37 protein-coding genes, 3 tRNA genes and 1 pseudogene are annotated in these 51,699 nt (G+C 61.4%); 34 read left to right on the top strand and 7 right to left on the bottom strand.

All coding sequences use genetic code 11. The features are described from left to right. Window positions 1–212 precede the first annotated feature (212 nt). The 4 genes from QMB98_RS09095 (at window position 213) to QMB98_RS09110 (ending at window position 1,820) form a co-directional block, all read left to right on the top strand. Window positions 213–285: transfer RNA gene (locus QMB98_RS09095), tRNA-Gly, on the top strand. Between the two features lie 26 nt (window positions 286–311). Continuing rightward, a tRNA-Cys gene (locus QMB98_RS09100) sits at window positions 312–382 on the top strand. A gap of 9 nt (window positions 383–391) precedes the next feature. Next, window positions 392–466 (top strand) — tRNA-Val (locus QMB98_RS09105). A gap of 523 nt (window positions 467–989) precedes the next feature. Then, window positions 990–1,820 carry a PASTA domain-containing protein gene (locus QMB98_RS09110; protein ID WP_371685417.1) on the top strand — a complete coding sequence of 277 codons (831 nt, stop codon included), beginning with the start codon at window positions 990–992 and terminating at the stop codon, window positions 1,818–1,820. 95 nt (window positions 1,821–1,915) lie between these two features. On the opposite strand, the gene QMB98_RS09115 is transcribed toward QMB98_RS09110, so the two are convergent. Beyond that, window positions 1,916–2,719 carry a lysophospholipase gene (locus QMB98_RS09115; RefSeq protein WP_371685418.1) on the bottom strand — a complete coding sequence of 268 codons (804 nt, stop codon included), beginning with the start codon at window positions 2,717–2,719 and terminating at the stop codon, window positions 1,916–1,918. Window positions 2,720–2,755: 36 nt separating this feature from the next. After that, complete coding sequence (gene acs, locus QMB98_RS09120; RefSeq protein WP_371685419.1) at window positions 2,756–4,648, bottom strand: acetate--CoA ligase; 1,893 nt, start codon at window positions 4,646–4,648, stop codon at window positions 2,756–2,758. Between the two features lie 319 nt (window positions 4,649–4,967). Here acs and QMB98_RS09125 point away from each other — a divergent pair, with 319 nt between their 5' ends. The 19 genes from QMB98_RS09125 (at window position 4,968) to QMB98_RS09215 (ending at window position 29,981) form a co-directional block, all read left to right on the top strand. Continuing rightward, window positions 4,968–6,485 (top strand): glycoside hydrolase domain-containing protein, encoded by a 1,518-nt coding sequence (locus tag QMB98_RS09125; protein WP_371685422.1) that lies wholly within the window; start codon window positions 4,968–4,970, stop codon window positions 6,483–6,485. Next, complete coding sequence (locus QMB98_RS09130) at window positions 6,482–11,368, top strand: glycoside hydrolase domain-containing protein (protein ID WP_371685423.1); 4,887 nt, start codon at window positions 6,482–6,484, stop codon at window positions 11,366–11,368. The genes QMB98_RS09125 and QMB98_RS09130 overlap by 4 nt, the downstream gene beginning before the upstream one ends. A 463-nt stretch (window positions 11,369–11,831) precedes the next feature. Next, a complete protein-coding gene (thrS, locus tag QMB98_RS09135) occupies window positions 11,832–13,838 on the top strand; it encodes a threonine--tRNA ligase (protein ID WP_371685424.1) in 2,007 nt (668 codons plus the stop codon). An 8-nt stretch (window positions 13,839–13,846) separates the two neighbouring features. Then, complete coding sequence (pgsA, locus tag QMB98_RS09140) at window positions 13,847–14,668, top strand: phosphatidylinositol phosphate synthase (RefSeq protein WP_371685425.1); 822 nt, start codon at window positions 13,847–13,849, stop codon at window positions 14,666–14,668. Then, window positions 14,668–15,627, top strand: a complete 960-nt coding sequence (locus tag QMB98_RS09145) for a phosphatidylinositol mannoside acyltransferase (protein ID WP_371685426.1) — start codon at window positions 14,668–14,670, stop codon at window positions 15,625–15,627. The genes pgsA and QMB98_RS09145 overlap by 1 nt, the downstream gene beginning before the upstream one ends. Then, a complete protein-coding gene (locus tag QMB98_RS09150) occupies window positions 15,624–16,760 on the top strand; it encodes a glycosyltransferase family 4 protein (RefSeq protein ID WP_371685427.1) in 1,137 nt (378 codons plus the stop codon). Before QMB98_RS09145 ends, QMB98_RS09150 begins: the two co-directional genes overlap by 4 nt. Further along, window positions 16,748–17,335, top strand: coding sequence for a hypothetical protein (locus QMB98_RS09155; RefSeq protein ID WP_371685428.1), 588 nt, complete (start codon window positions 16,748–16,750; stop codon window positions 17,333–17,335). Before QMB98_RS09150 ends, QMB98_RS09155 begins: the two co-directional genes overlap by 13 nt. A 629-nt stretch (window positions 17,336–17,964) precedes the next feature. After that, window positions 17,965–18,996 (top strand): PrsW family intramembrane metalloprotease, encoded by a 1,032-nt coding sequence (locus tag QMB98_RS09160; protein ID WP_371685461.1) that lies wholly within the window; start codon window positions 17,965–17,967, stop codon window positions 18,994–18,996. 281 nt (window positions 18,997–19,277) lie between these two features. Then, window positions 19,278–19,847: an NUDIX hydrolase gene (locus QMB98_RS09165; protein WP_371685429.1), complete on the top strand. Its 570-nt coding sequence runs from the start codon at window positions 19,278–19,280 to the stop codon at window positions 19,845–19,847. 60 nt (window positions 19,848–19,907) lie between these two features. Beyond that, a complete protein-coding gene (locus QMB98_RS09170; protein ID WP_371685430.1) occupies window positions 19,908–20,666 on the top strand; it encodes a YebC/PmpR family DNA-binding transcriptional regulator in 759 nt (252 codons plus the stop codon). Further along, window positions 20,667–21,428 (top strand): sulfite exporter TauE/SafE family protein, encoded by a 762-nt coding sequence (locus QMB98_RS09175; RefSeq protein WP_371685431.1) that lies wholly within the window; start codon window positions 20,667–20,669, stop codon window positions 21,426–21,428. It begins immediately after the preceding gene. A 4-nt stretch (window positions 21,429–21,432) separates the two neighbouring features. Continuing rightward, the gene (gene ruvC, locus QMB98_RS09180; RefSeq protein ID WP_371685433.1) at window positions 21,433–22,083 is read left to right on the top strand and encodes a crossover junction endodeoxyribonuclease RuvC; all 651 of its coding nucleotides are present in this window, start codon (window positions 21,433–21,435) and stop codon (window positions 22,081–22,083) included. A gap of 36 nt (window positions 22,084–22,119) precedes the next feature. Beyond that, window positions 22,120–22,707: a Holliday junction branch migration protein RuvA gene (gene ruvA, locus QMB98_RS09185; protein WP_371685434.1), complete on the top strand. Its 588-nt coding sequence runs from the start codon at window positions 22,120–22,122 to the stop codon at window positions 22,705–22,707. After that, entirely contained in the window at window positions 22,704–23,726 is a 1,023-nt protein-coding gene (ruvB, locus tag QMB98_RS09190; protein WP_371685435.1) for a Holliday junction branch migration DNA helicase RuvB, read from the top strand. The genes ruvA and ruvB overlap by 4 nt, the downstream gene beginning before the upstream one ends. Before the next feature lie 50 nt (window positions 23,727–23,776). Next, entirely contained in the window at window positions 23,777–24,127 is a 351-nt protein-coding gene (gene yajC, locus QMB98_RS09195) for a preprotein translocase subunit YajC (protein WP_371685436.1), read from the top strand. Next, window positions 24,128–26,092, top strand: coding sequence for a protein translocase subunit SecD (gene secD / locus QMB98_RS09200; protein ID WP_371685437.1), 1,965 nt, complete (start codon window positions 24,128–24,130; stop codon window positions 26,090–26,092). It abuts the gene before it with no gap. Beyond that, window positions 26,092–27,093, top strand: a complete 1,002-nt coding sequence (gene secF, locus QMB98_RS09205; protein ID WP_371685439.1) for a protein translocase subunit SecF — start codon at window positions 26,092–26,094, stop codon at window positions 27,091–27,093. Before secD ends, secF begins: the two co-directional genes overlap by 1 nt. Beyond that, entirely contained in the window at window positions 27,090–27,632 is a 543-nt protein-coding gene (locus tag QMB98_RS09210) for an adenine phosphoribosyltransferase (protein ID WP_371685440.1), read from the top strand. The genes secF and QMB98_RS09210 overlap by 4 nt, the downstream gene beginning before the upstream one ends. A 39-nt stretch (window positions 27,633–27,671) precedes the next feature. Beyond that, window positions 27,672–29,981, top strand: coding sequence for a bifunctional (p)ppGpp synthetase/guanosine-3',5'-bis(diphosphate) 3'-pyrophosphohydrolase (locus QMB98_RS09215; RefSeq protein ID WP_371685441.1), 2,310 nt, complete (start codon window positions 27,672–27,674; stop codon window positions 29,979–29,981). Here QMB98_RS09215 and QMB98_RS09220 read toward each other — a convergent pair. Both QMB98_RS09220 and QMB98_RS09225 read right to left on the bottom strand, forming a co-directional pair. Continuing rightward, window positions 29,923–30,456, bottom strand: a complete 534-nt coding sequence (locus tag QMB98_RS09220; protein WP_371685442.1) for a hypothetical protein — start codon at window positions 30,454–30,456, stop codon at window positions 29,923–29,925. The two genes, QMB98_RS09215 and QMB98_RS09220, sit on opposite strands and share 59 nt — an antisense overlap. A 388-nt stretch (window positions 30,457–30,844) precedes the next feature. Then, complete coding sequence (locus tag QMB98_RS09225) at window positions 30,845–32,701, bottom strand: DUF349 domain-containing protein (protein WP_371685444.1); 1,857 nt, start codon at window positions 32,699–32,701, stop codon at window positions 30,845–30,847. Between the two features lie 460 nt (window positions 32,702–33,161). Here QMB98_RS09225 and QMB98_RS09230 point away from each other — a divergent pair, with 460 nt between their 5' ends. The 4 genes from QMB98_RS09230 (at window position 33,162) to QMB98_RS09245 (ending at window position 38,637) form a co-directional block, all read left to right on the top strand. Then, window positions 33,162–33,947: an MBL fold metallo-hydrolase gene (locus QMB98_RS09230; RefSeq protein ID WP_371685445.1), complete on the top strand. Its 786-nt coding sequence runs from the start codon at window positions 33,162–33,164 to the stop codon at window positions 33,945–33,947. A 66-nt stretch (window positions 33,948–34,013) separates the two neighbouring features. After that, a complete protein-coding gene (gene hisS, locus QMB98_RS09235) occupies window positions 34,014–35,333 on the top strand; it encodes a histidine--tRNA ligase (protein ID WP_371685446.1) in 1,320 nt (439 codons plus the stop codon). Next, window positions 35,330–37,060 carry a GTPase gene (locus tag QMB98_RS09240; protein ID WP_371685447.1) on the top strand — a complete coding sequence of 577 codons (1,731 nt, stop codon included), beginning with the start codon at window positions 35,330–35,332 and terminating at the stop codon, window positions 37,058–37,060. The genes hisS and QMB98_RS09240 overlap by 4 nt, the downstream gene beginning before the upstream one ends. After that, a complete protein-coding gene (locus QMB98_RS09245) occupies window positions 37,057–38,637 on the top strand; it encodes a GTPase (RefSeq protein ID WP_371685448.1) in 1,581 nt (526 codons plus the stop codon). Before QMB98_RS09240 ends, QMB98_RS09245 begins: the two co-directional genes overlap by 4 nt. A gap of 192 nt (window positions 38,638–38,829) precedes the next feature. Here the strand turns inward: QMB98_RS09245 and QMB98_RS09250 are convergent, their stop codons facing one another. Next, window positions 38,830–40,713, bottom strand: coding sequence for a DEAD/DEAH box helicase (locus QMB98_RS09250; RefSeq protein WP_371685449.1), 1,884 nt, complete (start codon window positions 40,711–40,713; stop codon window positions 38,830–38,832). A 127-nt stretch (window positions 40,714–40,840) separates the two neighbouring features. Beyond that, complete coding sequence (locus QMB98_RS09255) at window positions 40,841–42,244, bottom strand: MFS transporter (protein WP_371685450.1); 1,404 nt, start codon at window positions 42,242–42,244, stop codon at window positions 40,841–40,843. A gap of 146 nt (window positions 42,245–42,390) precedes the next feature. Between QMB98_RS09255 and aspS the strand changes: the two genes are divergently transcribed. The 7 genes from aspS (at window position 42,391) to QMB98_RS09290 (ending at window position 50,946) form a co-directional block, all read left to right on the top strand. Beyond that, window positions 42,391–44,208, top strand: coding sequence for an aspartate--tRNA ligase (gene aspS, locus QMB98_RS09260; protein ID WP_371685451.1), 1,818 nt, complete (start codon window positions 42,391–42,393; stop codon window positions 44,206–44,208). 2 nt (window positions 44,209–44,210) lie between these two features. Then, the gene (locus tag QMB98_RS09265; RefSeq protein WP_371685452.1) at window positions 44,211–45,050 is read left to right on the top strand and encodes a GNAT family N-acetyltransferase; all 840 of its coding nucleotides are present in this window, start codon (window positions 44,211–44,213) and stop codon (window positions 45,048–45,050) included. A 611-nt stretch (window positions 45,051–45,661) separates the two neighbouring features. Beyond that, window positions 45,662–45,952 (top strand): DUF2249 domain-containing protein, encoded by a 291-nt coding sequence (locus QMB98_RS09270; protein WP_371685453.1) that lies wholly within the window; start codon window positions 45,662–45,664, stop codon window positions 45,950–45,952. 267 nt (window positions 45,953–46,219) lie between these two features. Beyond that, window positions 46,220–47,479, top strand: coding sequence for a hypothetical protein (locus QMB98_RS09275; RefSeq protein ID WP_371685454.1), 1,260 nt, complete (start codon window positions 46,220–46,222; stop codon window positions 47,477–47,479). A 74-nt stretch (window positions 47,480–47,553) separates the two neighbouring features. Beyond that, a complete protein-coding gene (locus QMB98_RS09280; protein WP_371685456.1) occupies window positions 47,554–48,915 on the top strand; it encodes a hypothetical protein in 1,362 nt (453 codons plus the stop codon). After that, on the top strand, window positions 48,908–50,365 hold the full coding sequence (locus QMB98_RS09285) for a multicopper oxidase domain-containing protein (protein ID WP_371685457.1): 1,458 nt from the start codon (window positions 48,908–48,910) through the stop codon (window positions 50,363–50,365). The genes QMB98_RS09280 and QMB98_RS09285 overlap by 8 nt, the downstream gene beginning before the upstream one ends. A gap of 212 nt (window positions 50,366–50,577) precedes the next feature. Further along, window positions 50,578–50,946, top strand: coding sequence for a thiol-disulfide oxidoreductase DCC family protein (locus QMB98_RS09290; RefSeq protein ID WP_371685459.1), 369 nt, complete (start codon window positions 50,578–50,580; stop codon window positions 50,944–50,946). A 122-nt stretch (window positions 50,947–51,068) separates the two neighbouring features. Here the strand turns inward: QMB98_RS09290 and QMB98_RS09295 are convergent. Continuing rightward, window positions 51,069–51,380 (bottom strand): annotated as a pseudogene (locus tag QMB98_RS09295) (DUF488 domain-containing protein); the annotation flags it as partial. Between the last annotated feature and the right edge of the window lie 319 nt (window positions 51,381–51,699).

Consider the following 51,699-nt stretch of genomic DNA (forward strand, 5'->3'; position numbering starts at 1 on the left):
GTGTGAACGAGGCGCTCTACCACTGAGCTAATCGCCCGTTTATGCAAACGGGTTGCGTCTAGAAGAATATCTGATTCCATTCCTCTGCTCCAAGTAAACATGCGGTATCGGGAAAGAAAATGAAGGTGATGCTTCCTACACTCAGCCAGTTGGACAACAGGATCAAAAAATGACTATATTTATTGAGCACCGCCGGGGAGCCGGAAGGTATCGCGGATGTAGCTCAGTTGGTAGAGCATCACCTTGCCAAGGTGAGGGTCGCGGGTTCGAGTCCCGTCATCCGCTCCGGGAAGTCCTAAAGGACTTCACACGGTGGGTTGGCCGAGAGGCGAGGCAACGGCCTGCAAAGCCGTGTACACGGGTTCGAATCCCGTACCCACCTCGCATGAGAGGGCGATTGGCGCAGCGGTAGCGCGCTTCCCTGACACGGAAGAGGTCACTGGTTCGATCCCAGTATCGCCCACCAAACAGGGCCCGAGAGAAATCTCGGGCCCTGAAGTGTTTCCCGGAACTGTTCAGTCGGGTCCGTCGCCGTCGAACCGCCCAGTTTCTCAGCTCTCAGATTTTCAGCACTGTGCCCTAGAGGACACTTGGCCTTGTGTCCCTAGCTTCTTGCACGAGGAGTGGCCCTGCCGACTTTCATGCAATTCGAAATTTCGCACTCTCGATGACTATATGATTGCGTTACTGCGACGGTTCGCCTCAACGGTGAGGTTTGGTCAAAGCGCAGTGTTAGATACTTGTTTGTTGCTCATGGATTCGTGACTCACAAGACCGCGCCTACGATCTTTGGCCCAACATGCTTGCCCTATCTTCCTCGGTAGTAGGTGGCGGAAAGTCCAAGTGTCCGGTCTGATCCTCTCATCAAAGATGATGCAGGGGAACCAGGTCGTTTCTGCCCGGGGTCGGAGCCTTTTTCAGAGGTTTTGACTCGCAGGGAAGGATAGAAGTAGGTTCGCGGACCTGTGGTTTGTGTCAAAGGAGAGCAGATGAAAATTCAAAGGAGAAAGCGTTCGCGAACACTGTTCGCCCTCCTCGCGGCTACATCGGTTGCGTTCATGGGTGCGTGTTCTGGCGGCACCGACGACCGGCTTGTCATGCCCGACGTGGTGGGACTAAACCTCGACGTTGCGTTGAGTGACCTCGAGCGAGTGGGTTACGACGAAGATCCCGAGATCCTTGGTGGAGGCACCTTCGGAGTTGTCAATGAGTCGAACTGGGAGGTGTGTGAGCAGCTACCTGCACCTGGTGAGGAGATCACCACTCAGCCTCGTTTGACCGTTGAACGTGACTGTGGATTTGGTGACGACGATGAGAGCGAGGAGGCAATAACCGAGGAGGAAACAGAGAGCGTTCCCGAGCCAACTGAGGAGGAGACAGCTGAAGAAACTGTCACAAATGAGCCCGAGGAAGCAACTGAGGAAGAGCCAACGCCGACCGAGGACGCTGCCGCACCGACAGGGGACTCCGGCGATTCGGGCAGGCGTTCAGGTTTCAATGCCGCGGAGGTGGAGCAGGCACACCTCGATCACCTTGGTCCTGACTACGACTTCTGGGATATGTGCATGGATGATGGAACGTACACTCACTGGACGTGCTTCTACGAGGGAGTGGAGAACACCTCGCAGTATCTCCAAGTCAACCTAGACACATACGGAACGGGGATACCGACAGAACTTCAGGAGCTCGCGGAAATGACAGGGCGACACTGGTTCAACTTCATTGGGTGTGACTTCCCCGAACTCGACACCATTGTCGTGAGTATCAACGGGCAACATTACAACACCTATCGCTCAATGTACTTCGACCTCTGTTCTTGAACTGACGGGCTCGCAGAGAGTGGCGGAGCAGAGTCCTCACTCCGCTCCGCCACTCTCCTCAATGATTTGGACGATGACGACGTCCAGATCTTTCGTCAGATCCTATTGAGCATCCAGCGATAGGCGTCCTGGATGACCTCGTCGCGGATCGTTTCGTTGAAGATCTCGTGGAAGAGACCACCGTAGATCTTCAGTTGACAATCTGTTGAGGAGATGGAGTCGAACAGGTCCTTCGAGTCCTGGACGGACACGAGGGAGTCCTTCTCTCCGTGCATGATCAACACGTTCTCCGAATATGAAGCGATGTTCTTCTTGATGTACTCGATGCCGTCCGCGAGCGCGAAGCACAGCCCTAGGGTGTAGGTCTTCCGGTTGAGCGGATCGTTGACGTAGTCTTCCCGGATTGCTGCGACCGAGCAGACTCCGTCTCCCAGCTCGTTTGGAAGGGTGATGTGGGGATCCTGGTCGCGTGGCAGGTCGGCAAAGCTCTTGAAGTTGTCGGCTACGAGAGCTCCGGAGAGAATGACGCCGTCGACTCTGCCGGGATAGCGCAGTCCGTGGGCGGCCACGGTGTATCCACCCATGGAGTGTCCAATGAGGAACACGGGGAGATCCGGGTACTGTTCCTTCGCGATGTCGAGAACCATGTCCGTGTCGTCGATGGGGTCTGACCATTCGTCGAAGTAGGAGTGTTCGCCGTCGGACTTTCCGTGTCCGCGGTGGTCGAAGCGGAGCACTCCGATGGCGCGGTCGTTCAGGGCACCTACCATGTAGTCGTATCTGCCCTGGTGTTCGCAGAGCCCGTGAACAAGGACGACGATGGCCCTGGGTTGGTCGGGGATGTCTTTACGCACGTAGATTTGGGTGCCATCGAATGACGGCACCATTCTCTCGGACATGTGATTCTCCTTTGAATCAACTGGTCTTTGACGGTCCTATTCTTCGAGCGTGGACAGGTCGCCTTCGTCCTGTCCGAGGGCACGCGCGCGCAGGACTCGTCGCATGATTTTTCCCGACCTCGTTTTCGGGAGTGACTCAACGAACGTGATCTCATCGGGTTTGGCGATGGGGGAGAGGTGCGCTGAGACGTGTGTGCGGAGCTCTTCGATGAGCTCGCGGGAACCGGTGTGACCCTGGTTGAGGACCACGAAGGAGTGGATGGCGTTGCCCTTGACCTCGTGGGGGAGTCCGATCGCTGCTGACTCGGATACTGCATTGTGCGAGTTGATGGCGGATTCGACCTCGGCTGTGCCGAGGCGGTGTCCCGACACCTTGATGACGTCGTCGGTGCGGCCAATGATCCAGAAGTAGCCGTCCTCGTCCCGCTTGGCTGCGTCGCCTGTCGTGTAGCGGCCGGGATAGGTAGACCAGTACGTGTCGACGAATCTCTGATCGTCGTTGTAGAGGGTGCGCGCCATGGCGGGCCAGGGGTTCTTCAGCGTGAGGAAGCCCTCCTGACCGTCGGGTACCGGGTTGCCGTGTTCGTCGAGGATCTCGGCTTCCTGACCGAACACGGGCCTGCCTGCGGAACCCGGTTTCTGCGGCATCGCAGGCACGCCCGCTATCTGGAACATGCCGGTCTCGGTCTGCCACCACGTGTCCATGAGGGGTGCCTTGCCGCCGCCGATGACGGAGTGGAACCAGTGCCACGCCGCCGGGTTGATGGGTTCGCCCACGGAGCCAAGCAGGCGCAGGGAGGACAGATCGTGCCTCGTTGCCCACGCGTCACCGAACCGCATGAGGGAACGGATCGCCGTGGGTGCCGTGTAAAAGGTGGTGATGCCGTAGTGCTCGATCAGTTTCCACCAGCGGTCCGGGTGCGGGAAGGTGGGGCCGCCTTCGTACATGAAGGTGGTGGCGCCGTTCAGGAGGGGCCCGTACACGAGATAGGAGTGGCCGGTCACCCAGCCGGCATCGGCCGTGCACCAGAACCGATCGTCCTCCTGGATGTCGAACGTGTTCTTCAGGGTCGTGTATGTGCCGACCATGTAGCCGCCGTGGGTGTGAAGGATGGCCTTGGGCTTACCGGTGGAGCCGGAGGTGTAGAGAATGTAGAGCGGGTCTTCGGCATCGACCTGGACGGTTTCGCACTTCCCTCGTGCGACGGGCAGGTTCGCGAGGTCGTGGTACCAGTGGTCGCGGGTGGCATCCATGTGCACCTCGGCGTCTGTGCGTTTGACGACGATGACGTTCTCGACCGTGGGGGAGAACCGAACCGCCTCATCGACGATGTCCTTGAGCGGGAAGATGGTGCCGTTGATCCAGGACCCATCGGCGGTGATGACGAGCTTTGATTCGGAGTCGTCGATGCGGGAGGAGAGGGCGTCTGCGGAGAAGCCGGCGAACACGACGGAGTGGACGGCCCCGAGCTTCGCACATCCCAGCATGGCGAAGAAGACTTCTGGGATGCGGGGGAGGTAGATCGTGACCCGGTCACCCTTGCGGATGCCCATAGCCTTCAAGATGTTCGCCATCTTGTCCACCTCGCGGTTGAGGGAGAAGTAGGAGAAGGTGCGGACTTCCTTGCCGTCCTCGGATTCCCAGATGAGGGCGAGCTTGTTCTTGAGGGGGCCGGTCACGTGCCTGTCCACCGCGTTCGTCACGATGTTGGTCTTGCCGCCAACGAACCACTTGTAGAACGGGGCATTCGAATCGTCGATGACACGATCCCACTTTCTTGACCACTCGAGCTCGCCGGCCCGTTCCTCCCAGTAGGCGTAGGGATCGGCCTTGGCGGACGCCTCGATCTCCTGCCAGTTCTCTGCCCACGACCCCGAGACGGTGTCGGGTGAGGGATGGAAGATTTCGGGCTCGAGTGATTCAGACATGTGACTCCCTTCATAGATGTGGACCACCTTGCCACATTGCGTGACGCATGTCTCAGGTTTCTTTCAAAAGTGGCTCATTCTTTCTTTGGCCGGGCTCGCGTGAGTCCGCTCACTGACTTCGCATAAGTCCTTGACCTGCGCGAGAAGGGGCGGGGTCGGTGCCGCCGTTCCGATTTGGACAATTCGCCCATGGGGAAGTGTTTTCAGGATATTTCCAGAAAGTCGCCGTTTGTTCATGTTGGGTTTGGAAAAGGTCATGTTCTCGTAACCGGTGGGTCTTAGCCTGGCCACGTCTTTTCGACGACTGCAAAGGAAGCACATGAAGACGCCGGTCCCTGACCACAAGAAACGAAGTAGTAAGAAGCGAACTCAATTGGTGGCGGGGGTGCTCGCGGCAGCGCTGCCCGCGACCCTGGCCACCGCCATGCCACTCTCGGCCGCGGCCGATGAGGTGGCGCCGTTTGATCTGGTCAACCAGTTCATCGGTACCGAACTCGATACCTCCCAGAACAAGTCGAACGATGCCTACGGCAACGCCTTCCCGGGTGCTGCCGTGCCGTTCGGCATGGTCCAGTCCAGCCCAGCCACCTACAAGGTGGGTGAGTCGAACGATCTCGTGCGCGAGAAGGGCGGCTACGAGTACACCGCGAACCAGCTGCGCGGGTTTGGCCTCACCCGCTACGAGGGTAGCGGCTGCCACGTGCGCTTCGGCGGCTACGAAGTGCCAACGATCCCGTACACGGGTGACCTGCCGAGCGGCGCGCTCCCGGTCATGCCGTCCTCCGACATTGGCCACTACTACCTGGACTTCGATCACGAGAACGAGACCTCGCAGCCCGGGTACTACTCGGTCACGACCGACAACGGCGTATCCACAGAACTGACCGCAACCGAACGCACCGCCGTGTCACGCTTCAACTTCGAAGAAGCAGACGGCTCCACCCTCATCGTCAACGTCTCGGGCCAGAACAACCGGTCCCAGGGACAGCACGTCACTATCGATCCCGAGGCCAACACCGTGAGCGGGTGGATGAGGGGTGCCGATATCTGCGATAACGGCAACTACTACACCTTCTACTTCTCGACCACCTACGATCAGGAGTTCGAATCCTACGGCGTGTGGAACAACGGCGAGATGATGGCGGGGGAGGAGTCCGCGACTCTCGACTCCGAGGGAACCGGCGCCGATTTCCGCAACCGCACGGGTGCGTGGCTGACCTTCGCCGACGATGCGACCGTCACCGCCCGCACCGGCATCTCCTACGTGTCGGTCGCGAACGCTGAGCTCAACCGCGAGGCCGAGGCCGACGATCTGTCCTTCGATGAGGTGCGCGCGAATGCTCGCGCCTCGTGGGAGGAGGCCCTTGGCACCATTGAGGTCACGGGCGGCACCGAGAACGATCGCGTGAAGTTCTATTCCGCGCTCTACCGCTCCTTCCTGCATCCGAACCTCCGCAACGACGTCAACGGCCAGTACCTGGGCTACGACAACGAGGTGCACGAGGTCGAGGAGGGACGCAACTTCTACAAGAACTTCGCCGGTTCCGGCTGGGACATGTACCGCTCCCAGGCGCAGCTCATTGCCCTCACCTACCCGGAGGTCGCGGCCGACATCAACCAGTCGATCGTGGCTCTGACGGAGCAGACGGGGTCGTGGGCGCCGGGGGCTGCCCGCATGCAGGGGGATTCGCTGCAGACAATCATCGCGACAACGGACGACATGGGCATCACGAACTACGACCGTGAGGCTGCCCTGCAGTCGATGATCGACACCCAGCAACTCCCGGGCGATAAGTCGACCCGCACGGATGCGTACCAGTACTTTGCAACCGCATGATCGAAAACTCGAAGGGCGACTTCGCGACTTCCCGCGTGCTCGAGTACTCGATTAACGACTTCTCCATCGCACATCTCGCGAACTCTCTCGGTAACGAGGATGCGTACGAGACGTTCATGGGTCGGTCCCAGAACTGGATGAACGTGTTCGACTTCCAGTCCGAACACATCATGCCCCGCGCACGCGGCGGCTTCGACCGCTCCTTCGACCTGCGCGGACGCGACGGCAACGGCGGCGGGCAGTTCAACCAGTCCACCGGCTACCAGTACGGCTGGCTCGTTCCCCACAACCTCTCGACCCTGATCGAGCTGCGTGGCGGCGTCGAGGAGGCCACGAGCGAGCTCGATGTTCTCATGGCGAACCTCGATGCTGGCGCGTACACGCAGACCGGCAACTATCTCTCCAACCAGCCGGCCCTGTCCACCCCGTGGGTGTATAACTGGCTGCAGGCACCGCACGAGACGACGGACGTGCTCTACCGGGCAGTGAACGAGATGTACGACACGACGCCGTCTGGCCTGCCCGGCAACGACGACCAGGGTGCGCTCTCGGCCTGGTACATCTTCGCCACCATGGGCATTTACCCCGCCGTTTTCGGCACGGGCGACATGATCGTGTCCGCCCCGATGTTCGAACAGATCATTATCGACCCGGTCAATTCCGACCGCGTCATCACGATCAACGCTCCCGGTGCTGGCGAGAACGCCAAGTACACGACCGGGCTCTCCGTCAATGGTGAGTCTCAGACCGCTTCGTGGATCGACGCGGAGTTCATCCGCACGGGCGGCACCCTCGACTTCACCATGTCGGCAACCCCGGGTGACTGGGGCACCGGAGCTGATAACGTTCCCCCGTCCTACACGGACGGCATGGATGCCATGAACAATGCCGGTACCACGCACGTGGGTCAAGGCAACATGGGTTCAGCCGACCTGTCCGACTGGTCGTATTCGATCGAGGCTCTGGAGCGCGCGGGCGTGACCCCGGGCGGCGATGTTCCCCTCGGTGACGACACCGACATCGTGTTCACCTTCCCGGACTCGGAACCAGGTGAACCCGACAACTGGATCCCGCACGGTCAGCGCATCGAGTTCGATGGCGAAACCGCGGGCTCGATCTCGTTCCTCGGCATGGCAACGAACGGCCCCGCACAGGGCAACGCAACCGTGGTGTACACGGATGGCTCCACCCAGACCGTTCCGGTGTACATGACCGACTGGGCTGCGAGCCCTGCCGGTGGCAACCGCACCCTTGTGGAAACCACCTCCCGCAACAACCGCAATGGTTCCTCCGGTAACGGCATCTTCCGCCTGTTCGGTACCCGCCCGGCGCTGCTGGATTCCGAGAAGCAGGTTGACGCCGTGTACCTGCCCCAGTCCACCGACAAGGGCATCATGCACATCTTCGATGTCGCGATCTCCGAAGAGGAATGGATTGATCCGAACGCACCGATCGGTACCCCCGAGCGCGTGATCCTCAACCCGTCCGAGGACCCGACCAGCTCGCAGTACGTGACGTGGCGGTCCACCGCTCAGCGCCACCTATCCGGCACGGTCGAGTACCGTCCCGTGGGTGGGCAGACCACGACCGTGGATGCGGAGAACAAGGCAAACCGCACCGTCGATGGTTACCCCTCACGCAGCCACTCCGCCCTCATGACCAACCTCGAACCGAACACCGAGTACGAGTACCGCGTCGCCTCCGGCAACAACTGGTCCGACTGGTACACGTTCACCACTCCGTCCGATGAGTCGGAACCGTTCACGTTCCTCTATTTCGGTGATGCTCAGAACGGTCTGACGACCGTGTGGCCCGAGTCGGTTCGCGTCGCGGAGGAGAATTTCCCCGAGGCCGAGCTGGCACTGATTGCCGGTGACCTTGTCGACAACGGCTCGAACAACAACGAGTGGACCGACTGGTTCAATGGCATCTCCCCGCTCCGCACCGAAATGAACATCCTCTCCGTTCCCGGCAACCACGAGATTGGTGGTCAGAACATGATGGAGAACTACTTCGATTCTTTCGAGTACGCGCCGAACGGCCCCGTGCCCTCGGATGCGAAGGAGTACGAGGCGGAGTTCGGTGAGCACTACGCCAACATCTTGAAGGACACCGTGTACTACACGGACTACCAGGGTGTGCGCTTCGTCAACCTCAACGCGAACCGCGACGACATTTGCACGATCACGCAGGTCCCGGGTAGCACCGCGGATTGTGAGACCCGCAAGCGCGCCTGGATCACCACCCAGGCAACGTGGCTCGACCGCGTCCTGGAGGAGAACCCGAACGAGTGGACCGTTGTTCAGTACCACCAGCCCGTATTCTCCACCGGCATCTCCGGTGAGGGACTGCGCGACCAGGCCGACTGGCGCCAGCAGATCTTGCCCGTTCTTGAGCGTCACAACGTTGACCTTGTGCTCCAGGGCCACGACCACACCTACGGCCGCGGCTACCACAACTCCACGGCGACCGGCATGGAAGGCGTGAGCGCAGGACCGGTCTACGTTGTCGCCAACTCGGGTGAGAAGCAGTACTCGCTCCCTTCCGCAACCGACAATATCTGGACCCGCAACCACGCGAACCTCGTCGTGTCCGCGCAGGACACGAGCTCCGTTCAGGGCATCACGATCGATGGCGACACCCTCACCTACAAGGCCGTCGTCTCCTACACCCGCCCCGGCGGTCAGGCAACGCACGTTGCTGGTGACACCCTCGATTCCTTCACCATCACGAAGGGCGAGGACGGCTCCAAGTGGGTGACCGAGACCGGTGTTGAGGTACCGGTGGGCGCCGATCCCGTCAACACGGAACGCCCCATGACGTTCCCGTTCGACCCCGAGACCTTCGGCAACGTGGTCTGGGACGACACGTTCGACGTCAACCGCCTCTCGTCGTACACGATCTTCGGTGGCGGCTCGGAAAGCTCCGCAGAGCTCACCGTCAACACCGAGGAGGGCGTACTCACGGCCAACGCACCGGGACGCAGGTGGAGCCACATTGCCCTGCCCGTGGCTGCCGGTGACGAGTTTGCTCTCATCATCGAACCGAAGTCCATGGCCGGCACCAACGAGGAAGACTCGATCTTCCTTGGCATGACCGACGGCGACCGCAACCGGGCACACTCGTGGTACAATAACGCGAAGCAGCTCTCCTCCCTCGACGTCATCGAACAGGGGCAGACCCGCGGACTCTCCGCAGGCGCAGGTACCCTTCCCGTGTCGTGGGAGCCGGGCGACCGCCTCGCCACCGTCTACTCCCACGGTGAGCTGAGCTCGTGGATCGAGAAGGACGGCGAGTGGATCAACATCCGCTACTGCGCCCTCCAACTCACCATGGACAAGGTAACGCTCTCGCAGTGGTCACCCACGTTCTCGCTGCGTCTCGACGCGGGTCATATGGAGATTGACCGCATCACCCTCCTGAAGCCCGATGGCGAGCTCATCCCCGCCATCATCACCCCAGCTCAAGTGACCGCGGACCAGGAGCAGGGCATCGTGACGATCCCCGACGCAACCGGCGTGCAGTACTACCTCGACGGCGAAGCCGTGGAGGCAGGAGAGTACGAGTTCCTCGGACACATCACGGTCACTGCGGAACCGACCGAGGGCTACGCCTTCGCCGACGGTGCTGCTACTGAGTGGACGTTCACCTACCTCGACCCGGACAACCCGATCGTCGTATCCCCGGATGAGCCCACCACGACCAACACGTACACGATTCCCGACGTCGAGGGACTCGAGTACCTCGTTGATGGTGTCGTGACCGCACCCGGCACGTACCCCTTCGAAGGCACGATCGTCATCACGGTCCGCGCACTCCCGGGATACACCCTCGAGGAGGGCATGCAGACCGAATGGATCCTCACCGCGGAACCCATTCGCGAACTCACCCAGGTGACGCCCGCGGAACCCACCGCAACCGACATCACCTACACGATCCCCGAGACCGAGGGCGTCGACTACCTCGTTGATGACGTCATTGTTGCCGCAGGAACCTACGAGGGCACCGGAGTTATCGCCGTGACCGCGAAGGCACGCGACAGTTACATCATCGCTGAAGGCGCCACCACGGAATGGTCCTTCACCTTCGAGGCAGGAGAACCGGGTGAGCCCGAGGAGCCTGGTGAGCCGGAAGAACCCGGCGAGCCCGAGGAGCCAGGTGAGCCCGAGGAGCCAGGTGAACCCAGCAAGCCCCTCACCGGCAACGTCTTCCTCCTCTCCAACGACTGGACCGCCACCACCGCAGCAACCGAATTCGCGTTCGGACGCAGGGGCGACGAGGTACTCGTTGGCGACTGGGACGGCGACGGCACCGACACCCTCGGTGTTCGCCGCGGCAACACCTTCTACCTCAACAACGAGCTCGTGGGCGGCAAAGCAACCCACCAGTTCAACTTCGGCAAGGCATCGGACGAAGTCCTCGTTGGTGACTGGGATGGGGATGGGGTGGACACCCTCGGCGTGCGCCGTGGCCACACCTTCTTCCTGAACAACTCCTTCGCGGGTGGTAACGCCGAGATCTCCTTCAAGTACGGCAAGGACGCGGACGAGATTCTCGTTGGTGACTGGGACGGCAACGGAACCGACACCATCGCACTGCGCCGAGACATCACCATCCACGTCACCAACACACTCGCAGGCGGCAACGCCGAGACGTCCTTCAAGTACGGACGGTCCTCGGACGAGGTCTACGCTGGCGACTTCGATGGTGACGGCAAGGACACGATCGCGATCCGTCGCGGCAATGCCATCCACATCCGCAACGAACTCAGTGGCGGCCCCGCCTCCACCGTGCTCGGATACGGACGCGCCTCCGACCGAGTCCTCCTCGGAGACTGGGACGGCAACGGAACCGACACCCCCGGAGTCAACCGGGTGCACTAGGAATCGCCACCAGCACATGACAAACAGCCACGGGAACAGCCCACGGGAAGTAACCCTCCGCTGCTAGCCACGTGACAGCAACCGCAGGGGAGCGGGGTCAGGAAACTGGCCCCGCTCCTTTCGTACGCTCGGGATCATTCCTATGGTCAGGCTGTCTCGAGCACCTACGAAGGTTCGTGAGTTCAGGTGCTTTCGTAGGATCCGGTCCGCTTGTGCGCTCGCGTTTATGCGCACATTTTTCTTGCTTGCTCGTTCAACGCTCGCGAACGGTGGGAGTGGGGGTGAGTTCAATGGCGGGCGGGGTCAGAACCTCAACGGTGCGGGAACTCAGTGACCGAAACGGCGGGGAAGTGTGTTACCCAAAGGGAACAGTTCTTGTGATGGGGGATAGCTGGGTGGGCATGGGTATGATGTTCGGGTGCGCACCGTCGTATGTGCGCACAGAATTGAATGGAGAAATACCGTGCCCCAGCTCGTCATTGACGGCTCACAAGTACAGATTGATGAACCGACAACAGGCATTGACCACTTCCGCCAGTCTCGCAACATTATTGCTCTCAGAGTTGATGGAGAGCTCAAGGACCTTGACACGGATCTGTCGACACTGACTGAGGGTGCCACGGTTGACGGCGTTGATGTGAACGAACAGGACGGACTCAACATCCTGCGTCACTCCGCCACCCACGTTCTTGCTCAGGCCGTCCAGCAGATTAACCCTGATGTTAATCTCGGCATCGGCCCGTTTATCACCGACGGCTTCTACTACGACTTCGGCAACATCGACCCCGTGACCCCCGAGGACCTTAAGGCGATCGAGAAGATCATGAAGCAGATCGTCAAGGAGGGCCAGTCCTTCAAGCGCCGCGTTGTCACCGAAGAAGAGGCACGCGCAGAGCTTTCCGACCAGCCCTACAAGCTCGAGCTCCTCGGCATCAAGGGACCCGACGCGGAAGCCGCAGCCGAGGGCGCCTCGGTCGAGATCGGCGGAGCAGAACTCACCATCTACGACAACGTCCGCCGCAACGGCGAAGTTGCGTGGAAGGACCTCTGCCGCGGACCCCACGTCCCCACCACCAAGATTCTCGGCAACGGCTTCTCCCTGACCCGCTCCTCGGCAGCCTACTGGCGCGGCGACCAGAAGAACGACGGCCTCCAGCGCGTCTACGGCACCGCATGGCCGACAAAGGACGAACTCGTCGCCTACCAGACCCGCATCGAAGAAGCCCAGAAGCGCGACCACCGCAAGCTCGGTACCGAACTTGACCTGTTCTCGTTCCCGGACGAGATCGGTTCCGGCCTGCCCGTCTTCCACCCCAAGGGTGAGATGGTCCGCATGGTCATGGAGGACTACTCCCGCAAGCGCCACCTCGAGGCCGGCTACTCGTTCGTGCACACCCCCCACATCACGAAGAAGAACCTCTTCGAAACCTCCAAGCACCTCGAATGGTATGCAGACGGCATGTACCCTCCCATGCACATGGACGAAGAGGTCGACGCCGACGGCAATGTCACGAAGCAGGGCCAGGACTACTACCTCAAGCCCATGAACTGCCCCATGCACAACCTCATCTACCGCTCCCGCGGACGCTCCTACCGCGAACTGCCCCTGCGCCTGTTCGAGTTCGGCACCGTCTACCGCTACGAGAAGTCCGGCGTCGTGCACGGCCTGACCCGCGCTCGCGGATTCACCCAGGACGATGCTCACATCTACACGACCCGTGAGCAGATGAAGGACGAACTCGCCAGCCTGCTCCACTTCGTTCTTGACCTGCTCAAGGACTACGGCATGGCAGACTTCTACCTCGAGCTGTCCACCCGCGACCCCGAGAAGTCCGTGGGTGACGACGCGACCTGGGAGGAGGCGACCCGCACCCTCGAGGAGGTCGCGAACGAGACCGGTCTCGAACTCGTGGCTGACCCGGGCGGCGCAGCCTTCTACGGACCGAAGATCTCCGTTCAGGCCAAGGACGCTATCGGCCGCACCTGGCAGCTCTCGACCATCCAGCTCGACTTCTTCGAGCCGGAACTGTTCGAGCTCGAGTACACGGCCTCCGATGGTTCCAGGCAGCGTCCCGTCATGATCCACCGCGCCCTGTTCGGCTCGATCGAGCGCTTCTTCGGCGTTCTCGTTGAGCACTACGGCGGTGCCTTCCCCGCGTGGCTGGCTCCCGTCCAGGTCACCTGCATCCCCGTTGCCGAAGCATTTGAGCCCTACCTTGAGGGCGTTGCCGACAAGCTGCGCGCCGAGGGCATCCGGGTCGAGATCGACCGCAGCGATGATCGCTTCGGTAAGAAGATCCGCAACGCCGCAAAGGAGAAGGTGCCCTTCGTCCTTATCGCGGGCGGCGAGGATGCCGAATCCGGTGCCGTGTCCTTCCGCTACCGCGACGGATCTCAGAACAACGGTGTCCCCATCGATGATGCGGTTGCCGAGATTGTTCGCCAGGTCCGCGAACGCGTCAACCAGTAGGAGAAACGATGCTCAGCAGGTCGGGACGTCCCCTCTTCCAAGTCCTCTTCGGACCCGTAGCTCGACTCTTCGTGCGCATGGGGATCTCCGCCGATGCGGTGACCATCACGGGCACGATCCTGTCGTGCGCGATCGCACTGTGGCTGATCCCAACGGATCACCTCACGGTCGCGGCGTGGGCAATCTTCGCGGTCGTCATCTTCGACAACCTCGACGGTCAGATCGCTCGACTCACGGGAACCAGCTCCAAGTGGGGTGCGTTCCTGGACTCGACGATGGACAGGTTCGCTGATGGTGCGATCTTCCTCGCCGTCGCGATCTGGTCCATCCTCCACGCCGATGAGTCGCTTGCGAACTGGACCGCCCTCGGCGCTGTCGTTGCCCTCCTCATGGGTGCGATCGTGCCCTACGCGAAGGCACGAGCCGAGGCCGTGGGCTACACCGCGAACATCGGCATCGCGGAGCGCGCAGACCGCCTCACCGTCATTCTCGTTGGCGTGTTCTTTGTCGGTCTCGAGTGGGGTGACTGGTGGTTGACGGTCGCAACCTGGGTGCTCGCCGTCCTCGGCTTCTTCACCGTCATCCAGCGCATGGCAACCATGTACAAGCAGGCCAAGGCAGAGGACGTCGCCGAACGGATCAGCAAGTCCGCCCAAGGGAACGAGTTCGCACACCGTACCGAGTACGCACACGGCGCCGATCCGGTCAGTGGACCAGGGTCAGCATCTGGACCTTTACAGGGCGGACCAGATGCTGGGTTGAGCGCGAATGGTGAGGGACACGCTCCTGAGGGAGAGCGCGATCCCCAAAACCAAGGTGGAATCTCGTAGTGGATACTTTCAAGCTTTTCCAGACGGCAACAGCCTTTGTTGAGAAAGCACCTGAGCCGCTTGGTCGGTTCATCTTTGATGTCGTTGGCGTGGGCAGCGCCCTCGCCAACGTCAAGGGCGTCAAGCAGCTGAAGAAGAACTACAAGCGGATCGATCCGGACCTCAGTGGGCTGAAGCTGACGGGTGCGGCCGTGGTCGGTATGCGCAACTACATGCGCTACTACTACGAGATGTTCCGTACCCCCGCCATGACCCCCGACCAGGTGCGTGGCAGGGTCGTCCTTCACCCCGATGAGTACCTGAGGGCAGAGTTTGCGAAGGGACATTCCGTTCCCTCTGCTCTCATGCACACGGGAAACTGGGATCTGGCGGGGGCGTGGTCCGAGAAGAACCTCGCTCACGTCGTGACCGTTGCCGAGAAGCTCGGGGATCCCCGCATGGCGCAGGGCTTCATCGACTACCGCACCGGGCTGGGCATGAGCATCTACCTCGCGGTCAAGGACGGCAACGTCTTGGAGCATCTCGTGGAGGAGGCGCAGGAACCGGTCCTGCTCCCGCTTCTCGCCGATCGGGATCTTTCCGCCTCCGGCGTTCAAACCACGATGCTGGGCAACGACCTCATGCTGGCTCCCGGGCCGGCACTGCTCGCACAGCGCACGGGACGCCCCTTCGTTCCGCTCATGATGAGGCACGTGAAGCAGACTGGTCAGGCCCGCAAGAAGGCCGGAACCAAGTGGCAGACCTACATTGACGTGTTCCCTCCGATTGCCGCCAACGTGGGTCCGGACGCTCCTCGCGAAGAGCGGGAGGCCGACGTTGCTCGCATGTGTCAGGAATGGATGGATGCAATTTCCCCGTGGATGAGGAAGCATTATGTTCACTGGCACATGCTCCAGAAGGTGTATGTGGAAGATTTGGACATGACGCGACTGAGAGCGCGACGAGCGGAGACAGAGTGAAAATCGGCATCGCCTGCCCCTACTCCTGGGACGTTCCCGGTGGCGTGCAGTTCCACATCCGGGACCTCGCCGAGGAGCTGATCGCACGCGGACATTCCGTCTCGGTCATCGCCCCCGCCTCCGAGGGAACCGAGGTCCCCGACTTCGTCGAGGCCACCGGGGCCGCCATCCCCATTCCCTACAACGGATCCGTGGCGCGACTCGCGTTTGGACCCCGCGTCAACTGGCAGGTCCGCAAGTGGCTCCAAAACGGCGACTTCGATGTTCTGCACGTGCACGAACCCTTCGTGCCGTCCCTGTCGATGCTGGCCCTCATGAGCGCGGAGTGCCCCGTTGTGGCCACCTTCCACACCGCGATGGACCGCTCAAAGTTCCTCTCCATCGCCTCCCCGCTTCTTGTGCCGGTGCTGGAGAAGACCCGTGCTCGCATCGCCGTTTCCGAGGAGGCCCGCCGCACCGCGGTTGAGCACCTTGGTGGCGATGCCTACGTCATCCCCAACGGCGTGAGCGTCAAGAGCTTCAAGACCTCGGGTCCCGACCCGAGATTCTCTGGCACCCCGGGCAAACCGACGATCGGGTTCCTTGGCAGGATCGACGAGCCCCGCAAGGGACTCCCGATTCTTGCTGGCGCGGTCGCCCCAATCCTCAAGGAGTACCCGGGTGCTCGCTTCTTCGTCGCGGGACGCGGCGATAACGAGAAGGCACTCGACATCCTCGGGGAGAACGCGCAGGCGGTCACGTTCCTCGGTAGCGTCTCGGAGGAGGACAAGGCGGCCCTGCTCTCGTCCGTCGACATCTACGTTGCACCCCAGACGGGTGGAGAGTCCTTCGGCATCGTCCTCATCGAGGCGATGAGCGCGGGTTCATTTGTTGTCTCCTCCGATATTCCTGCCTTCCAAGCGGTTCTCGACCATGGCACGTTCGGCGATCACTTCAAGAGTGAGGACAGCGACGATCTCGCCCGCGTCATCATCTCGGCTCTCGGTGAAACGGAGCGGCGCGCCGAGACCATCGAGGCCGCCAGGGTTGGCGCGTGGCGCTACGACTGGTCGACCGTCGCCTCCCAGATCCTGTCCGTGTACTCGATTGCCGTGAAGACGGCGAGCCAGGACGTAGGGGAGTGGAACAAGTGAACTGGGGTACCTTCGCACTCATTGTCATAGCGGCGCTCGTCGTGATCGCCGGCCTTGTCTGGATCATCACCGCACGCAGGCTCGACCGCCTGCACCGCACCGTCATCCAGTCCCGCCTCACCCTGAACGAGGCACTCGCGCACCGCGCAGCCACGGCCGCCGACTTCGCCGCATGTGGGGTGTTAGACGTGGCGGGAGCAATCCTGCTCGCGGATGCTGCCCAGGTGGCCCTCGGTCAAACCCACGCACCGCTGTCGCTGGACGGTCTGGAAGACGGGCCAGGGCACAAGCGACAGCGCCGCGACAACGGCGAGGACCGCAGCACAACCGAATCCAACCTCTCACGCACGCTCCGCCTCGTCCTCGACGGTGTCGAGCACGAGGAGATGGATCCCGAGCAGCAAAAGCGCCTCGACCTGCTCCAGGAATCACGCGAGGACGTCAAGCTCTCCCGCCGCTTCCACAACGCGTTTGTCGATCAGGCACGCAGGCTCCGCACCAACTGGGTCGTGAGACTGGGCCACATGGCGGGCGGGGCACCCATGCCCCAGCCGGTCGACATGGACGACGAATAGGGATCGCACAGAGTTACACAGCACTCCCAAGGCAGAATCGTGGAGCGATACAAATAATCGTGGAGCGATACAAATAGTAAAGTGAGGGGCCGGCATTCAGCCGGCCCCTCACTTGCCTCATTTCCGCTTGCCTCGAGTCGCTGACGGGTTTCCTTTTGTCGCCGTGTTGCCTTTCGCTTCCGTGTTTCAGTTGTCGGTCCCCTACTTGTCGTGACTGGGCTTCCCAGCTGGCCCTCCACGCGCCGCGGACGCACTTCCTTTGTTGGTCCCGTGTTCGCCTGTGGTCGGGAAGCCGTACCCAATGCGGTTGCTCTTCATGGGTCACCCGCTCCGCTACTCTTGAAGACATGTCGTATCCGAACCAACCCGGACACCCACAGGGATACCAGCAGCCGGGACCTGGCTATCAGCAGCAAGCACCTCAGCAGAACATGTTCTCGCATCCGGCTGACAATCAACCGGCCAACTACACGCGCGCACAGGAGCGCCCCTGGGTGCCCCAGCAGAGCCCAACACAGGTCACCCATCAGCGCCCGTGGAAGATGCCGCAGCGTCACTCGGTTGGTTTCTACGTCATGGTTGGTGTCATTGCCGTCGCGGGTATTCTCGGATTCCTCATTGTGCTTCCCATGCTCACCGAGAGCGCGGGACTACGCGGCGCGGTCAGCGCCGGCATCGTTGCACTCATCCCCGTAGTTGTCGTGTCCGCCCTCGTGTGGTGGATCGACTCGTGGGAGCCGGAACCCAGGTGGCTCATGGCTGCGATGTTCCTCTGGGGTGGCGGCGTCGCTGTCGCCATCTCTGCCTGGTTGAACACGGCATGGATGGAGTCGGTCTACATGGAGACCGGCAACGCCAACAAGGCCAACATCTTCAGCGCGGTTGTTTCTGCGCCTCTCGTGGAGGAGGCAGCGAAGGGCCTCGGCGTGGTTTTCCTGTTCATCTTCTTCAAGAAGTACTTCAACGGCCCCATTGACGGCATTTGCTACGGAGCCATGTCCGGACTCGGCTTCGCCTTCGTTGAGAACATCCTGTACTTCACCCGGTTCTACGACGACCTGCAGGAGATCGCAATCCTACGCTTCTCGTCCCCGCTCCTGCACCCGCTGTGCACCGCGACTGTGGGTCTGTTCCTCGGTTTCGCCGTGTATGCACGAAACAGGTGGATGGCGATCCCGCTTCTGATCCCCGGTTACCTCATTGGTGTCTCGATCCATTTCATGCACAACGGTTGGGCAACGATCTCTGACGTCAACGCGATCCTCACGGGCGAGGGCTCCCTGGGCTTCCTGTACTGGGTGATTCAGATCCCCTCCTACATCGCGGCCCTCATCCTTGTGCTCTGGTTCCGTAAAGACGAATCCAATATCATCCGAGAACGCCTCCTCGAATACCAAAGGGCCGGCTGGTTCGCACCTCACGAGGTCACGATGCTGAGCAGCATGGATGGTCGCAGGCAGGCAAAGTCCTGGGCAGCTTCCCGTGGTCCTGCGGCCAAGACCGCCATGAAGCAGTTCCAGGAAGAATCGGCCCACCTCGCCCTCAACAGGCAGCGAGCCGCCCTCCAGATCATTCCCGTCCACAAGGCGCAGCGAGAAGAGGCGCGCACCCTCAACTCCATCGGCGCGGCACGCACCGTGTTCATGTCCGGTGTCAGGTAGATCCCGATCAGGTCAGAGTTCCTGGCCGGAGCAAGGTGGGTGCGTAGAGACTTGGTAGGTCATTCGAAAGTCGTCTCTCCTCGCCTACATGTTGCCTGATTGGCTTTCGGGATCTTGCTTCTGATCTCGACAGAACTCTGCTCCCGACTGATTTCGCCAGAACTTTGCTCCCGACCTGGATGCCAGGGAATGGTTGTTGATCTGGTTAGGCTTGGGTTCTGGCCTGGACACCAGGGTTTGCTGGTTGAGTTGGATGCCGCGCACTGATTGATGAGGAAGATGTGACTGACCAAGAGAACGTGACTGACTACCCGGAGAACGAGTGGGTTCCGGGACCCGATGGGATCGTGGAACGCACGGCGGCCCGTGTTGTCCTGCTCGATCCAGATGGGAGATTGTTCCTGATCCGCGGTCACGACACCGCGGATCCGAATCACGCGTGGTGGTTCACCGTCGGTGGCGGGATTGCACCGGGGGAGGACCCGAAGCAGGGAGCGGTACGGGAACTGTTCGAGGAAACGGGACTCGAGGTCACACCCGATCGACTTATTGGCCCGGTGCTTCGCAGAACGGGACTTTTCCACTTCATCGATCGCACGAGGCGCCAGTACGAGAAGTTCTTCGTTTTGCACGTGAGTGAGGCGGAGGCTGAGCAGGTGAGTTCCTGGAACCAGGATCACTTGACGGACCTTGAGAAGGACGTGCTCGACGAGGTGTGCTGGTGGGAACTGGATGATCTCAGTGCGCTTCAGGAAAACGGCACGAAGGTGTTCCCGAGGGGTATAGGGGAGATGGCACGAGAGTGGTTTGCCGGGTGGGACGGCACACTGAAAATAATTGAAGAAAGCTGATACTTCCTCCACCGTATACACTGGATAGGTAAATCCATTGGTAGCGAGGAGTAAAGACCCGTGTCGGGACATTCAAAGTGGGCAACCACCAAGCATAAGAAGGCCGCGCTTGACGCCAAGCGCGGGAAGCTCTTTGCGCGCCTCATCAAGAACATTGAGGTGGCCGCGAGGACGGGCGGCCCCGATCCCACGGGTAACCCGACTCTCTACGATGCGGTCCAGAAGGCAAAGAAGAACTCCGTTCCCTCAGATAACATCGATCGCGCTCTCAAGCGAGCATCCGGTGAAGGTTCTGACGGCGTTCAGTACGAATCGATCATGTACGAGGGCTACGCCGCAGGCGGCGTTGCCGTTCTCATCGAGTGTCTGACCGACAACCGCAACCGTGCGGCCTCCGAGGTGCGCGTGGCGCTCACCCGTAATGGCGGCAACCTGGCCGATCCCGGTTCCGTGTCGTACCTCTTCACCCGCAAGGGCGTCGTTGAGGTCACGAAGGCCGACGAGGTTACCGAGGACGACATTCTCATGGCGGTGCTGGATGCTGGCGCCGAAGAGGTCAACGACGAGGGCGAGACCTTCGAGATCCTGTCCGAGCCGAACGACGTTGTTGGCGTGCGCACCGCACTCCAGGACGCAGGCTTCGACTACGACTCGGCCGAAGTCCAGTTCGTTCCCTCGATGAAGGTCGAGGTCGATAAGTCCGGTGCCGAAAAGGTTCTCAAGCTCATCGACGCACTTGATGATCTCGACGATGTTCAGAACGTGTACTCGAACCTGGACATCCCGGACGCAGTGATGGCGCAGCTGAACGAAGACTAAGTGTCGCAGGTAGCTCTGCTTCTGGTTGCCTGCTCAGTACTCCTGGGCGGCACCCTGCAGAGAATATCCGGAATGGGGATGGGACTTGTCCTATCCCCAGTTCTGTCTCTTCTTCTTGGCGCCAGCGTAGGCGTCACGGTCACGAACATGACAACCGTGTTGAGCGCACTCATGATCGGTTTGGTGCTCCGGGCGGGCATCGACTGGAAGAAGTTCGGCGTTCTTGCACCTTCTGCGCTCCTCGGAGCGATCCCGGGGGCTTTCCTCGTTCGGTCCCTCGACGGCAACTGGCTCTCCATCCTTGTCGGCAGCTTCATTTTGCTCGCGCTCGTTGTCACGCTGCTGGGGGATCGGTTGCGGGAACTGCCGCGACTCGATCACCTTGCGTGGCTGGTGCCGTTTGCGGCGATGGCGGCGTTTCTCAACACGGTTGCGGGTGTCGCGGCACCGGCCCTCGTCATCTACGCACTGCTGTCCCGCTGGGACCAGCACACGTTCTCCGCGACGCTCCAGCCGGCCTTTCTGTGGTTCGGGCTCCTTTCCGTGGTCACCAAAATCAGCACGGGTGCGACTCCGCTCGAGTCCCTCCCATCCCCGTGGATCCTGCTCCTCATCGTGGGAGCGATCCTCGTTGCGATCCTGCTCGGTGGAAGACTCTCCAGCCGCGTCAGTCCACAGCGGGCACGAACAATCGGCATTCTTGTTGCTGGGGCCGGTGCCGTGTCGACAATCCTGCGCGGGCTCATCGGTGCGTTAGGTTAGAAGAATGAGAATCTTAGGAGTGGACCCCGGGCTCACCCGATGCGGCATTGGCGTTGTCGACTCCGCGGGGGCCAGGCAGGTCTCCTACGTTGCCGTGGCAGTCGTCCGGTCGTTGGCGGAGACGGCACCGCACCGCAGGCTCGAGATCATCGCCGACGGTATCGAGGACATGATCGCCAAGCACAAGCCCGATGTGGTGGCCGTGGAACGCATGTTCGCCGAAGACAACGTCCGCTCCATCATCAGTACTGCCCAGGTGGCGGGGGTGGCGATGTTGGCCGCCTCCCGTGCCCACCTGCCCCTTGCCCTGTACTCACCGTCGGCCGTCAAGGCCGCGGTCACGGGCGATGGTCGGGCCGAGAAGAAGGCCGTTCAGCTCATGGTGCAGCGCATCCTTCGGCTCAAGGAACTCCCGAAGCCCCCGGACGCTGCCGATGCTCTGGCACTTGCGATCACGCACGCGTGGCGCGGTGAATCCATCGACCGCAACGAGCCGGCACAGTCCGCGCAGCACGGCGGGTCTGCGATGCCGACCGCGGATCAGAGCATGACACCTGCTCAGCAGGCGTGGGCCCAGGCGGAGCGCACAAGCAGAATGTCGGGCATCGTTGCACAGCAGATGCGTGCCAATGCTCGCTCGGGTCGCAAGCGCTGATACGATGGAACAAATGTTCGGTTCCGGGGAGGTTCCATGATCTCGCTCCTGAGGGGCACCATTCTGTCCATGTCGGCATCAGCCGTGACGATCGATGTTGGTGGGATTGGCTTCCGCGTACTCGCGACCGCGACGACACTGTCGGAGCTGCGGGTCGGTCACGAAGAAACCATCCACACGTCCCTCATTGTTCGTGAGGACTCGATGACCCTGTATGGCTTCGCCGATGAGGACGAGAGGGACACGTTCGACATTCTTATTTCCTTGACCGGTGTCGGCCCCAAGCTGGGCCTCGCCGTTCTGTCCGTGCACACCCCGGACATCCTTCGCTCAATCGTTGAGCGCGACGATGTGGCCGGCCTGGTCCAGGTTCCGGGGATTGGTCGCAAGGGAGCCCAGCGCATCCTCCTCGAGCTTGGTAACAAGCTGGGTCCCGCAAGGTCCCAGGTCGAGGCGAGCGCCCCCAGTTCCGTCACGGCCGACGTTGTCGTTGCGCTCGTGGGTCTCGGTTGGTCCGAGGACGCTGCTGCTAGCGCAGTCAGTGCGGTCGAGGCAGAGAACGGTGCCATGCCGGTCTCGACCATGCTCCGCATGTCCCTGCAGAAGCTGGGTGGTCGCAAATGAGCGAGGACAACTCGGTCATGGACTCGAACGCACCAGCGAGCGAGAGGGCCGCCGAGGCCGCACTTCGGCCCAAGGTGTTGGACGAGTTCGTTGGCCAGGAGGTCGTACGCAACCAGCTGTCCCTCGTCCTTCAGGCCGCCATTGCTCGCGGCACCATCCCCGACCACGTGCTTCTCTCGGGTCCCCCCGGGCTTGGTAAGACGACGCTCGCGATGATCATCGCGGCCGAGGTCAACGGGGCCCTCAGGCTAACCTCGGGTCCCGCGATTCAGCACGCAGGAGATCTTGCTGCCGTCCTGTCTTCCCTGCAGGAGGGCGACGTTCTCTTCATCGACGAGATCCATCGCCTCGCCCGCACAGCGGAAGAGATGCTGTATTTGGCGATGGAGGACTTCCGCGTCGATGTCATGGTTGGTAAGGGACCTGGTGCGACCTCGATTCCGCTCCCGCTGCCACCGTTCACTGTCGTGGGTGCGACCACTCGAGCGGGCCTCCTGCCCGCGCCGCTGCGCGACAGGTTCGGGTTCACCGGTCATCTCGAGTTCTACAGCGCGAGCGAACTGGCCCAGGTTGTGACGCGTTCTGCGGGACTGCTCGGTGCTGATCTGACTCCGGAGGCCGCGATGGAGCTGGCGAGCAGGTCGCGCGGCACCCCGCGTATCGCGAACCGGTTGCTACGCAGGGTCCAGGACTGGGCGCAGATCCGGGGGACAGGCGTGCTGGATTTGGACGCCGCCCAGGCCGCTCTCGAGGTTTTCGAGGTGGACGCCCTGGGTCTTGACCGACTTGACCGGTCCGTCCTGGAATTAGTCTGTACGCGTTTTGGTGGTGGGCCTGTGGGGTTGACCACCCTGGCGGTGTCCGTGGGTGAGGAGCCGGAGACCATCGAGTCGGTGGCCGAACCCTTCCTCGTCCGCGAGGGTCTGTTGGTTCGCACCCCTCGGGGCAGGATGGCAACTGGCGCCGCATACGAGCATCTCGGCCTCCATGTGCCCGACGGGACCCTCTTCGATACGTAGGCAATCTGCCGTATACTCTGATCTGATTGTCAGTCGAAAGAGAGTCCCTCGTGGAATTCATTATCCTAATCGTCATTTTTGCCCTCTTCATGTTCATGATGAGTCGCGCAAACAAGAAGATGGCTTCTGCCGCAGCCGAACAGCGTGAGACCGCCCTCGTGGTGGGTAACACCGTCGTGACCTCCACGGGCATGATCGGCCAGATCGTCGACATCGATGGTGGCGTTGTCACCCTCGAGTCCGCATCGGGTGACGAGACGCAGTGGCTCGCCACCGCCATCAACTCCGTCATCGACCCCCCGTACGAGCACACGTACGAGGCGGAAGAAGAGGAGAACGAGGACAGCCTTGACGGCTTGACCCCTCGCGATTCTGATCTTGACCGTCCCACGGAACGGTAAGTGAGCACACACGAAGAGGCGACCGAACGGTCGCCTCGCTCACGTCTCGTCATTTTCGCGATCCTTGTGATCGCGCTTGTTGGTTCACTGGCTGCGGGCAGCATTGGCGGTAGCCAATCCCGCTGGTCACCGGACCTCGCTCTCGACCTCGAGGGTGGCACCCAGATCATCCTGTCTCCCGTTGTTGAAGACGGCTACGAGGTCACCACGGAGGACATCAATCAGGCGATTGAGATCATTCGCCAGCGTGTTGACGCCTCCGGTGTTTCCGAAGCCGAGATCACGTCCCAGGGCGGCTCCAACATTGTTGTTGGTCTGCCGGGTAACCCGAGCGAAGAAACCCTGGACCTGGTCCGCACCTCCGCGGTCCTGCGCCTGCGTCCCGTCATTGACTACACCGGTCAGGTGCTCGCCAACCAGGGACTGACCCCCGTGTACGGATCCGATGGCAGTGCTCTGACGGACGAGCAGATCGCAACCGCCAAGGCCATGGCCGACATGGATGGGGATGGCGAGGTCTCGACGGAGCCCGCAGCCACCCCCGAATCGCCTTCGGACGATGCGTGGATCACGGAAGACGTCATCTATCAGGCACTGACAATCAACTGTGCGGCCCCGGATGCTCGCCTGCAGAACACCTACACCGAGGCCGATGTCTCGATCGTCGCGTGTGATCCCGAGACCGGTGCTTCCTACATCCTTGGCCCCACCGAGCTCGATGGTCGCGACCTTGCGGATGCGAACTCGGGTCCCCGCGTCAACCAGCAGGGACAGACCATCGGTGGCTGGCAGGTCAACCTCGAGTTCACGGGAGAGGGCGGCGACAAGTTTGCCGACGTCACCACGAGGCTCGCGCAGTACCCGGAGGGTGCCGCAAAGAACCTGTTTGCGATCGTTCTCGACGGCTCCATCATCTCGGTTGCCTCCCTGGCGGAACCCATTCTGGGTGGCACTGCCGCGATCTCCGGTACTTTTACCGCAACCGAGGCCGCCTCTCTGGCCAACCAGCTGTCTTTTGGTTCCCTGCCCCTCACGTTCGAGGTGCAGTCCGAGGATCAGATCTCGGCAACCCTCGGTTCTGAGCAGCTCGTGAACTCGCTGATCGCTGGCGCGATCGGCGCGGGCCTCATCGTGCTCTACCTGCTCTGGCAGTACCACGGCCTCGGCGTTCTCGCCGTGACCTCGATCGTGGCCGTGACAGGCCTGTCCTACCTCTTGATCTCGCTCCTGTCGTGGATGATCGGGTACCGCATGTCGCTCGCTGGCGTCATTGGTCTCATCATCTCGATCGGCATCTCCGCCGACTCGTTCATCGTCTACTTCGAGCGCATCAGGGACGAGATCAGGGATGGGCGGTCGCTCAAGGGCGCCGTCGAGTACGGCTGGCATCGTGCCCGCCGAACCATCCTCATGTCCGATGGCGTCAACCTCATTGCCGCCATCGTCCTGTACTTCCTGGCCGTTGGTGGCGTGCGCGGCTTCGCGTTCACGCTGGGTCTCACGACAATCATTGACGTCGTTGTCGTCATGCTGTTCACCTATCCGGTCATGCAGCTCCTGGTCAAGACGAATTTCTTCGGTCAGGGACACCGCTGGTCCGGCATGTCGGTCGAGTCTCTCGGTGTTGACCCGATGTACGCGGGTGCGGGCAGGATCCGCGAACCCCAGGAGCGTCGCAGGGTCACGAAGAAGAACGAGGGTCCCGATCCCGAGCTCGACGGTGACGTCATGGACGAGGCTCCCGCCCGCGGCGGGGTCGCCACCAAGGAACGCACCAAGGCCGCATCCAAGCCCTCAAAGAAGGCGCGGAAGAAGCAACGCGAACGCGATGCGAAGCAGGCATCGACTGATAATGACGCGTCCGTCGAATCCGAGAGCCTCGAGGACGCGATCGATGAGAAGCCGATGACTCTTGCTCAACGACGGGCCGCCGAACGCCGCGCCGCGGCTAGGGAGGAAAAATAATGTCCATGTACTCCCTCGGTAACGACCTGTACTCGGGTAAGAAGAGCTTCAACATCATTGGGAAGCGGAAGCTGTGGTACTCGATTGCACTGTTCTTCATTGTGGTGACCGCGCTTCTGCTCGCCTTCAAGCCCATTAACCTCGGCATCGACTTCCGAGGCGGCAGCCAGTTCACGATCTCCGGCACTCAGAACATGAGCCAGCAGGACGCGATCGACATCGTGGCCGACTATTCCGGTGAGGACTCTGCCCGCGTCTCTGAGGTCGGTGCGAACTCGATTCGTGTGCAGACCGGTGAGCTGACGAATGAGGAGACCCAGGAGGTGAGGAGCGGTCTGGCGGAGGCGTACAACGTGCCCGTTGAGGACGTGGCCTCCACCTTCATTGGACCCACCTGGGGTGCGGACGTGTCGAAGCAGGCTGCCCAGTCTCTCGTGGTCTTCGTTGTGCTCATTTCCGTGGTTCTGTGGATCTACTTCAGAACCTGGACGATCGCGGTCGGCGCCATCGGCGCGCTCCTGCACGACCTTCTTATCACCGTTGGTGTCTACGTGGCCTCCGGTTTCGAGGTCACTCCCGCCACGGTCATCGGCCTCCTGACGATTCTCGGCTATTCCTTGTACGACACGGTGGTCGTGTTCGACAAGGTCCGCGAGAACACGAAGGGATTTGCCGAGCAGGAGGAGTACACGTACGCGGAGGCGGCGAACCTCGCCGTCAACCAGACCCTCATCCGGTCCATCAACACGTCCGTCACGGGTCTGCTGCCCGTCGGCGCGATCCTGGTGATTGGTATTCTCTTCCAGGGAGCGGGTACGCTACGCGACCTGTCTCTGGCACTATTTGTCGGTATGCTTGTTTCGGCAATTTCATCCATCTTCGTGGCATCGCCCCTGGCGGTCACCCTCGGAGAACGACAGCAGGACATCAAGGAGCACACAGAACGTGTTCTGGCGCGGCGCGAAAGCGCGACCGCGGAAAAGATTGAGGAGAAGGCATGACAGACAACACGTTCCCTCAGGACATCGTGGAACTCGTTCAATCCCACATCCGCGAAGTCAACGACTTCCCGGCACCGGGAGTCCTCTTCCAGGACGTGACACCCCTGATCGCCGATTCGCAGGCATTCAAGGCACTCATCGACATCCTGGCAGAGCGCTACCGCGGCAAGATCGACGCCGTTGCGGGGCTCGAGTCCCGCGGCTTCATCCTCGGCGCACCCCTTGCGGTCGCCCTGGGAGTCGGCATGATCACGGTGCGCAAGGCGGGCCGCCTGCCCGGACCGGTCGTGGGCATCGACTACGACCTCGAGTACGGATCGGCACGCATGGAGCTCCAGCCCTTCACCGTGAACGACGGCGACCGCGTGCTCGTCATTGACGACGTTCTCGCCACGGGCGGCACCGCGAACGCGGCCTTCGAGCTCATCGAGGCTGCCGGCGGCAAGGCCGACACCCTGTGCGTTCTCATGGAGATTGCGGCCCTCGGTGGCCGTGAGCGTCTCACGGGACGCAACGTCGAAGCTGTCTTGACCTACTAATTTTCACGAACTCTCCGGTTCCGCCGTACAATGATGGGCATGGCGGAACCGGAGAGTGACGTTCCCCGCATCAGGTCGAGACTGGCCTGGCTGAGCGGGCGGACCCAGCATGTCCCAGCAATCCTGGAGCCGCTCATGGCGGCGGTCGAAGGCAGGGACGTTGACCGGGCCAAAGTTATCCGCGCGTTTGAGGTCGCGGAACGATGTCACGAGGGTCAGACCCGAAAGTCCGGTGAACTCTACATCACCCACCCCGTTGCTGTCGCCACGATCCTTGCCGAACTCCGCATGGACACGGACACCCTCGTTGCCGCCCTTCTGCACGACACCGTTGAAGACACGGACTACTCTCTGGATGAACTGAGTAAGGAATTCGGTAGTAGCGTCGCGCTGCTCGTTGATGGCGTGACGAAGCTCGACAAGGTCGAGTTCGGCGAGGCCGCCCAGGCCGAAACTGTCCGCAAGATGGTCATCGCCATGGGGAAGGACATCCGTGTCCTCCTCATCAAGCTGGCCGACCGCCTCCACAACGCACGCACGTGGAAGTACGTGCCCTCGAACTCCGCCAAGAACAAGGCCCGCGAGACACTCGAGATCTACGCGCCCCTCGCGCACCGCCTTGGCATGAACTCGATCAAGTGGGAGCTCGAGGACCTCTCGTTCAAGACCCTCTACCCGGATGTGTACCGGGAGATCGATCGGCTCGTGTCGGAGCGCAGCTCCGGCCGTGAAGCCTACCTCGAGTCCGTCAAGGAACAGCTGGGCAGGGAACTGAAGAACGCCCGCATCAAGTGCACCATCACGGGCCGCCCGAAGCACTACTTCTCGATCTACCAGAAGATGATCCTGCGCGGTCGCGACTTCGAGGACATCTACGACCTCATCGGCATCCGCGTGCTCGTCGAGTCCGTGAGGGACTGCTACGCCACCCTCGGTGTGGTCAATACCCTGTTCACCCCGATCCAGGGCCGCATCAAGGACTACATCACCACCCCGAAGTTCAACCTGTACCAGTCGATCCACACGACAGTGATCGGACCCGATCAGAACACGATGGAAGTCCAGATCCGCACGTATGACATGCACAGGCGCGCCGAGTACGGCGTGGCCGCGCACTGGCGGTACAAGGAGAACCCGAACGCCACCCGCGCCAAGAAGGACCTGCCCACGGAGCAGGAAACCCAGCTCAACTGGCTCCGCCAGCTCGTTGACTGGCAGCGCGAGACAGCGGACCCCACGGAGTTCCTTGATTCCCTGCGGTACGAAATGTCCGGCAACCGCGTCTACGTGTTCACCCCGAAGGGCGAGGTCCTCGACCTGCCCGCGGGATCCACCCCCGTCGACTTCGCCTACGCCGTCCACACCGAGGTCGGTAACCGCACCGTCGGTGCGAAGGTCAACGACCGCCTCGTCACCCTCGACCACACGCTCGAATCGGGTGACACGGTCGAGATCATCACAGCGAAGGGCACGGATGCTGGCCCGAGCCAGGGCTGGCTCGACTTCGTCGCCTCCCCACGTGCCCGCGCCAAGATCAAGTCCTGGTTCACGAGGAGCCGCAGGGACGAGGCCATCGATATTGGCAAGGAGCGCCTCGCGAAGGCGATTAGGCGCCGGAACCAGCCCGTGCACCGCCTCATGTCCCACGACACCCTCAAGGGCGTTGCCGACGACCTCAACAGGACCGACGTCAGCGACCTCTATGCCGCAATCGGTGAGGGCCACGTGTCGCCCGAGTCCGTGGTGCGCAAGCTCATCGCCTCCCAGGGTGGCGCGGCCGGCGTTGAGGAGACTCTTGCCGAGGCAGTGACCCCCACGAGGATCCGCACCCGTCCCGCAACCAACTCGGCTGGCGTCACGGTCGAGAACTTGGACGACTCCGATGTCATGGTCAAGCTCGCCAGGTGCTGCACCCCGCTCCCGCCCGACAAGATCGTGGGCTTCGTGACCCGTGGCAACGGGCTGTCAGTGCACCGCGCAGACTGCCCGAACGTCAAGAGCCTTAATCGCGAACCGGAGCGCTTCCTGCCCGTCTCGTGGTCGGAGGACGACGGTGGTTCCGTCTACCTCGTCCAGGTCGCCATCGAGGCACTGGACCGTGCAGGCCTCCTCGCCGACATCGCACGCGTCCTGTCCGAACACGGGGTCAACATGATCTCCGGCAACATCAACACCTCGAGCGAACGCGTCGCCAAGTCCCGGTTTACGTTTGAGATGGCGGACAGCCGGCATCTCGCTCAGGTGCTCCGTGCACTCAAGGAGATCGAGGGCGTCTACGAGGCCTACCGCGTCACCGGCGCAAAGGATACTGGGTTGCATTCTGGGCAATCTGCGCCATCATCCGATTAGCGAACCAGCTGTCCCTGCCACGAAACCGTTCACCCAGAACCTGACGGACCCCGTCCACGTTCAGTCCCGCCTTCAGCAGGAGAATGAGCGCGGGCAGTGTCCGATCCAGTGGTTGGTGGAGTAGGTCCGCGGCCGTACGCTCCATGGTGGTCACGTGAGCCCGCCCAATGTGCACGATGTGGTGGTCTTTGAGCAACCTGCGGTCCGTCGTCCATCTCGTTGACTTGCCGGGCAGGGGAGCGCACGGGATCTCCCGAAGCGCAAGCGGATTGATTGTCCAAAACCCGGTGTAGACAAACACGGCGCTCTCATCCGCCAACACGGCGGGGCTCCGGAGCGTGGCGGCCATGGCGGTGGCACGCAGCTCGGGTGTCGCGCAGAAGTCCTGGGGTACCGCGTGATCCGGTCCAAGAATGCACATGTCACCGATGCGGGGATCGCCGTGAAAGGCTGCCCCCAACTCAATCTCAGTCACCGGTGCAAACTCCATACCCAACCTCACCACGTGCCCATGGCCCACGAGTTCATTCGGGACAGTTTGTGGAGAAGTTCTGGGCCCGTGACCTGGGGACGAACAGACAACCGGCCCGAATGTGGTGCAAGCAAGCGAACAGGGAAGAGCCACACCCACCGTGCTCACCCCTTGAGGTGGAGCCTACCAATCCCTTGAGGTGCAACATGCTCATCCCGTGACTTTGCAAGTACCGCTTCGGCTCCTTTGCCCTCGTGTAACGGGTGGTCTACCTGCATCCGTGTGCAGGAAAGTGAGGACGTCGGATATGACTGAGGCCCCTTGCGGGGCCTCAGCGATTGATTCAATTGATGCTTAAGGTGTCACGAGCAATGTGAACTCGGTGTGCTGACTACTTCAGTTGCTCGAGCCAGGACTTGCGAGCATCGAGTGCTTCCTGGGCGCGCTTGGCTGCGTTCTCGTCGCCTCGGGCCTGAGCATCTGCCAGCTCTGCCTCGTGGCGGGCGATGGCATCCTCAAGCTGGGCGGCGAAGCCGGTGGCGCGCTCGACCTTGGCGGGGTCGGTCTTGCGCCACTGCTCGTCCTCAGCTGCACGCACGGCGGACTCGACGTCGCGGAGGCGACCCTCGGTGCGGGAGATGTCTTTGCGGGGAACGAAACCAATTTGCTCCCAACGATCCTGGATATCGTGCAGCTTCTTCTTCGCTGCCTGAATGTCCTTGATCGGGAGGATCTCTTCCGCTTCGCGGATGAGTTCAAGCTTCTTGGCAAGATTCTCGGTCTGCTCGGAGTTGATCGAGTCGCGATCAGCCTGACGCGCGTCGAAGAACACCTGCTGTGCAGCACGGAAGCGAGCCCAGAGCTTGTCATCTTCCTTGCGGGAGATGCGGCCCGCGGCCTTCCACTCTTCCAGGAGGTCACGGTAGGCGGCTGAGGTTGCACCCCAGTCGGTCGAACCCGACATCTCCTCGGTTCGCTTGATGAGGGCTTCTTTCTTCGCGGTCACTTCCTTCTGCTTGGTCTCAACTTGGGAGAAGTGCTGACGACGGTGGCGATCAAACTCGGTACGTGCACGAGAGAAGCGCTTCCAGAGTCCCTCCTCGGCGGAGTGATCGATCCTGGGGCCGGCCTTCTGAGCGCGCTTCCACTGCTCAAGCAGGGAGGTCAGCTCATTGCGGGAGTCACGCCAGTGGGTGTGCTCCGGATCCTGGGCCGCAATGGCCTCGGCACGCTCGATGATCGCGGTGCGATCGGCGAGGGCCTGAATCTTGGCGACACGGCGCTCCTCATCGAACTCTGCCTGACGGACCTTGAGGCGCTCACGAATGGCCTCAACGCGTGCCTTGAGGGCAGCGACGTCGCCGACGACAGCGGGCTCAACCAGAGCCTCATCGAGGGACTTGAGACCGGGAATGATCTCCTGAGGGTTCACGATCTCGAGGCGAGACTCGAGCAGAGAGGTCTGTGCAACCAGGTCAAGGTAGCGACGAACGTAAACCGAGAGAGCATCCTCCTTCGAATCACCGATCGCGTACTGACCAACGAGACGCTCACCCTCATCACCCGAGGCACGCAGGAAGACATTGCCTTCCTCGTCAACGCGACCCCACTCGGCTGCCTCAGCGGCGGCCTTGGGATCTACCGGGGGAGCGGGCGGAACGACTGCAGGCTTGCCAGCAGGCTTACCGGGGACAGGAGGCTTCGGGCCACCCTTCGGAGGACGAGGGACGGCACGGCCGGGTGCCGGGGGAGCCGGAGGAGTCGGGCGCACAGTGTTGTGCGGCTTCGGAGCCGGAACTGCCTCAGCGGCGGGTGCCTCTTCAGCGGGAGCTTCGGGAGCCTCCTCGGCTGGAGCCACAGGAGCCTCGGGAGCCTCCACAGCATCCGCTACTGTCTCAGTGGGTGCTTCGTCCGCGACTGCTTCGGCTGGTGCCTCACCAGTGCCAGGCTCAGCAGCTTCTTCAGCAGGAGCTGCAGGGGCTTCCTCAACTGGGGCCTTGGATGCCTCTTCGGCAGGGGCTTCAGGGGCATCCTCGATCGGTGCCTCTGGAACTTCTGCTACCGGAGCGGCTTGCTCTTCGGTGACCTCCGCGGTGGCTTCTTCGGCGACCTCGGGACCTACTTCTTCAGTGGCTGATTGCGACGCAGTGTTGTCGGATTCTTGCGGCCGCTCGTTGTTGGTTGCCGCTTCTTCTGGCTGAGCGGCTTCATTGTTGCTGGGCTCGGTGCCCGGTGTTGACTGCGTCATCGTATTACTCCTCGGGACGGGGTCGGCATAAGCGTGACCGTTCTCGTGTTGGGACGAACTATAGTCTACGATGTTCTGGCTCACATCGTAGCAATGGGCCGAAATTGCTCGTTATTGACCAACGAAATTGATCGTTATTGACGACAAAGTAAGTGAGAAAAGCGGGCTCGAGCGATGGTCGGGTGCCTAAGTTTCTCTCCTCCTGCTTTCACATTCTTCACTTCGTACCTTTCACATGTCTCTTCACGCCGGTTTCGTATCTCTCTTCAAACTGGCCTCACATTCTCTGTTCGAACTTCGATTTCCTGAGTACACATCTTCCGCGTTCCCATGAACGAACGTTTGTTGATTTCCATGAACGCTTGTTCGTTGATTTCTCGCCTCTCTGGGATCATTTCCGAGCGTGGATCCGGGACTCTGGTGTGTTGGTCAGGGGATCGAAGCAAGCTAACGTAGTGTCATGCGTTTGTTCATTTACACCGACACGTTCCTCGAAGCGAATTGCTACATCTGGGAGAACACGGAAACCAGGCAGGCAATGGTTGTGGATCCCGGCGCTGGCAGCGCCGAATGGGTGAAGGCAAAGCTGGCCAATGAGGGCCTTGAGCTTGCTGGAGTACTGCTCACCCACGGACATCCCGATCACGTGTGGGATGCTGCGGCTGTTGCTGGGGATAAGCCCGTCTTTATTACCAAGCCCGATCTGTACCGCCTCGACGATCCGCTGGCACACACCGGTGGACTCGGAACGACCCCCGCCGACCTCGGGTCGGAGTGGGTCAAGCCCACCAACATTGAGGTGATCCCGGAACTGTGCCTCCAGGGCTCCGGTGCTCAGATTCTTCCCGGCTTCCCGGTTCGCGCAGTCATGGTTCCCGGCCACACGGAAGGCTCCGTTGGCTACCTCTCTGCCGGCATCCTTGAGGATGGCGAGGGCGCCATTACCGTGTCGCAGGATGGTTGTAGCGGCGGCGGCTGCGAGGGCTGCAACTGCGGTGCGAGCGAGAACAGCGAACCTAGCCCCGTTGCGTTCATGTTCCTCGGCGATGTCATCCTTGGTGACTCAATCGGCCGCACTGACCTTCCCGGTGGTGACGAGAAGGAAATGCAGTCCACCCTGCGCATGCTGACCGTTTCCATCAACCCGGACACGGTCCTGGCCACGGGCCACGGACAGCTCTCCACTCTCGGATACCAGTTGCAGGCGAACGAGTTCCTGCGGAAAGCGGCGATGGTCACTGTGTGATTGGTATTGCCCACAAAGGGCAGTACTTCACGCGTGTGATCCCATGAGCGTGCGATAATGGCGCTCATGGCACGTCATTTTTCTCTCTCCGGCTTCCCGGAATGGCTCCCGGAGCAACGACTCGTTGAACAGCATGTCCTCACCACCCTGCAGAGGACATTTGAGCTTCACGGGTTCTCCGGAATCGAGACCAGGGCAGTGGAGCCCGTTTCTCAGCTCCTTTCCAAGGGCGAGACCTCGAAGGAAATCTATCTCCTGTCCCGCCTTCAGGCGGATCAGGCAACTGACGATGCCGAACTTGGACTGCACTTTGACCTGACCGTGCCGCTCGCACGTTACGTCGTAGACAACGCGGGACGTCTCATGTTCCCGTTCAAGCGCTACCAGATCCAGAAGGTGTGGCGCGGTGAGCGCCCCCAGGATGGCAGGTTCCGCGAATTCGTTCAGGCCGATGTCGATGTCATCGGGCAGGACACCCTCGGGCAGCACCACGACATGGAGCTACCGCTCGTCATGGGCGATGCGCTCTCCAAGCTTCCCATTCCCCGCGTCATCGTGCGCGCCTCCAACCGCAAGGTCGCCCAGGGCTTCTACGAGGCCATCGGCATTGAGGACATCGATGGTGCGCTCCGCTCCATCGACAAGCTCGACAAGGTCGGTGAGAAGGTTGTGGCCGAGATGCTGGTGGAAGACGGTGCGACTGAGGAGCAGGCACAGCTGGCTCTCTCCCTCGCCACCATCACCGGCACCGACTCCTCGATCGCTGACCAGATCTACGCACTCGGAGCCAAGTCCGAGCTTCTCGACACGGGACTGAACGAGCTCGTGGCTCTCATCGAGGGCGCGAACGAGTTGATCCCGGGTTCGATTGTTGCGGACCTGAAGATTGCTCGCGGCCTCGACTACTACACGGGCACCGTGTACGAATCCACTCTCGTGGGTCACGAGGATCTCGGTTCCGTGTGCTCGGGCGGTCGCTACGACTCGCTCGCAACGGATGGCAAGAAGACCTACCCGGGTGTTGGACTCTCCATCGGTGTGTCCAGGCTCCTCGCCCGTGTCCTTGGTGAGCCCCTCGTTGAGGCATCCCGCAAGGTCCCGACCGCGGTTCTCGTGGCCGTCATGGATGAGGAGCACCGCGGGGCCTCCGATAAGATCGCCATGAACCTGCGTGAGCGCGGCATCCCGACCGAGGTCTCGCCATCCGCCGCCAAGTTCGGTAAGCAGATCCGTTACGCGGATCGCCGCGGCATCCCCTACGTGTGGTTCCCGGGTGAGCCCGACTCGGTCAAGGACATTCGAACCGGTGACCAGGTCGATGCTGATTCGACCTCGTGGGCACCGCCCGCTGAAGACTTGTACCCAACCGTTCGGATGCTTTCGTGAGAGCCCCAGCAGGAATCGGATCTTCGGCCGCGGAGGTCGCAAGCCTCCTTGAGGATCTTCGGCATACCCTTGACCGCCTCTCGTTCCCCCTCGATTTGCCTCAGGCGGCGGACGCGAGGGAGGAGACGGCCGACCTCAAGCACCAGCTTGATGACTACATCCTGCCTCGGTACGCATCGCTCGACGCTCCGCTCCTCACCGTTGTCGGTGGTTCCACCGGTTCCGGCAAGTCCGCTCTCGTCAACGCGCTGACGCGCTCCCATGTGGCGCACTCGAGCGCCATCCGCCCCACGACCCGCACCCCTCTCCTTGTTCATCACACGAACGACACTCGCTGGTTCGTGGGGGACAGGATCCTTCCGGAGCTGGCTCGCGTTGATGGTCATGGGGGAGACTCCCACACGGAACTCGAGCTTGCTGCGGTCGATACTCTTCCCGAGGGTCTCGCGCTTCTCGACTCACCCGACATTGATTCGATCGTGGAGGAGAACAGGAGGCTGGCGGCGCAGTTGCTGTCGGCTGCCGACCTGTGGCTCTTTGTCACGACCGCGGCACGGTACGCGGATGCGATCCCGTGGGCACTGCTTGATGAGGCGGCCTCCCGCAACATCGTGATCGCCATCGTTCTCAACCGCGTCCCACCTGGCGTGGGTGTCGAGGTCCGTTCCGACCTCGCTCGCCGCCTCGAGGAGCGTGGGCTGTCCCACGCACCCCTCTTTGTCATTGCCGAGTCCGATTTGGGCGAGGAGGGCTTCATTCCCGAGGCCGACGTCGCCCACGTCCGTGCGTGGCTCGAGGGTCTCGCCCACGATTCCGTGGCACGGACCGCAGTTGCTCGCCAGACCCTGGGCGGGGCTGTCGATGGCGTAGCTATCCGCGGCAGGAGCCTCCTGCCGGCACTGGACGAGCAGCGTTCCGCTCTCGTGACTCTCGCTTCCCAGGTCGATGATGCGTTCGCGCAGGCGCACGCCAACATCACGAAGTCCATTGACGATGGTTCGGTTCTGCGCGGTGAGGTCCTTGCTCGCTGGCAGGACTTCGTTGGCACGGGTGAGATCCTCCGTCAGGTCGAGGCCGGCGTCGGCAAGATCCGCGACAGGATCACGGCCTGGTTCAAGGGAACCACTACTCAGGCCGAAGAGGTGGAGGAGGCCATCGAGGACGGCATCGCGAAGATGCTGATCGGTGAAACCGAGTCCGCCATCGCCACCGTCGAGCGCGCGTGGGCACGCGGGTTGGGTGGCGAAACCCTGTCCTCGAATGCCGCGGCCAGGCTCCGCACCCCGCAGGAGCGACGAGATGCTGCGACCACTCTTGTGCGGCAGTGGCAGGGGCGCCTGACCGAGCTCATTCAGGAGGAGGGCAAGGACAAGCGCGCCACAGCACGTGTGCTCTCCCTCGGCCTCAACACGGTTGCCATTGCCCTCATGATCGTCATCTTTGCGTCCACTGCCGGCCTGTCCGGCGGTGAGGTTGTCGTCGCTGGCGGCACCGCCGTGGTCGCTCAGAAGCTCCTCGAGGCGATCTTTGGTGACGATGCCGTGAGGAAGATGGCGCAGAGCGCAATGAGGGACCTGAGCGAACGCACCGGTGCCTTCATGGTGGAGGATGCGGAACCGTTCCGTTCTGAGCTGGCGACCCTTGGTGTGGACGCGTCAGCTAGTGACAATTTGGGGGAAGCTTTGGCTCTACTGTCCGCGGCCCGCCGAGAGGAGAGTGGCCAGTGACCACCCTCAACGAAGGACTGCACGACCTGTCGCGCGCGATCGAGATTGCCGATGGGAAGGTGGCGCCCGAACTGCTCGAGCGCGCCAGGGCGCTCCAGGCAACCATTGTTGATCGCCAGTCGGCGGGACTCGAGACCACGGTCGTGGCCCTCTTTGGCGCCACCGGTTCCGGCAAGTCTTCCCTGTTTAACGCGCTCGCACGTACCACCATCTCTCGCGTAGCGGCCAGCCGCCCCACGACCTCCAACCCGCTCTCGGTATCGGAGCAGCCCGCCACCGATGTGCTCAACTGGCTGGAGATCCCCGAACGCCACGTGCGCGCGAACCTGTTCTCCAAGCACGGAGACAGGATCGTTCTGTTGGACATGCCGGACGTGGATTCGACCGAGGAATCCAATCGCGCCATCGCCCAGAAGCTTGCAGGAGTCGTTGACGTTCTGGTGTGGGTCCTGGATCCCCAGAAGTACGCGGATGCTGTGGTCCATGAGGACTACCTTCGGGTCATGAGCGAGCACTCCGATGTCACGCTCGTTGTTCTCAACCAGATCGACACCGTGGATTCTTCCGAACGCCAGGGCATGATCAACGATGCTCAGAAGATCGTTCGCGAGGACGGCCTCGATGCCACGATCATCGCCACATCCGCCCGCACCGGTGAGGGCATTGATGTTCTCAGGTCCACGATCGAGAAGGTTGCCGGCTCCCAGCAGGCCGCCTACGACCGCATGGCGGCGGACATGCGCTCCATCGGAGCCGACTTCGGCAAGCAGCTGGGTACCACGCCTCCCGGCCTTTCCAAGAAGGATCGCACGAGGATCTCGGGGGCCGTGGCCGATGCTGCCGGCGTCGAGCAGGTCTCGAAGGCCGCGGCCGGCTCGTACCGCTTCCGTGGCAGGAAGTCCGTGGGATGGCCGGCACTGCGTTGGCTTCGCAACGTCCGAGTGGACCCGCTCAAGGGACTTCATCTCGTTGCAGAGAAGGGGGAGACCCCGACCTTGACGGGAGTGCGAGCAACACCCGCGAAGGAATCGCAGGTGCGCGGTCTCGTCCGCACCATCGTGGGGGATGCCACCGAGGGCCTGCCGGCGCCGTGGCGCAGGGACCTGACCGAGAGCTCCGAGTACCGGAGCAATCTCGTACTGGACCACGCTGACCGCATCATTGCGAAGGCCGATCTTGGCTACAACAAGAAGCCGGCCTGGTGGAGCGTCATGAACTTCCTGCAGTGGCTGTTCTTCATCGTTGCTCTTGTTGGCCTTGGCTGGCTCATCGCCATCTGGGCGGCAAACGCCCTCGTTCTGCCGCTACCAGACCCACCGAAGATCGGTGAAGTCCCGCTCCCGCCCCTCCTGTTCCTTGGGGGTCTGCTGGTTGGGCTGATACTCAGCATCATCGGTCGAATAGCACTGAACAGCGGAGCCAAATCGGTGGCCAAGAGAGTGCGCAAGCGACTCGTTAGAGACATCGCACCCGTCACGGAAGAGCACATGCTCGCCGGAGTCGATCAGGTCATCGACGAGTCAATCAAACTCGCGGATCTGACCAAGCGACTCACGACGGTCGGCAAGAAGCGGTAGTTCGTCGACGGACACAAGACAACCGTGTACTGGAGCCTCCACATGGGGGCTCCAGTCATGTATTAGGGCAGCGTCAGACCGACAGACTGGCACTTAGCTCTGGGTGAGCGGCCTGGACCCCATGGACCAAAGCAGACGGGGGACCCGTAGGTCCCCCGTCGCTCACCCTAGGGTGATTGTCGCTCCGCTGTCTCAGTAGTCTCGGCGACGCTTGGAGCCGCCGTCACGACGCTTGTCGAAACGGTTACCTCCACGCTTATCAAACCTGTCTCCACCGCGCTTGAAGCGGTCGCCTCCGCGGTATCCACCACGGTCACGGTCGCCGCCTTCGCTGCGTCCGCGCCTCGGTCCCTCATCGGGACGGATCTGGAGGGCACGTCCTGAAACCTCAGCATCGTAGATGCGGTTGGTTGCTTCGGGGCTCAGGTCTCCCGCGATCTCCACAAGGGAGAAGGAGGGGTAAATGTCGATCTTGCCCAGGTCGGAGCCGCGCAGGCCACCCTCACCGGTGATGGCACCAACGATGGCACCGGGCTTCACGCCGTCACGGTGACCAACCTCGACACGGTAGCGGCGCGCACCGGGCATGGAGCCACGGTCACGGTCACGGCCACCTCGATCGCGGCCACCGCGGTCGCGGCCCGAGCGATCATCGCGATCGCCGCGGCGATCGTCACGCACGTTCAGGCGGTCCGGCTCGTCGTTGTCGGTCGGGCCCGGGTCACGGACACCGAGGGCTAGGAGGGCGTACACGAGGTCATCGACGGACATGTCGGTCTCGCCAGCCTCCTGGGCTGCCTTGAAGGACTCGAGAGCTTCGCGGTAGACAGAGAGGCGACCAACCGCGAAGCGGTCCTTTGCCTGGGTGATGAGGCGGTTGGCACGGAGCTTCGAGACCTCTGCCGGAGTCGGGAGGTCCACCTCCTCCATGTGGGCCTTCGTGGCCTGCTCGATCTTGCGCAGGCGGGCACGCTCACGGGGAGTGACGAACGAGAGGGCCACGCCTTCGCGTCCCGCACGGCCGGTACGGCCGATCCGGTGCACGTAGGTGTCGATCTCCTTCGGGATATCGAAGTTGATGACGAGACCAATGCGTTCCACGTCGAGGCCACGGGCCGCAACGTCGGTTGCGACGAGAACATCGAGGAAACCGGAACGGAGGCGCTCAATGAGCTTCTCGCGGTCGCGCTGGGCAACATCGCCGGAGATGGCGGCGGCCTGGACGCCTCGGGCGTTGAGCTCGAGAGCGAGCTCCTCTGCCGAGGCCCTGGTGCGCACGAACACGATTGCGGCATCGGCGTCGCTCGTAGCGAGCACGCGAGCAAGGCCGCCGATCTTGTGGCGGGAGGGCACGACTGCGAAGGTCTGCTTGACCGTGGACACGGTGGAGCGGGGATTGGACACGGAGATGTGCTCCGGATCGGTCATGTGCTGGTCGGCTACGCGACGGATCTGCGGAGGCATCGTGGCGGAGAACAGGGCGGTCACGCGACCCTCCCGGGTCAGCGAACCAGCAATGGTCTCAACATCCTCGGCGAATCCCATGCGGAGCATCTCGTCGGCCTCGTCAAGCACGAAGTACGAGACGTGGCTGAGATCGAGGGCGCCCTTGTTGATGAGGTCCATGACGCGGCCGGGGGTGCCGACAACAACCTGAGCGCCACGCTCGAGGCCACGGATCTGGGGAACGTAGGAGGAGCCACCGTACACGGACAGGACGTTGAGGTCGTGGTTGACCTTCGCGAAGTCGGAGATGGCATCGGATACCTGGAGCGCAAGCTCGCGGGTGGGGGCAAGAACAAGGGCCTGAACGCGGCGCTTGTTGGGATCGACCTGAGCGAGGAGGGGGAGACCGAACGCTGCGGTCTTACCGGTACCGGTCTGGGCTACGCCCACAACGTCACGGCCGGAGAGCAGAACAGGGATGGTCTGCTCCTGGATTGCGGTGGGGTGTTCAAATCCGAGTGCCTGCACTGCTTCCAGCAGGTCATCGGGAAGGCCAAGATCGGCAAAAGTTACGGACTTTTCTTCGGTTTCGTTCTCGTCAGGGGTGTCGAATGCGGGGGTATCCGCCATTGTGTTTCCTCATCTGCCAACCTGCCCGAATCACACAAGAATGGCAGCGTCAGCTCTAGTACCGCGCCACGTTGGCGCTTGTCCCGGCGCCTTCTGACGCCTCCCGGCGCGATGCGCCTCAATCACTTTACCGGCTCGCGGTCCCCAGTGGCAGATCTGTTTCGGTGACCTTCGGCTCAACTCGGAACGACACGAACACGGAGGAGAGTGCGAGGGCGGACATGGCGGAGAGGACCGCCACAAACGCCGCCGTTCCCTGACCGGCGATAAGAGCGAACACGATGCCGGCGAACGCAATGGACAGGGAGGCACCCAGGGTGTCGGACACCTGGAGGGCCGACGAGGTCTGCCCCTGAGTCTCAATCGGGGTGAGAGTAAGCGCGTGAGTCGCCATCGCAGGGTACGCAATACCGATGCCGAGACCGGCAACGGCCCAGGCGATGATGAGCATGAACGGGGGAACCGAGACCCATGCAACCGGGATCGTGCACGCCACACCAACGAACAGGATCGTGGAACCCGCGGTCGCCAGCTTCTTCCTATTCCCCGGATCCTTGACCCGGGCCTGCAGGAACGAACCAAGGGCCCACGTGATCGAACCGACCGTGAGGGTCAGGCCAGCATTGAGCGGCTCCCACCCGTGCACGCGCTGGAGCATGAGGGGGAGGTAGATCTCCACCGCCAAGAACGTGCCGTTGAGCAAGCCTCTCATGACAACAGTTGCGGGCAGCCCCCGCACGACACGGATCGTGCCCTTCGGGAGGAGGGGCCGCACGAAGAGAACCGCAACGACCGCGGCAACAGCAATGCCGACGAAGGTGAGCGGGGTGAAGTCTTCGGCCTCGATGCCGGACATGACCTGGAGGGCGATGGCGGCAAGGCCCGCACCGAAGGCGGGGAGCGCGACCACCTTGAGTTTGGACAGCCTCCCGGTGAACTCCATGTGAGGTAGCATCGCCAGCACCTTCCCCAGCAGGGGAAGAAGAATGATGAGCAGGATCGGCACGATGGCGAACACCCAGCGCCAGTGAACGTGCTGGGTGAGGAAGCCGGACACGGAGGGACCAATGAGGGAGGGGACCACCCAGGCCGCGGAGAAGGCCGCGAAGAAGGTGGGTTGGCGTTCCGCGGGAACGAGACGACCAACGAGTACGTAGAGGGGCACCACGCAGAGCCCGCCACCCAATCCCTGAATGAGCCTGCCAAGAACAAGGATCTCGATCGTGGGAGCCGCGGTGCAGATGAGCAGGCCAAGGGAGAAGATGATGAGGCCCGAGAACAGGGGAGTGCGCACGCCCTTCGCATCGGTCCACGGACCGCACAGTGCGGTCGTAATCAGCTGAGCCGCAAGAGTAATGCCGTTAGCGAGAGCAAACAGGTGCTCACCGTTCAGATCCTCCGTCACGGTCGGCATCGCCGTGGTTACGGCCAGGGCCTCGAACGCGATGCAGGTGATCATCGCTGTCGCCACCCAGAGCAACCATCTCTGCGCTGATTCGGATGCTGTGCGGGTGCGAGAATTTCTGGCCATGATGGGCATTCTCTCACTCATAAACTTCAGTCTCTAGCTAGACATGAGTGACTCGTATCCTAAACTGGTTTCTGGCGTCGGCTCGTCTCGCTCTCGCCCGGGTTCGCCTGTCTCGCGAACCAGAACCAACAAGGAATTGAGGAACCGTGCTTCGTACGCACAACACGGGAAGCCTGCGTGCTTCCCACATTGGGGAAACCGTTACCCTCGTCGGCTGGGTGGATAGGCGCCGTGACCACGGCGGCATCGCCTTCATCGATCTGCGTGACGCCTCCGGCATCGCCCAGATCGTTGTCCGTGAAGAAGTCGCGCACGAGCTGCGCGCAGAGTTCGTTATCCAGGTAACTGGCGTCGTTCGCGAACGCCCCGAAGGAAACGCCAACGCCGGCATTCCCACCGGTGAGATCGAAGTTGTTGCCGACACCGTTGAGGTCCTCAACTCCGCCGCACCGCTCCCGTTCCAGGTGTCCGAGCACGCTGAGGACTCCGGCAAGGTGGGCGAGGAAGCCCGCCTCAAGTACCGCTACCTCGACCTGCGCCGCAAGTACGAGCAGAACGCGATCCGCCTGCGCGCCAAGGTCAACCGCGCCGCACGCACCGTTCTTGACTCCAACGACTTTGTTGAGATTGAGACCCCGACCCTGACCCGCTCCACCCCCGAGGGTGCACGCGACTTCCTGGTCCCGGCCCGTCTCGCACCGGGTTCGTGGTACGCGCTCCCGCAGTCGCCTCAGCTGTTCAAGCAGCTCCTCATGGTGGCCGGCATGGAACGCTACTACCAGATCGCTCGCTGCTACCGTGACGAGGACTTCCGCGCCGACCGTCAGCCCGAGTTCACCCAGTTGGACGTCGAGATGTCCTTCGTCGAGCAGGACGATGTCATCGCCATTGCCGAAGAGGTCCTCAAGGAGATCTGGAAGCTCATCGGCTACGACATCACGACCCCGATCCCGCGTATGACCTACGCGGAAGCGATGGCCAAGTACGGTTCCGACAAGCCGGACCTGCGTTTCGGACAGGAACTCGTTGATCTCACTGAGTACTTCAAGGACACCACGTTCCGTGTGTTCCAGAACGAGTACGTCGGCGCCGTTGTCATGCCCGGTGGCGGCTCCCAGCCCCGCCGCACCTTCGACAAGTGGCAGGAATGGGCCAAGGCACGCGGTGCCAAGGGTCTCGCCTACGTCACGATCGCTGAGGACGGCACCCTTGGTGGACCCGTCGCCAAGAACATCACCGACGCTGAGCGAGATGGCCTTGCCGAGGCCACCGGCGCACAGCCGGGTGACTGCATTTTCTTCGCCGCAGGCGACACCACCTCATCACGCGCACTTCTCGGTGCCGCTCGTCTCGAGATCGCAGACCGCTGCGGCCTCACCGAGGGCAAGGACTGGTCGTTCGTTTGGGTTGTTGACGCACCGCTCTTCAAGCCCGTTGCCGAGGCCAAGGCCGAGGGCGACGTTGCTGTTGGTGGCGGCGCGTGGACGGCCGTGCACCACGCCTTCACCTCCCCGAAGCCCGAGTGCCTCGACACCTTCGACACCGATCCCGGCAACGCTCTCGCGTACGCTTACGACATTGTCTGCAACGGCAATGAGATTGGTGGCGGCTCCATCCGTATCCACCGCTCCGACGTTCAGGAGCGTGTCTTCAAGGTCATGGGACTGTCCCAGGAAGAGGCGCAGGAGAAGTTCGGCTTCCTCCTCGAGGCCTTCAAGTTCGGCGCACCGCCTCACGGCGGCATCGCCTTCGGCTGGGACCGCATTGTTGCTCTGCTCATCGACGCTCCGTCGATCCGCGACGTCATTGCCTTCCCGAAGTCGGGTGGCGGCTACGACCCGCTGACCGACGCTCCTGCTCCGATTACCCCGGAACAGCGCAAGGAAGCCGGCGTGGATGCGAAGCCGAAGTCCAAGGCCGATGTTGCGGCCGATGCTGAAGCGGCCGTCGAGGCCACCAAGTAGGTATGGAGCAGGCGACAGAGGTCTTCTGGCACGCCGACCGCGATGAGTGGCTGGAGTCAGCGAACGCGGGTTCACTTCTTGTCTTTGACGAGGGCGAGAATCACGTACTCGTCATGTACGCATCCGAGAAGGTTGCGGACCTAGAGGAGCTGACCAAGCGCGCTGACGAGCCTGGATTCATCCAGATGCTCGCACTCGGCGATCCCAAGCCAGTGAACGAGGCACTCGATCTCCTGCGCCAGCAGGCAGAGGATGGAACCCTCGCGACCCTTCCCGGTCGCGGGGTTCTCCCCACCCCGAGCCGCGCCATGATCCAGGACAACACGAGGGAAGGCCTGTCCGACCGTCACATGTCCTGGCTCGGCGAGCACGTGGGGTACGAGTGGATCTTCTTCTACGCACTGGAGAAGATCGCGACCCCGAAGCAGGATGAGCACGTTCAGAAGCTCGGACCCGAGTGGATCTCCGAAGTCGAACGCGTCATCACCGCATCGAACCCGATCACCTCGGCGCTTCGCGACATCGACAAGCTGACCTGGTACGGCTATGTCGATGGGAACCTGCTTGCGGGAGCCATGGGTGTGGATCGCACAGAGCACAGCGATGGCACCACGGGCTCTCACTTCTCGGGACTCGGCACCGACCCTGCGATGCAGGGGAACGGTGTTGGTGGTGCCGTCATGGCCGGAACCATTAACCGTGAGCTCGAGGAAACTGACGCTGCCACCTTCGGCATGTGGAGCTGGAACGAGAAGGCACGCCGCCTCTACAATCGCCTCGGCATCACCGAAGGACACGAGTACATCACGTACTCGCGGCAACCGCTTCCGGAGTACGAGTAAGATTCACGCTTGTGTCGATCACGTCAGGGGCATGAGATAGTGCGTTGTGCGCTTGAGTGCCACGTAATTAATTTGGGTGTCGTGCCAAAGTAGCCGGCTCAAACAGGTGCCGTGACAGATAACTGACGCAACCGATAACTGCCGCGACAAGTAACTGAGTATGCGACAAGTAACTGAGTACGGTACAGAAAACTGAATACGCGACAAGTAACTGAGTACGGCTCAGAAAACTGAACAACCGACAGAAAACTGCACAGATGAGTTCGCCCCTCATATGAGGGGCGAACTTCAGCAAAGACCTCGCCCCTATAGATAGGGCGGCGTTCGCCCCTCATATGAGGGGCGAACTTGCGCATTGGGAGGATTGCTCAGCACGGGTCAGAGTCCTAGCCCAACGTCCACGGCAAGCGATTGTCTATAAGAATGCGGACTCGTTGAATGTGCCGAATCCAGGGCGGGGAATGGGGTCGATTCGATGAACGCTACCTGATCGAGGGTCGGTCCAAGAGGAAACTCAATCCGGACAAACTAGGACACAAGTCCCGGGGCTATCTTTTATTCACTATTTAAGCTGTAATAAATATTATTACTTGCAAATCCTGGAGGAAATCATGGCTGAACTTTCATTGACTGACGTTTCGAAGCAGGGCGGCGGCTGTGGCTGTGGCGAGCACGATCACGACATTCCAGTTCTCGATGTTCGCTTGATTCCTCACGCCATTCGTCACGGTTCCGTCATTGGCGCGTTCTCTCAGTTGCGCCCGGGTGCGACCATGCACCTCATTGCTCCTCACAACCCGCTTCCGCTTCTCCAGCAACTTAAGGATCTCAACGGCGAGGATGCTATCGAGATTGGTTACGTGTCCGAGGAGCCCTGGACGATCTCCCTCACCCGCAAGTAACATTCAAGGCCGTGGCTGGGAGGCGAAGGGCGAGTCGCGTCCCAGCCACAACTTATCTTTTCACTCGCCTGAACCGACTCCCGTAGCGTGCACGACTTTTCGTGATGATGTTGCGGGTCTTGGGTGTCCGAGGCTCGCCCGCCTATGGTGGCGTGAGGTGAAGGAATTCGGGGGAGTATGTCGTTAGGTGCGCTTCAGGGTCAGCCCACTGTTGGACGCAAGTCCCGCAGTGTGTCATGGCGGGTGGTTTTCCTTGTGCTTGGAGGAATGTCCCTGCTGATAGGAATGAACGCGGGGCTACTCAACCTTGGTTCGTGGGCGCCATCAGCAAGCCAGGATGAGTCGGTACACGGCTTTGTCATGACCGCGGGCTTCCTCGGTACTCTGATCTCCCTCGAGCGAGCTCAAGCACTTGCCCACAATGAACCGAAGAACTCATGGGCATTCCTTGCGCCGGGTCTGCTTGGTGCGGGTGGCATTCTTCTTGGCATTGGCGGCACTGCAAGCTTCTGGGGGATGGTTGGCCACCTGCTCATGATCCAGGGCGCGCTCGTCTTCAGCCTCGTGTACCTGTGGCTGTGGAGGCGTGCCCCACTCACTCTCCTCGCAACCCAGATCCTGTCGGCAGTACCCCTACTCGTTGCCACGATCCTTGTTCTTCGCTTCGATGTCTCAGCTCTCATTCCGCTACTCGGAGCCTTCCTCATCATCACCATCGCATCGGAGCGAGCGGAGCTCGCGCAGCTCTCCATGGGGCCGCGAGCAGTTCCCACTCTGCTGGTGCTCTCGATCCTGCTCGTACTCATTGCAACTGGATCTTTGCTGTGGCCGGAGGCCGGTGCACGAGCCTTCGGAGCAGTTCAGCTCGTTCTCGCTCTCTGGCTCATCAAGGATGATGCGCCCCGCCATCTCATCAAGTCCAAGGGAATACACCGCTACACTGCCATAGCTCTCCTGACTGGGTACTTCTGGCTGATCGTTGGTGGCATCACCTGGATCGCCACGGCGGGAGCCGTGGGCACTCCCTACTACGACGTGGTCATTCACGCCATCTTCATCGGCTTCGCCTTCACCATGATCATGGCTCATGCCCCCACAATCTTCCCTGCAGTCATGGGCATCCCGGTCCCGTACCGACCAATCATGTACGTGCCACTCGTGCTGCTCAATCTCGGGCTTGCGCTTCGAATCTTTGCCGAGATCACCGTTGGTCAGGGAGCACTGTGGGTTCACGGTGGTCAGATCAACGTGATCGCCATCCTTCTGTTTGTGATCACGATCGTTGGCACAGTGATCGCCGGTGAACCCAAGAAGGCGGGTGAACCCAAGAGGACTGGGAAGCCAGCCAAGTCCCGTAGTGGGGTTACTGCAGACAGGGAGAGCGATACCGCAAGGACAGCGAAAGCTACGGAGTCTGATTCAACCAAGGGCTCCACGAATGCTCCCTCCACGGAGCGGGTAACCCAGAATCTCGAGATTGATGGTCAGGATCAAACACAGAACTTGAGCAGTGAGGTGGACAGGTAGTGCAGATCGGTACGCCATCTCCTGCTACGAACCAACAGGGAAAGAAAAAGAGCCGGTTCAGTCCAATTAGGGACATGGGAGCGATCGTGTGGTTGGTCGTTCTCATCGTGGTAGTGATCTTCCACGAACAGATTCTGTCATCGGACTGGCTCGCCATTCACGTGACCTTCCTCGGGGCTCTCACGCACTCCGCACTCGTGTGGTCTGAGTACTTTGCTAATACGCTGCTCAAGACCAAACCGAAGGACAACGAGCGGCAGATGCAGGACGTGAGGAGCCTGATCGTCGGCCTCGGTGCTTTGCTCGTGTTCATTGGCTTCCCCATGGACATCTGGGTCATGGTGCTCGTTGGAGCAAGCCTCGTGGTCGTGGTAGTGCTCTGGCACGCCACTTACCTGCTCAGGAAGATGAAGAAGGCGTTACCCGGTCGGTTCCGGATCGTCATCCGCTACTACATCACCGCAGCACTCATGCTTCCCGTTGGGGCCACCTTTGGCGTGCTCCTTGCCTTTGGTTTCGGGGATGAGTGGCGTGGCAGGCTCATGATTGCCCACATGACCTTCAACCTGCTCGGATGGATCGGGCTCACGGTCGTGGGAACACTCGTGACATTCTGGCCAACGATGATCAGGGCGCGCATGGACGAGAGGTCGGAACGACTCGTCAAGCAGGCCCTGTGGCCGCTATTGGTAGGGATCCTCATCATCTCCGGTGGCGCTCTCCTCGGCCAAACTCTGATCTCTCTCCTTGGCGTGGTCGTGTACGCGGGTGGTCTGATCTGGTGGGGCAGATCCCTCTGGAAACCGATTGCTCTCAAGGGCATCCGAGAGTTCGCCCCAGCTTCCGTAGGAGCCGCCATGGTCTGGGCAATCGTTGGGCTCACCTGGATCGGTGTCATCCTCGCAACCTCGAGCGACTGGCCAGAGGTCACGGACCGCATCGTTGTCATGGCCCCGATCTTGGCCTTCGGCTTTGCCCTACAGATTCTTCTAGGTGCTCTCTCGTACCTGCTGCCGGTGCTCATGGGGAGGTCACCTCAGAACGTTGCCGTCTACCAGGATGGCTTGAACACGTGGTCGACCTTCCGCATCACGGTGCCCAATATGTGCCTGCTCCTGTACCTGCTCTCGGTACCCGATTCGATCCGTATTGTCGTAGCCTTCCTTGGGATCTTCGCGATCATGACCGCGATACCGATCATGATGATTTCGGTAGTTCGCGGACTGAAGCACAGAAGACAGCAAGAGACAGAAAAGGGATCGTCCCAGCAGGGACTGCCGCCACTCACAAAGTGGCTAAACGAGCCGCCCGGACAGTCTGCTGAACCCTCCCAGCCCAGGACACCTGATCAGACCAGCAAACTCGACCAGTCCAGCACACCTGATCAGGCCACGACACCCGCACAGACTACAACCTCGAAGGAAAGCCATGAGTGAGATCAAGCCCACCGGAGCTCTGCGCGGTAAGCAGTCGAACTCGGGAATTTCTTCTGTTTGGTCGGCTGCGGGATTGGTTGCGGCGGTTGTTGCTCTCCTGCTCGCAGTGTCTTTCGGAGTAGCGCTCAACCCGAACGACACATCACTGCCCACCAACCCGAACTTTGCTGGATCAGGGAATACGGCTGCGGGTACCGAAGTGGAACCCACGAGCGAGACCACGGAAGTCACCATCGTGGCGACCTCCGATATGACCTATGAGCCGAATGTCATCGAGGTACCGGCCGGCAACGAGTTGGTCGTGACTCTCGTGAACGAGGATGACAAGAACGGTCACGATCTCGTGATCGGTGATGTTCAGTCCTCCCGTGTTCAGCCGGGCAAACAGGAGACCATCAACTATGGCGTACAGTCCTACTCCCAGGAGGGCTACTGCTCCGTGGCGGGCCACCGACAAATGGGAATGACCCTGGATGTGGTTGTCGAGGGTAGTTCTACAACTACGGCAAGCGGCCACGATGGTCACTCTTCATCTCCCTTGATTCAAAACGTCGAGGGTGCGGAGATTGGCGAGGTCTATCCCGCAGAGCTTGAGCCGCTACCCGAGTCCGATGGCCCAGTAACCCACAAACTCACGTTCACCGTGACAGAGGTACCTCTCGAGGTCGCACCCGGGCTGTGGCAGACACGATGGACCTTCAACGGCAGCTCCATGGGTCCCGTGCTCCACGGCAGGGTGGGGGACACCTTTGAGATCACCCTGATCAACGACGGCAGTATCGGGCACTCCATTGACTTCCATGCTGGTGCTCTCGCACCGGATGAGCCGATGAGAACCATTGCCCCGGGCGAGGAACTTGTCTACACGTACACGGCAAACCGTGCCGGTGTGTGGATGTACCACTGCTCAACCCACCCCATGTCCACCCACATTGCATCCGGCATGCACGGGGCGGTCATCATTGAACCCGAGGATCTCGATCCTGTGGACCGCCAGTACGTGGTGGTTCAGTCCGAGGTCTACCTCGCAAACGAGGCACACTCACCGGAAGAGGCCGAAGAGCTCGATGCCGACAAGATCGCTGCAGGCACGCCAGACCGCACGGTCTTCAACGGCGTTGCCAACCAGTACGACCAGGAACGCTTCGAAGCCCAGGTGGGTGAAAGGGTCCGGTTCTGGGTGCTGGATGCTGGACCAAACGTGCCCCTTGCCTTCCACATCGTTGGTGGCCAGTTCGACACGACATGGAGTGAAGGAACCTACCTCATCAGGCAAGGTGAGTCGTGGACTGGTGCGACTGATGGGGGAGCGCAGGTACTCTCGCTACTCCCAGCAGAGGGCGGTTTCGTTGAACTCGAGTTCCCCGAGCCCGGCAACTACGCAGTGGTCAACCACATCATGAGCGAAGCAGAACGAGGAGCTCACGGATTCGTTCACGTCACGGAGTAGGTGGCCACAGTCCAGCTGTACGCACGATCCGGGATGGCATGCTCTCTGAACATCGATCGGAAAGGTCGGCCTCCGGCTTACTTGCTGAAGGGAGGAGTCCTGCTTACTCACATTGATCGACACCGCGTAGGATCGTGTGCAGGGCGGGAAGTAGCTTCCATAGGCAAAACGATCCTTGTGACCTTCTGGGGTCGCTGGGAATGAGGTAAGCAATGAGCAGGGAAAGAGAAACCACAAAGGTACAGCCCATCTGTGTCTACGATGCCGATTGCTCGATCTGCACCAAGCTAGCTTGCTGGGCCAGTAAGCGTTCTCCCGTCACCTTCACTGGATACGCTGATTTGCGTGACAGGGGAGTGGATCCCGTTGCGTACAGCGAGTACCTGGTATTTGCTGGAGAGACAGTCCAGCGTGGACATCACGCCGTAGCCGCAGTTCTCAAGACCATGGGTGTGCCGTGGAGTTGGCTTGGTTCCATTATCGACTGGCGGATCGTTAGCCCCTTGGCTGGTGCAACATACAAGCAAGTCGCGAAGAGACGGCCATGTGCCACCGGCGGAACCTGCGCGGTAACGCGGTAACCCGATCACGTTAGGCCCCAAAGTGTTCTCAACGGTGTCTTAGTACTCTTGCTGGACGGCATAGATGTTTTCGGAACACTGCCGCACTAAGTATCGGAATTGCGATACCTCAACTATTGAGCTCAGTGCATTAGTTTCGTTGCGGCTTCAATGACCAGGTGCCTGTGGCAATGCGAGTTGTTTGACTCAAAGCAAAGAACAATGACTATTCCATGCTTGGCGAGGTCCGCCAGTTCATGGAGGGCGTGTTCACCGGCCGGAGTGTTGAGAACCTCCTGCTGGAATATAGAGTGCGCTCGTATTCCTTCTGCGGTGTCGGGCTGAGCGAATCCCGTGCAGTTGTTCTTTGGACTACCCAGGGATCTAAGATGCACATACCGCAAGCTCGAAGCCTCAAGGGTTTCGTGGAGTCGAGACTTTGAGAAACCCTTCTTACGGCTAACTGCATTTTACCGAATGTCGACCGCCGCATTTGCTTGAAGGAGGGCAACGACTTGAATGAGGTCAGTTGTGGCCTTGCCTTCGTATCCCCATCCGACAAGCCGTGGTGATTCCATGCGGTTCATTCTCAGTATCGAGTTTCATCGCGAGCCGGCATAAGCGGTCAAGTCCCTTTAGGTGGTGTAGCGGGTTTCCTTCGTTTCATTGGGTTTAGGGGTTAGGCGCTGAGTTCGAGAGGTTCGTCGTTCACCTGGATCCCGTTATCGTCTATGGCTTGGAAGCGGCTTCGGGTGAGGACATCGAGGCTGAGGT

It is taken from the genome of Flaviflexus sp., from assembly GCF_041440645.1.
Lineage (GTDB): Bacteria > Actinomycetota > Actinomycetes > Actinomycetales > Actinomycetaceae > Flaviflexus.

What these genes read in the sequence shown, in the direction of transcription:
- QMB98_RS09255 (WP_371685450.1), bottom strand. Translation starts at nt 42,244, where the DNA reads ATGGCCAGAAATTCTCGCACCCGCACAGCATCCGAATCAGCGCAGAGA.
- QMB98_RS09115 (WP_371685418.1), bottom strand. Translation starts at nt 2,719, where the DNA reads ATGTCCGAGAGAATGGTGCCGTCATTCGATGGCACCCAAATCTACGTG.
- QMB98_RS09265 (WP_371685452.1), top strand. Translation starts at nt 44,211, where the DNA reads ATGGAGCAGGCGACAGAGGTCTTCTGGCACGCCGACCGCGATGAGTGG.
- QMB98_RS09215 (WP_371685441.1), top strand. Translation starts at nt 27,672, where the DNA reads ATGGCGGAACCGGAGAGTGACGTTCCCCGCATCAGGTCGAGACTGGCC.
- hisS (WP_371685446.1), top strand. Translation starts at nt 34,014, where the DNA reads ATGGCACGTCATTTTTCTCTCTCCGGCTTCCCGGAATGGCTCCCGGAG.
- QMB98_RS09110 (WP_371685417.1), top strand. Translation starts at nt 990, where the DNA reads ATGAAAATTCAAAGGAGAAAGCGTTCGCGAACACTGTTCGCCCTCCTC.
- ruvA (WP_371685434.1), top strand. Translation starts at nt 22,120, where the DNA reads ATGATCTCGCTCCTGAGGGGCACCATTCTGTCCATGTCGGCATCAGCC.
- QMB98_RS09225 (WP_371685444.1), bottom strand. Translation starts at nt 32,701, where the DNA reads ATGACGCAGTCAACACCGGGCACCGAGCCCAGCAACAATGAAGCCGCT.
- QMB98_RS09280 (WP_371685456.1), top strand. Translation starts at nt 47,554, where the DNA reads ATGGGAGCGATCGTGTGGTTGGTCGTTCTCATCGTGGTAGTGATCTTC.
- acs (WP_371685419.1), bottom strand. Translation starts at nt 4,648, where the DNA reads ATGTCTGAATCACTCGAGCCCGAAATCTTCCATCCCTCACCCGACACC.
- QMB98_RS09270 (WP_371685453.1), top strand. Translation starts at nt 45,662, where the DNA reads ATGGCTGAACTTTCATTGACTGACGTTTCGAAGCAGGGCGGCGGCTGT.
- secF (WP_371685439.1), top strand. Translation starts at nt 26,092, where the DNA reads ATGTCCATGTACTCCCTCGGTAACGACCTGTACTCGGGTAAGAAGAGC.
- QMB98_RS09125 (WP_371685422.1), top strand. Translation starts at nt 4,968, where the DNA reads ATGAAGACGCCGGTCCCTGACCACAAGAAACGAAGTAGTAAGAAGCGA.
- QMB98_RS09275 (WP_371685454.1), top strand. Translation starts at nt 46,220, where the DNA reads ATGTCCCTGCTGATAGGAATGAACGCGGGGCTACTCAACCTTGGTTCG.
- ruvC (WP_371685433.1), top strand. Translation starts at nt 21,433, where the DNA reads ATGAGAATCTTAGGAGTGGACCCCGGGCTCACCCGATGCGGCATTGGC.
- QMB98_RS09130 (WP_371685423.1), top strand. Translation starts at nt 6,482, where the DNA reads ATGATCGAAAACTCGAAGGGCGACTTCGCGACTTCCCGCGTGCTCGAG.
- QMB98_RS09290 (WP_371685459.1), top strand. Translation starts at nt 50,578, where the DNA reads ATGAGCAGGGAAAGAGAAACCACAAAGGTACAGCCCATCTGTGTCTAC.
- QMB98_RS09210 (WP_371685440.1), top strand. Translation starts at nt 27,090, where the DNA reads ATGACAGACAACACGTTCCCTCAGGACATCGTGGAACTCGTTCAATCC.
- QMB98_RS09230 (WP_371685445.1), top strand. Translation starts at nt 33,162, where the DNA reads ATGCGTTTGTTCATTTACACCGACACGTTCCTCGAAGCGAATTGCTAC.
- QMB98_RS09160 (WP_371685461.1), top strand. Translation starts at nt 17,965, where the DNA reads ATGCTCACCGAGAGCGCGGGACTACGCGGCGCGGTCAGCGCCGGCATC.
- ruvB (WP_371685435.1), top strand. Translation starts at nt 22,704, where the DNA reads ATGAGCGAGGACAACTCGGTCATGGACTCGAACGCACCAGCGAGCGAG.
- pgsA (WP_371685425.1), top strand. Translation starts at nt 13,847, where the DNA reads ATGCTCAGCAGGTCGGGACGTCCCCTCTTCCAAGTCCTCTTCGGACCC.
- QMB98_RS09250 (WP_371685449.1), bottom strand. Translation starts at nt 40,713, where the DNA reads ATGGCGGATACCCCCGCATTCGACACCCCTGACGAGAACGAAACCGAA.
- QMB98_RS09285 (WP_371685457.1), top strand. Translation starts at nt 48,908, where the DNA reads ATGAGTGAGATCAAGCCCACCGGAGCTCTGCGCGGTAAGCAGTCGAAC.